At 64.8% G+C, this 56592-nt stretch carries 55 protein-coding genes and 2 pseudogenes (2 of these 57 running past the window's edge); 36 read left to right on the top strand and 21 right to left on the bottom strand.

The genetic code is table 11. The annotated features are described in order from the left end of the window. The 3 genes from HCT51_RS15790 to HCT51_RS15780 form a co-directional block, all read left to right on the top strand. Positions 1-1060: the 3' portion of an LLM class flavin-dependent oxidoreductase gene (locus HCT51_RS15790; RefSeq protein WP_166875248.1), read on the top strand. The gene continues 44 nt to the left of window position 1, outside the view; 1060 of the gene's 1104 nt are visible here — the last part of the coding sequence; its start codon lies beyond the left edge, outside the window; it ends in the stop codon at positions 1058-1060. A gap of 202 nt (positions 1061-1262) precedes the next feature. Beyond that, the gene (locus tag HCT51_RS15785) at positions 1263-2474 is read left to right on the top strand and encodes a cytochrome P450 (protein ID WP_166875250.1); all 1212 of its coding nucleotides are present in this window, start codon (positions 1263-1265) and stop codon (positions 2472-2474) included. Beyond that, entirely contained in the window at positions 2468-2896 is a 429-nt protein-coding gene (locus tag HCT51_RS15780; protein ID WP_166875253.1) for a nuclear transport factor 2 family protein, read from the top strand. Before HCT51_RS15785 ends, HCT51_RS15780 begins: the two co-directional genes overlap by 7 nt. Before the next feature lie 56 nt (positions 2897-2952). Here the strand turns inward: HCT51_RS15780 and HCT51_RS15775 are convergent, their stop codons facing one another. From HCT51_RS15775 to HCT51_RS15755, 5 genes are read right to left on the bottom strand one after another with little or no spacing between them, the layout of a single operon-like run. Continuing rightward, positions 2953-4098, bottom strand: a complete 1146-nt coding sequence (locus HCT51_RS15775) for an MFS transporter (protein ID WP_166875255.1) — start codon at positions 4096-4098, stop codon at positions 2953-2955. Positions 4099-4150: 52 nt separating this feature from the next. Beyond that, complete coding sequence (locus HCT51_RS15770) at positions 4151-5032, bottom strand: SDR family NAD(P)-dependent oxidoreductase (RefSeq protein WP_166875257.1); 882 nt, start codon at positions 5030-5032, stop codon at positions 4151-4153. A 14-nt stretch (positions 5033-5046) separates the two neighbouring features. Then, positions 5047-5835, bottom strand: coding sequence for an SDR family NAD(P)-dependent oxidoreductase (locus tag HCT51_RS15765; RefSeq protein ID WP_166875259.1), 789 nt, complete (start codon positions 5833-5835; stop codon positions 5047-5049). Continuing rightward, on the bottom strand, positions 5822-6766 hold the full coding sequence (locus HCT51_RS15760) for an alpha/beta hydrolase (RefSeq protein ID WP_166875261.1): 945 nt from the start codon (positions 6764-6766) through the stop codon (positions 5822-5824). Before HCT51_RS15760 ends, HCT51_RS15765 begins: the two co-directional genes overlap by 14 nt. Positions 6767-6786: 20 nt before the next feature. After that, positions 6787-7980, bottom strand: coding sequence for an acyl-CoA dehydrogenase family protein (locus tag HCT51_RS15755; RefSeq protein WP_166875264.1), 1194 nt, complete (start codon positions 7978-7980; stop codon positions 6787-6789). A 688-nt stretch (positions 7981-8668) separates the two neighbouring features. On the opposite strand from HCT51_RS15755, the gene HCT51_RS15750 reads away from it, so the two are divergent. The 4 genes from HCT51_RS15750 to dctP all read left to right on the top strand — a co-directional run bounded on the left by HCT51_RS15750 (position 8669) and on the right by dctP (position 12591). Continuing rightward, positions 8669-9703 carry a helix-turn-helix transcriptional regulator gene (locus HCT51_RS15750; RefSeq protein ID WP_166875267.1) on the top strand — a complete coding sequence of 345 codons (1035 nt, stop codon included), beginning with the start codon at positions 8669-8671 and terminating at the stop codon, positions 9701-9703. Positions 9704-9770: 67 nt separating this feature from the next. Further along, on the top strand, positions 9771-10583 hold the full coding sequence (locus HCT51_RS15745; RefSeq protein WP_166875271.1) for an SDR family NAD(P)-dependent oxidoreductase: 813 nt from the start codon (positions 9771-9773) through the stop codon (positions 10581-10583). 2 nt (positions 10584-10585) lie between these two features. Beyond that, positions 10586-11140, top strand: coding sequence for a nuclear transport factor 2 family protein (locus HCT51_RS15740; protein WP_166875274.1), 555 nt, complete (start codon positions 10586-10588; stop codon positions 11138-11140). A gap of 218 nt (positions 11141-11358) precedes the next feature. Continuing rightward, complete coding sequence (dctP, locus tag HCT51_RS15735) at positions 11359-12591, top strand: TRAP transporter substrate-binding protein DctP (protein ID WP_166875277.1); 1233 nt, start codon at positions 11359-11361, stop codon at positions 12589-12591. 639 nt (positions 12592-13230) lie between these two features. Here dctP and HCT51_RS15730 read toward each other — a convergent pair. Next, positions 13231-14085 carry a hypothetical protein gene (locus HCT51_RS15730; protein WP_166875280.1) on the bottom strand — a complete coding sequence of 285 codons (855 nt, stop codon included), beginning with the start codon at positions 14083-14085 and terminating at the stop codon, positions 13231-13233. Beyond that, positions 14082-14849 (bottom strand): HpcH/HpaI aldolase family protein, encoded by a 768-nt coding sequence (locus HCT51_RS15725; RefSeq protein ID WP_166875284.1) that lies wholly within the window; start codon positions 14847-14849, stop codon positions 14082-14084. The genes HCT51_RS15730 and HCT51_RS15725 overlap by 4 nt, the downstream gene beginning before the upstream one ends. A 98-nt stretch (positions 14850-14947) precedes the next feature. Between HCT51_RS15725 and HCT51_RS15720 the strand changes: the two genes are divergently transcribed. The 7 genes from HCT51_RS15720 to HCT51_RS15690 are packed head-to-tail and all read left to right on the top strand — an operon-like array spanning position 14948 to position 22734. Next, the gene (locus HCT51_RS15720) at positions 14948-16264 is read left to right on the top strand and encodes an acyl-CoA dehydrogenase family protein (RefSeq protein ID WP_224760536.1); all 1317 of its coding nucleotides are present in this window, start codon (positions 14948-14950) and stop codon (positions 16262-16264) included. Continuing rightward, on the top strand, positions 16261-17235 hold the full coding sequence (locus tag HCT51_RS15715) for an acyl-CoA dehydrogenase family protein (RefSeq protein ID WP_166875290.1): 975 nt from the start codon (positions 16261-16263) through the stop codon (positions 17233-17235). Before HCT51_RS15720 ends, HCT51_RS15715 begins: the two co-directional genes overlap by 4 nt. 12 nt (positions 17236-17247) lie before the next feature. Beyond that, the gene (locus tag HCT51_RS15710; protein WP_166875293.1) at positions 17248-18015 is read left to right on the top strand and encodes an SDR family NAD(P)-dependent oxidoreductase; all 768 of its coding nucleotides are present in this window, start codon (positions 17248-17250) and stop codon (positions 18013-18015) included. A gap of 25 nt (positions 18016-18040) precedes the next feature. Next, positions 18041-19171, top strand: a complete 1131-nt coding sequence (locus tag HCT51_RS15705; protein WP_166875296.1) for an acyl-CoA dehydrogenase family protein — start codon at positions 18041-18043, stop codon at positions 19169-19171. Continuing rightward, positions 19164-20147 carry an acyl-CoA dehydrogenase family protein gene (locus HCT51_RS15700; RefSeq protein WP_166875299.1) on the top strand — a complete coding sequence of 328 codons (984 nt, stop codon included), beginning with the start codon at positions 19164-19166 and terminating at the stop codon, positions 20145-20147. The genes HCT51_RS15705 and HCT51_RS15700 overlap by 8 nt, the downstream gene beginning before the upstream one ends. Then, positions 20144-21757 (top strand): AMP-binding protein, encoded by a 1614-nt coding sequence (locus HCT51_RS15695; RefSeq protein ID WP_166875302.1) that lies wholly within the window; start codon positions 20144-20146, stop codon positions 21755-21757. The genes HCT51_RS15700 and HCT51_RS15695 overlap by 4 nt, the downstream gene beginning before the upstream one ends. Before the next feature lie 32 nt (positions 21758-21789). Beyond that, positions 21790-22734, top strand: coding sequence for an SDR family NAD(P)-dependent oxidoreductase (locus tag HCT51_RS15690; protein ID WP_166875305.1), 945 nt, complete (start codon positions 21790-21792; stop codon positions 22732-22734). 22 nt (positions 22735-22756) lie between these two features. Here the strand turns inward: HCT51_RS15690 and HCT51_RS15685 are convergent, their stop codons facing one another. Beyond that, positions 22757-23737: an SGNH/GDSL hydrolase family protein gene (locus HCT51_RS15685; RefSeq protein WP_166875308.1), complete on the bottom strand. Its 981-nt coding sequence runs from the start codon at positions 23735-23737 to the stop codon at positions 22757-22759. A gap of 93 nt (positions 23738-23830) precedes the next feature. On the opposite strand from HCT51_RS15685, the gene HCT51_RS15680 reads away from it, so the two are divergent. Further along, entirely contained in the window at positions 23831-26035 is a 2205-nt protein-coding gene (locus tag HCT51_RS15680) for a CoA transferase (RefSeq protein WP_166875311.1), read from the top strand. Between the two features lie 29 nt (positions 26036-26064). Here HCT51_RS15680 and HCT51_RS15675 read toward each other — a convergent pair whose 3' ends face one another. Both HCT51_RS15675 and HCT51_RS18890 read right to left on the bottom strand, forming a co-directional pair. After that, a complete protein-coding gene (locus tag HCT51_RS15675) occupies positions 26065-26328 on the bottom strand; it encodes an alpha/beta fold hydrolase (RefSeq protein WP_166875314.1) in 264 nt (87 codons plus the stop codon). Next, positions 26325-26492, bottom strand: a complete 168-nt coding sequence (locus HCT51_RS18890; RefSeq protein WP_166875317.1) for an epoxide hydrolase N-terminal domain-containing protein — start codon at positions 26490-26492, stop codon at positions 26325-26327. Before HCT51_RS18890 ends, HCT51_RS15675 begins: the two co-directional genes overlap by 4 nt. Before the next feature lie 179 nt (positions 26493-26671). Here HCT51_RS18890 and HCT51_RS15665 point away from each other — a divergent pair, with 179 nt between their 5' ends. The 6 genes from HCT51_RS15665 (at position 26672) to HCT51_RS15640 (ending at position 33808) form a co-directional block, all read left to right on the top strand. Further along, the gene (locus HCT51_RS15665; RefSeq protein ID WP_166875320.1) at positions 26672-27892 is read left to right on the top strand and encodes a cytochrome P450; all 1221 of its coding nucleotides are present in this window, start codon (positions 26672-26674) and stop codon (positions 27890-27892) included. Further along, positions 27889-29133, top strand: a complete 1245-nt coding sequence (locus HCT51_RS15660; RefSeq protein WP_224760534.1) for an epoxide hydrolase family protein — start codon at positions 27889-27891, stop codon at positions 29131-29133. Before HCT51_RS15665 ends, HCT51_RS15660 begins: the two co-directional genes overlap by 4 nt. Next, a complete protein-coding gene (locus HCT51_RS15655; RefSeq protein WP_166875323.1) occupies positions 29130-30305 on the top strand; it encodes an MFS transporter in 1176 nt (391 codons plus the stop codon). The genes HCT51_RS15660 and HCT51_RS15655 overlap by 4 nt, the downstream gene beginning before the upstream one ends. Next, a complete protein-coding gene (locus HCT51_RS15650; RefSeq protein ID WP_166875328.1) occupies positions 30302-31489 on the top strand; it encodes an MFS transporter in 1188 nt (395 codons plus the stop codon). The genes HCT51_RS15655 and HCT51_RS15650 overlap by 4 nt, the downstream gene beginning before the upstream one ends. Positions 31490-31688: 199 nt before the next feature. Then, positions 31689-32273 carry a TRAP transporter small permease subunit gene (locus HCT51_RS15645; protein WP_166875331.1) on the top strand — a complete coding sequence of 195 codons (585 nt, stop codon included), beginning with the start codon at positions 31689-31691 and terminating at the stop codon, positions 32271-32273. Further along, a complete protein-coding gene (locus tag HCT51_RS15640) occupies positions 32270-33808 on the top strand; it encodes a TRAP transporter large permease (protein ID WP_166875334.1) in 1539 nt (512 codons plus the stop codon). Before HCT51_RS15645 ends, HCT51_RS15640 begins: the two co-directional genes overlap by 4 nt. An 84-nt stretch (positions 33809-33892) precedes the next feature. On the opposite strand, the gene HCT51_RS15635 is transcribed toward HCT51_RS15640, so the two are convergent. From HCT51_RS15635 to HCT51_RS15625, 3 genes are all read right to left on the bottom strand, one after another. Further along, positions 33893-34759: an alpha/beta fold hydrolase gene (locus tag HCT51_RS15635; protein ID WP_166875338.1), complete on the bottom strand. Its 867-nt coding sequence runs from the start codon at positions 34757-34759 to the stop codon at positions 33893-33895. Positions 34760-34795: 36 nt separating this feature from the next. Continuing rightward, on the bottom strand, positions 34796-35584 hold the full coding sequence (locus tag HCT51_RS15630; RefSeq protein WP_473964519.1) for an SDR family NAD(P)-dependent oxidoreductase: 789 nt from the start codon (positions 35582-35584) through the stop codon (positions 34796-34798). Positions 35585-35649: 65 nt separating this feature from the next. Then, the gene (locus tag HCT51_RS15625) at positions 35650-36717 is read right to left on the bottom strand and encodes a zinc-dependent alcohol dehydrogenase (RefSeq protein ID WP_166875344.1); all 1068 of its coding nucleotides are present in this window, start codon (positions 36715-36717) and stop codon (positions 35650-35652) included. A 172-nt stretch (positions 36718-36889) separates the two neighbouring features. On the opposite strand from HCT51_RS15625, the gene HCT51_RS15620 reads away from it, so the two are divergent. The 4 genes and pseudogenes from HCT51_RS15620 (at position 36890) to HCT51_RS15605 (ending at position 40280) form a co-directional block, all read left to right on the top strand. Further along, positions 36890-37666, top strand: coding sequence for an alpha/beta fold hydrolase (locus tag HCT51_RS15620; protein ID WP_166875347.1), 777 nt, complete (start codon positions 36890-36892; stop codon positions 37664-37666). Between the two features lie 13 nt (positions 37667-37679). After that, complete coding sequence (locus tag HCT51_RS15615; RefSeq protein WP_166875349.1) at positions 37680-38681, top strand: aldo/keto reductase; 1002 nt, start codon at positions 37680-37682, stop codon at positions 38679-38681. Further along, positions 38678-39518: pseudogene (locus HCT51_RS19035) on the top strand (aldo/keto reductase). The gene HCT51_RS15615 and the pseudogene HCT51_RS19035 overlap by 4 nt, the downstream one beginning before the upstream one ends. A gap of 3 nt (positions 39519-39521) precedes the next feature. Beyond that, on the top strand, positions 39522-40280 hold the full coding sequence (locus tag HCT51_RS15605) for an SDR family NAD(P)-dependent oxidoreductase (protein WP_166875352.1): 759 nt from the start codon (positions 39522-39524) through the stop codon (positions 40278-40280). A gap of 26 nt (positions 40281-40306) precedes the next feature. Here the strand turns inward: HCT51_RS15605 and HCT51_RS15600 are convergent, their stop codons facing one another. From HCT51_RS15600 to HCT51_RS15580, 5 genes are all read right to left on the bottom strand, one after another. Continuing rightward, the gene (locus tag HCT51_RS15600; RefSeq protein WP_166875355.1) at positions 40307-40612 is read right to left on the bottom strand and encodes a VOC family protein; all 306 of its coding nucleotides are present in this window, start codon (positions 40610-40612) and stop codon (positions 40307-40309) included. Between the two features lie 155 nt (positions 40613-40767). Continuing rightward, positions 40768-41700 (bottom strand): cyclase family protein, encoded by a 933-nt coding sequence (locus HCT51_RS15595; RefSeq protein ID WP_166875360.1) that lies wholly within the window; start codon positions 41698-41700, stop codon positions 40768-40770. Between the two features lie 27 nt (positions 41701-41727). Continuing rightward, positions 41728-42603: a TIGR03619 family F420-dependent LLM class oxidoreductase gene (locus tag HCT51_RS15590; protein ID WP_166875363.1), complete on the bottom strand. Its 876-nt coding sequence runs from the start codon at positions 42601-42603 to the stop codon at positions 41728-41730. Between the two features lie 36 nt (positions 42604-42639). Continuing rightward, the gene (locus HCT51_RS15585; RefSeq protein WP_166875367.1) at positions 42640-43902 is read right to left on the bottom strand and encodes a cytochrome P450; all 1263 of its coding nucleotides are present in this window, start codon (positions 43900-43902) and stop codon (positions 42640-42642) included. A gap of 6 nt (positions 43903-43908) precedes the next feature. Then, the gene (locus tag HCT51_RS15580) at positions 43909-44421 is read right to left on the bottom strand and encodes a nuclear transport factor 2 family protein (protein ID WP_166875370.1); all 513 of its coding nucleotides are present in this window, start codon (positions 44419-44421) and stop codon (positions 43909-43911) included. Positions 44422-44676: 255 nt separating this feature from the next. Between HCT51_RS15580 and HCT51_RS18795 the strand changes: the two are divergent. The 5 genes and pseudogenes from HCT51_RS18795 (at position 44677) to HCT51_RS15545 (ending at position 50402) form a co-directional block, all read left to right on the top strand. Continuing rightward, positions 44677-45963 (top strand): annotated as a pseudogene (locus HCT51_RS18795) (alpha-hydroxy acid oxidase). Positions 45964-46086: 123 nt separating this feature from the next. Next, positions 46087-47208, top strand: a complete 1122-nt coding sequence (locus HCT51_RS15560) for a zinc-dependent alcohol dehydrogenase (RefSeq protein WP_166875378.1) — start codon at positions 46087-46089, stop codon at positions 47206-47208. Positions 47209-47246: 38 nt separating this feature from the next. Next, positions 47247-48440 carry an acyl-CoA dehydrogenase family protein gene (locus tag HCT51_RS15555; protein WP_166875382.1) on the top strand — a complete coding sequence of 398 codons (1194 nt, stop codon included), beginning with the start codon at positions 47247-47249 and terminating at the stop codon, positions 48438-48440. 140 nt (positions 48441-48580) lie between these two features. Beyond that, a complete protein-coding gene (locus tag HCT51_RS15550) occupies positions 48581-49825 on the top strand; it encodes a type 2 periplasmic-binding domain-containing protein (protein WP_166875385.1) in 1245 nt (414 codons plus the stop codon). A gap of 82 nt (positions 49826-49907) precedes the next feature. After that, positions 49908-50402, top strand: a complete 495-nt coding sequence (locus HCT51_RS15545) for a VOC family protein (RefSeq protein WP_166875390.1) — start codon at positions 49908-49910, stop codon at positions 50400-50402. 61 nt (positions 50403-50463) lie between these two features. Here HCT51_RS15545 and HCT51_RS15540 read toward each other — a convergent pair whose 3' ends face one another. Further along, positions 50464-51504 carry an LLM class flavin-dependent oxidoreductase gene (locus tag HCT51_RS15540; RefSeq protein ID WP_166875395.1) on the bottom strand — a complete coding sequence of 347 codons (1041 nt, stop codon included), beginning with the start codon at positions 51502-51504 and terminating at the stop codon, positions 50464-50466. 74 nt (positions 51505-51578) lie between these two features. Between HCT51_RS15540 and HCT51_RS15535 the strand changes: the two genes are divergently transcribed. Beyond that, a complete protein-coding gene (locus tag HCT51_RS15535; protein WP_166875398.1) occupies positions 51579-52103 on the top strand; it encodes a nuclear transport factor 2 family protein in 525 nt (174 codons plus the stop codon). An 80-nt stretch (positions 52104-52183) separates the two neighbouring features. Next, a complete protein-coding gene (locus HCT51_RS18875) occupies positions 52184-52318 on the top strand; it encodes a hypothetical protein (protein WP_255523527.1) in 135 nt (44 codons plus the stop codon). Between the two features lie 64 nt (positions 52319-52382). Here the strand turns inward: HCT51_RS18875 and HCT51_RS15530 are convergent, their stop codons facing one another. Further along, a complete protein-coding gene (locus tag HCT51_RS15530; protein WP_166875401.1) occupies positions 52383-52610 on the bottom strand; it encodes an LLM class oxidoreductase in 228 nt (75 codons plus the stop codon). A 355-nt stretch (positions 52611-52965) separates the two neighbouring features. Continuing rightward, positions 52966-53259: a putative quinol monooxygenase gene (locus tag HCT51_RS15525; RefSeq protein ID WP_166875404.1), complete on the bottom strand. Its 294-nt coding sequence runs from the start codon at positions 53257-53259 to the stop codon at positions 52966-52968. A 195-nt stretch (positions 53260-53454) separates the two neighbouring features. Between HCT51_RS15525 and HCT51_RS15520 the strand changes: the two genes are divergently transcribed. From HCT51_RS15520 to HCT51_RS15505, 4 genes are all read left to right on the top strand, one after another. Beyond that, the gene (locus HCT51_RS15520) at positions 53455-54642 is read left to right on the top strand and encodes a type 2 periplasmic-binding domain-containing protein (RefSeq protein ID WP_166875407.1); all 1188 of its coding nucleotides are present in this window, start codon (positions 53455-53457) and stop codon (positions 54640-54642) included. A gap of 180 nt (positions 54643-54822) precedes the next feature. Then, on the top strand, positions 54823-56079 hold the full coding sequence (locus HCT51_RS15515) for a cytochrome P450 (protein WP_166875410.1): 1257 nt from the start codon (positions 54823-54825) through the stop codon (positions 56077-56079). A gap of 10 nt (positions 56080-56089) precedes the next feature. Beyond that, positions 56090-56398: a 2Fe-2S iron-sulfur cluster-binding protein gene (locus HCT51_RS15510; RefSeq protein WP_166875413.1), complete on the top strand. Its 309-nt coding sequence runs from the start codon at positions 56090-56092 to the stop codon at positions 56396-56398. 15 nt (positions 56399-56413) lie between these two features. Next, positions 56414-56592, top strand: the beginning of a protein-coding gene (locus HCT51_RS15505) for an NAD(P)/FAD-dependent oxidoreductase (RefSeq protein WP_166875416.1). Its footprint extends 1063 nt past the window's final position; only the first 179 of its 1242 coding nucleotides appear in the window; the start codon lies at positions 56414-56416; the stop codon falls past the right edge of the window.

Genomic DNA, 56592 nt, shown 5'->3' with positions numbered 1-56592 from the left:
CCACGATCCGCGCATGGCGCCGACGATCGAAACGGCCGAAACCTATGAGGCAGAAGGGTGGGATGGTGTCCGCTATCCGGATACCCAGTCGATCGCTCCCGAGATGTTCGTGGTCCTGTCGGCGATCGCCCAGCGCACCCAGCGCATCCACTTCTCCAGCGGCGTGGCCGTCCCGCTCACCAGACATCCTGCCGTGATGGCGAGCGGATTCGCTGCGCTGCAGGAGTCCTCGGGTGGTCGTGCGAATCTCGTGATAGGCCGTGGCGACACGGCACTCGCGCACATTGGACTCTCGCCGACACGCCTGCGATACCTCGAGCGCTACATCCGTCACCTGAAGACATACCTCGAGGGCGGGTCGATCCCGCTGGCCGAAGCGGCGCCGACCATGGAGGGCGCGGTGCACGGTTTCGACGACCTCGCCGCAGGTCACTTTCCGCCGGCGAGTGCGCTGGTCTGGATGGATCGCGATGTGCCACGCGTCCCCATCGAGGTGGCCGCAACCGGGCCGAAAGCTATCCAGATGGCGGGCCGGGTCGCCGACCGTGTCGCGCTCTTCCTCGGCGCCGACCGTGAACGCATCGCGTGGGCGATCGACCTCGCTCGCGGTGCCGCCGAGCAGGCCGGACGTGATCCGGGCGAGCTGTCGTTCAGCGCCTATGTTCCGATCAGCGTGGTCGACGCGGACATCTCCGCTGAACGTGCAAAGGAGCTGATGATGCCGTTCGTCATGGCCGGGTCCCGGTTCCGGGTGATGGACCGCGAAGTGCGAGGCGCAGCCAGCGACCACGAGCGGACCGTGCTGGAGAGCATCCGCGATTCCTACGACATCAACCAGCACGCAAAGTCCACGCAGGGCCGCGCGTCCGTAGACGACGAATACCTCGACTCGTATGCGATCGTCGGGGAGCCGGCGTATTGCCTGGACCGGTTGCAGGACATCGCCGAACTCGGCGTGGACCGATTCTCGATGATGTTCTCGACCCCGGATCAGCCGGAACACGAGGAGGTCCGCGGCCGCTTGGTGCACCACATCCTGCCTGTCCTCCAGGGGCGATGAAATCGAGGATTCTTTTCATAGTTAGCGACAGCTCAACGCGGTGATCCAACGAGCAGTTTCTCGCTCAGCTCGATCACTTACAACGGCGCGGCGCTCCTCCGTTGATTCCGGGAGACACTCGTGCAAGTATAATGATTCATAGTTTAACGTCGGGCGGGCGCTGCCCTCTGGCTCGGCATCGTTCAATGGTGAAGGTGACGTAATGACGATCGTGAGTCAACAGACGACCGATGCTCCTCCGGCATTTCCGCAGCTGCGTGATGACCCGCTGCAGCCTCCCAAGGCCTATGTCGAGTGGCGGGAGGAGACTCCGGCGAAGCTGGTGACACTGCAGAACGGCAAGACGGCGTGGGTCGTGGCGCGGCAGAAGGAGGCGCGGGAGGTCTTCGAGAGCCCGTTCATCTCGCGGGATCCGAGCCTGGAGGAGTTTCCCCAGGTCCGTCGCGGCATGAGCTTCCGCCGTAACGACCTGATCATGAACCACATGGATCCGCCGCTGCATGGCAAGTTCCGCAAGATGCTCGCGCCGTGGTTCACGATGAAGAAGATCAACGAGCAGCGAGACGACCTCCAGAAGGTCGTCGACGATGCCGTCGACCGGCTCCTGACATTCGAGACACCGGTGAACTTTCACAAGGAGTTCAGCCTCGTCATCCCGTCGACGGTGATCTGCAAGGTTTTGGGCATCGACTACTCGTACCACGAGTACTTCGAGCGCTATGCGACCGTGATCACCCGGGCCGGTTCGTCTGCCGAAGACTTTGCCGCCGCAACGCAGGGGCTCTTCGGGATCTGCGAGCAGCTCGTCGACGAGTCGATCAAGAATCCGGGCGGCGGCGTGCTGCAGGTGCTCACCGACAAGATGCAGGCGGGTGAGATCAACCGGGAACAGGCGGTCGCGCACACCTACGTCATGGTCGTCGGCGGACACGAAACCACCGCGCACACGATCTCGCTCGGTTTCCTGCAGCTGTTCCGGGATCCTGCGCTCGCCGATTTCCTGCGAGAGAACACAGACCGGATCCCCGACGCCATCACCGAGATGCTGCGCCTCCAAGCGATCAACGACGGGTCGGTGGCTCGCATCACCACCGCCGAGATCGACCTCGGTGGCGTGAAGATCCCGGCGGGAGCGGGGATCATTCCGCTCATGTCGCCCTCGCACCGTGATCCGCGGTCCTGGGATAACGCCGACGTGTTCGACATCGACCGCGACAACAGCAAGCATCTCGCGCTCGGAGGAGGCATCCACTCCTGCCTGGGCCAGAACCTTGCTCGTGCGGAGCTGGAAATCGTCTTCGAGACGATTTTGCGTCGTATCCCCACGTTGCGCCTGGCCGGTTCCGAGAGCGACATCGGCTTCCAGCGCGACGGCTTCGTGTTCGGCGTCTACGACCTCCCGGTCGCATGGTGATCGGTGCCCCCGCGAAGGGGGGAGACCAGGTCGAGGTCGCACTCGGGTTCCACCGCACCCTCGAGGCGGGCGACTTCGACGCTTTCGAAGCGTTGTTCACTCCGGATGCGGTGAACGAGTTGCCGTTCCATTCGCCGGTGAGCCCTGCCGAGTTTGTCGGGGCCGAGGCGATTGCCGCGGACTACCGCAAAATGATCTCCAAGCGCAAGGATCTGCAGTTCACCATCCACACGGTGACGACGGATGCGGACACGAATCGCGTGATCCTGGAGTTCTCCGGGCGGAGCATCATCGGTGAGACCGGAGCGCTCTACGAGCAGGACTACGTGGGCGTGTTCACGATTGAAGGATCGCAGATCAGCCGACTGCGGCTCTACGCGGACCCGCAGCGTGCGGCGAAGGCGTTGCAGCCGATCCGTTGACGTCACGGCGGCTGGTCGGTCCCCTGAGCGGGCGGTGTGCCTGGCGCACCGCCCGCTCATTCCATGCGGCCGCCCCCGCGGCGTGACATTCCGGTGAGGTACGCGATCAGGGCGGCCGCGGCGGATGTCGCGAGCACGACGAGATAGGGCGTGGTGGATTCAGCACCGTCGACGCCGACGACTGACGCGCCGATGCCGCCAGCGACAAACTGAGCGCCGCCCAGGGACGCTGAGCCGGATCCGGCGACATGGCGAACTTCAGAGAGGGCGAGGGCCGCAGCGTTGCCCGTGATCAGCCCGTGGTTCGCGGTGGCTATAAAGAGCACGAAGGGCAATGCGGCCGATGGCACAACGAACGCAGCAATGGCGGCGATCACGAGCACTCCGACACCGACGCCCAGAGTCCTGGCCGGGTGAACGCCACGCATGGCAAGCACAGCCGACAGGTAAGTGAGCCCGACCATTCCAAGCGCGTTGATCGAGTAGAGGATGCCGTAACCGAGCGCCGAGAAGCCCAGAACCGTTTGATAGATGAACGGCGACGCCCCGGTATAGGAGAGCAGTGCACAACTTGCCGCTGCAGAGACCAGCAGGAAGCTCGCATACCGCGCATTACGGAAGACTCGGCCGAGGTCAGCCAGTTCGACTCGACGTGATCTTCTCCAGCGGGGGAGCGTCTCGGGGATGATCAGGATCACACCGGCGAGGACAATGACGGCCACCGGCACGATCACCCAGAGCGTCACATGCCAGGGCAGAAACGTCACAAGGACACTCCCGGCCAGGGGCGAGATCACCGCGGCGAACATCGAGAGGCTCACCATGAGGTTCATCTTGCGCGCGAGAGCAAACCCGGTGGCCTTGTCGGAGACGATTGCGCGGGCGATGACGACACCGCCGGCGGCGCCGATCGCCTGGAGCACCCGCGCGCCCGCCATGACGGTGAGGGTCGGTGCGATCGCCACCAGGATGGAGGCCACCAGGCAGACCGCGGATGCCACCACCAACGGGCGGCGGCGTCCGAATCGGTCTGACACGGGACCGAACACGATCTGGCCGACACCGAAACCGACCAGGTAGAGCCAATAGGTCAGGTGGACGCCGGCCGCATCCGTCTCGTATTCAATCGCAATTTCGGGGAAGGCGGGCAGATAGAGCCCCGTTGCCAACCCGCCCAGCGCGGTGAGGAGCGCGAGGAGCACGAGTTGGGCGCGGCCGATCTCAGGGGGTGTGCCCCGGGCGCCCGCCGGCACCTCAGCGCGGCCCGGCGGCGAGCAGCTCGTCGGCGCGCTGGGTGATGCGATCCCCGTGCGGGGGGTGCGTCAGGATGTACGGCTGGTTGCGGTCGATGCCGTCGAGCACCACCTTGCCGACTGCGTCGGCGTCGATGATCTCGGAGGAGTTGCTCGCTCGGTGAGGGAGTTCGCCGTCGACATCCGCCGTCTCGATGAGCTTGCTGCGCGCGGCGTCACCTGTGTACTCAGTCCACGCCTTCACCGACGTCGACGCATCCGCCTCGGCGGTCGGACGGAGCCGCGCGCTGGAAGTGATGCGGGTCTTGATGGGACCAGGGAACAGGACACTCGCGCCGAATCCTTCAGTCGCGACTTCGAGTTCGGCCCGCACCGCGATGGTGAATGCGTCCACGGCCGCCTTCGATGCGGAATAGGAGGAGTGGCCGGCGAACGGGTGGATTGCTGCTGTGGAGGCGGTGTTCACGACCTGCCGTTCACCGGAACCGGCCAGCATTCTCGGTACGAACGCAGCGTGACCGTGCACGACGCCCCACCAGTTGATGTCGAACATCCAGCGGAAGTCTTCGTAGCTGGTGTCCCACGAGGCTCGGAACGGCCTCAGGGTGACGCCGGCGTTGTTCACCAGCACGCTCGTCGGACCGAACTCGGCTTCCGCACGATCGGCCATGGCTTCCATGGCGGCCAGGTCACGAACGTCTACCTGGTTCGCGATCGCGCGACCGCCGGCCGCGATGATCTCGCTGCTCACGGCTTCGGCCGCGGCGAGTTCGACGTCAGCGACGACGACGCCGAGGCCACGAGTGGCGAGTGCGTGGGCGATTGATCGCCCGATCCCGCTTCCTGCGCCGGTGACGACCGCCGATCCTGTGAATGATCGCATTCCCTGTTCCTTTCCTACCACTGCATGGAGGTGCCGCCGTTGGGACGCAGTACCGCGCCCGTGACGAACCTCGCCGCATCCGAAACCAGATACAGGACTGCATAGCCCTGGTCGTACTCATCGCCGATGAAGCCCAGCGGGGTGCGCTTGACCTTCTCTTGAAGGTCGCTCTCGCGATCGACACCCTCGCCGTAGTGGCGGCGTGTGATTCCGGTTTCGACCCAGCCGGCGGCGACGGTGTTGACCCGCACTCCTCTGGGGCCGAGTTCGAGCGCGAGCGACCGGGAGTACTGGTGTGCGGCGGCCTTCGACGAAGTGTATGCGGCGATCCCATCCATGGCCTTGTCAACGCCGCCGGTGGTGATGTTGACGATCGACCCCTTGCGCGCCTGGTCGACCATGCGACGGGCTGCTGCCTGCGAGCCGTGCACGACACCGAGGAAGTTGACCTTCCAGATTTTGAGCAGTTCGTCATCATCCACGGTGGAGGGCGGACCGTCAGCCGTGATGCCTGCGTTATTCACCCAGATGTCGACCGAACCGTGGGTGTCGGCGACCTGGTCGGCGAGTGCGTGCGAGGCGGCGGCGTCGGTGACGTCGAGCGATGCGCTTTCGGCTGTCCAGCCGCGACCGCGGATGTCGGCAACCGTGGCATCCGCACCAGCCTGATCGAGGTCCGCGACCCAGACGCGCGCGCCCTGGCTGGCGAGCACCAGTGCGATTCCTCGGCCGATGCCGCTGCCAGCGCCGGTGACGACGGCACTGCGCCCGGTCAGTGAAAAGGGGCTGTCAAGCAGGGGCATTGGTGACCTCTCGTTGGTGCGGGGGAACGTGCGTGTGGACGAACTCGGCCGCAGCGCGGACGGTGGCGTCCGCCTCCGGCGCGGTGCCGGCCATAAGGGGGAAGACATGCTGCATGTTCGGGACTACTTCGACTTCAACGGGGATGCCGCTGTCGCGGAGCATGTCGCCGAATCTCCGCACCCCGTCGACGAGGAGTTCGCCGCTGCCGACAGTGAGGAAGTGGGGTGGCAATCCGGTGACGTCTGCGCGCAACGCGGTCACGTAGGGACTGGTGCGTTGGCTCTCGTCGGCGATGAACATCGACACGTTGGCATGGATACCGGCGCGCCCGCGCGCTCCCGCCATGATGTCTGAGGAGACGTTCGACTCGAACGAGTCGCCCAGGCCCTCGCTGTCGTAATACGGCGATAGCGCAACGACTGCTCCAGGCCCTGCCCCGCCCTCGTCGCGCAGTTGAAGCGCCAGTGCCGTCGCTAGCGCTCCACCGGCAGAGTCGCCGGCAACGATGATCCGCGAAGGGGACACCCCGCCTGCGACGAGCCACTCGAAGGCCGCGCGGACATCATCGAGCTGAGCCGGGTACTTGTGCTCGGGTGCGAGCCGATAGTCGACGGCAAATGCCGGAACGCCGATCGCCTTCGCCAAGTGTCCCGCGAATTTGCGATGGCTCGAGGAGCTGCCGCCGATGTAGCCACCACCGTGGACATGGAGGACGGCGGCGGTCTCATCGGCGCCGATTGGTACGGCGCGAATGCCCGTGACGGGACCGTCGACGGTCTCATACCAGACTCCGGGAACCTCGGTGCTCATCTGCTCCCATTCCTGGAACAGGGTTCGGAGGAAGACGATCGGGTCGTTCTGGTTGGCGGCCCGCCGCTCGTTCCAGCTCAGGTACAGGTTGGCGAGTTTTTCCGCGTCAGCGTTTGTCATCTGGTTCTCCGCCGTACGCTCTACTGAGCTCGCTGCCAGGAGGACAGGATCGGCCCGGCCGACTGGATCAGGCCGATCGGGTCGGCGGCCAGGTGGTTCCGGGCGACCGACATGTCGCGCAGGACGCGTCCCAGAGCGCTCGGGTTGCGGATGGTTTGCGAGGCACCCCAAAGGGCGGCGAAGTTGATGACCTCGGTGCCGACCTCGTGCACCCACGTGGTGACCTGCTTGACGCGCGACGTCAGCTCGGCCGAGACCTCGCCGTTCGTGTGCGCGGACACCTCGGCTTCGGCCAGCACCTCGAACGCGTAGCTGCGTACTGCGTGGTACTTGGCATCTGCTCTGGCGAAATCCGTCAGGAACACCTGGTTCTTGTCGACCGTGGTGTCGTAGCCTTGGCGCTTCTTGCCTGGCACGATGTTCGCCACCTCTTCGAGTGCCCGCTTCATGAGGCCCAGCACGACGCCAATGTGACCGGCGAATCCGATCGTGCCGCGGTTCAGTTCTGATCCGGCCACCGGCAGCGCGGGGTCCGTCCAGAAGTTGGACCGAAGCGTGTACTTGTCGGGAAGGAATCGCTCGGGCAGCGCGTAGTCGTAGCTTCCGGTTCCGACGAGACCCATTACGTCCCAGTTGCCGAGCATCGTGATCTGGTCTTTCGGAGCGATGTAGGCCCGAATGTCCGGTGTCTTGTCATCCACCATCTTCTGAGTGCCGTCCTCGTTGAAGACGCGCATGACACATGCCATGTGGGTCGTGAATTTCGACCCGCTCCCGAATTGGAGTCTTTCGGCGCTGCCAATCAGGCCGCCGTCCACCTCGACGGCCGTGCCGAGTGGGGCGGCGTAGCCTGCCGTGATGGCCTTCGTAGGGCCGCCGAACAGCTCGTCGGCGCCTTCCTTCGGCAGGAAAAACGAGCTGTTGCGCGTGCCGATCGACGTTGCCATGAGCACCCAGCCCGTGGATCCGTCGGCGCGCGAGACCTCCTCGATGACCTTCAGGGCGGTGACGATATCGACCTGACCGCCGCCGTAGTGGCGCGGGACGAACATCCAGAAAAGCCCTTGCTCTTTCATCGCGTCGGCGGCGACATCCGTCACGTCGGTTTCGCGCTCGGTGGCTTCCGCCTCGCTCTCGATGATGGAAGCGATCGACTTCGCTCGCTCAAGGAAATCGACCTCGGTTCCGATCGTGGGCATCTCGATGAGCATCATCCTTGGTCGCCTTTCTGGAGCGGTTCTTCATTGAACGACTGACGTTGTGCGTTCCGCAGGCTCAGCCGCGCACCACGTTAGCCGTGGTCGTGCATCACTGTCAATTCTTATAATAATAAAATATATGGATGCGCAGGGCCCATGACGGTGCCCGGCAGTGTCGAGCCTTGGATCTGGTCAGTTAGGGTCGAGCAGGGTGGAACGCGGTCACGACCTCACATCCGGCTGCCCTTCTCAACTACGACACCGAACTGCCGTCCCGGGAATAGCGGTACGCGCGGATGAGTTCATTGGAACGGCCTCCGCCTCGCTGAGCAGTTGCCCAATGCTGTTTACAACAACCCCTTCGACATTCCATCGGCGGTCCAGCACGCGGCAGCCGTGGGACAAGTGGCTCTGGCTTATCGGCGTCCGCCGCAGCATATGACCGTCTTCAACGGCGTCAACCGAGATCATGGTGCAGGACATGCTCGTCGACTCCGATTTGCGCAGCCGGTCGCGGGAACTCGTCCCGGAAGCGATCTACTCTCCCGGATCAGACAGACCTGACCACTGCGCCGTACTGACAATCAGAGGCGTCCTAATCGACTGCGTGGCATCGGAGTTCGCGCCGGTAGCTTCGAAATCGCGCCAAATTCTATATCGTAATGAGACCGCGACGAAGCGGGAAGGACCGAGCGGAGGCAGGTTGAGACCGGAAACGCAGGCTGCACTGCGCATCGACGACACTTATCTGCGAATCGTCTGTGAGGTTCTCGACGAGCACGACATCGACTCCCGTCGGGTTCTCGCGCAGGCGGGTTTGCCGAGGCGACTGCCGGGATCTGGGATGACCACGAGCGCGGAGACGAGCATCGCGTTCCGGCGTGCCTTCGCGGCGGCAACCGACCGTCGGCGCGAGCTCTGGCCGATTGTCGCAGGGCGGCTCGTGTTGCAGGCGACGAACCCCTACGGGCCGGCCACACGGACGGCGCCCGACGTCGAAACGATCGTTCGCATTCTGGAGCGGGGCGACCTGTATCTCACGCTCACGTCGGTCGTCCCGCTGCGCGACGCCCACGAGCGCCTCGTCGGTATCGAGTTCGACCTTTCCAATACTCCCCCCGACCTAATGGAGCTTGACGAGATCATCGTCGTGACGGCGCATATCCGCGTTTGGGACAGTATCTGGGCTGGTCTCTTTCCCTACCGCGGTATGGAGTTGCCAGTTTCGCTCCCTCTTGAGGCCATCAATCGGCGTGATCACGTGGGTGTCGTCCGAACATCGAGCCGTCCGCGGCTGCACTGGTATCCGGAGATAAGTATCCGTCGGCTGCCAGGAGCAAACGAGTATCTCCATCGGCAGCACGTGCACAACCTTGAAGCGATGATCGACGAACTGCGCCAGTCGAAAAACGTCCGGGATCGTGTAGTCGATCGGTTATGTGCGACGGGCGGGGTATCCTGCTCCGTGCGCGATGTAGCGGCGGATCTGGGCACGTCTGCACGTTCCCTGCAGCGAGCTCTGGAGGCCCAAGGTCTGTCGTTCCGAACGCTGCGGGACTCGGTCAGGCGAGAACTGGCGACGTCGAGGCTCCGCGACACCGCGAAACCGATAGCCGAAATCGCCAGCGACCTCGGCTACGCGTCGCCCACCAGCTTCAGCGACGCGTTCCGCACGTGGTTCGGGCAGTCCCCCTCCGCGTACCGATCCGGTGTCGAGCGCCCACAACTCGGCGGTTGACCGATACCACGGTCCTAGATACGCTCCGGCGACCTGAGCCACACGGTTCAACGACGAAGGAGTCTATATGTCTGATCCCGCAATGTTCACCGAAAAGTACGGCCCCTGGGCGGTGGTCGTGGGCGGTTCCGAGGGTATCGGTTCTGCGTTCGCGAACGAGCTCGCCTCCCGGGGGATCAACCCCGTGCTCGTTGCTCGCACCCAGTCGACGCTCGACGAAGCAGCCGAGGGCATCCGCTCGGCGAACCCCGGTGTGGAGGTTCGCACGATAGCCGTCGACCTCTCCGTGCCGGAGGGTGCCGAGCAGATCATCGCGGCGACCGACGGACTCGAGATCGGTACGCTCGTCTACAACGTCGGCTCGGAGCCGAAATACGGCGATTTCATCGATCACGACTGGGACATGCTCGCCAGCCGGTTGCAGCGCAATTTCGTGTCCAAGGCTCGCCTCGTGCACCACTTCGCGGGTCTGATGGCGCCACGAGGTCGCGGTGCGCTCGTGCTGATGGGCTCGGTCGCCGGGTTCGGCGGCTCGCCCGGATTCGCGCTCTATGCGTCCAGCAAAGCGTTCGGGCACACCCTGGGAGAGGGGCTGTGGGTCGAGCTCGCGAAACACGGCATCGACGTGCTGACGCCTGTCGTCGGTCAGACGAACACTCCCACGATGGTGAAGGCATACGGCCGCGTCGACGGCGCGGCAGAGCCCGCCGACATCGCCCGTGAGGCGCTCGACCGGGTGACCAACGGTCCGATCTGGATCGAAGACAAGGTTCGTGATCTCGTCGCCGGGCGCATTGGATCTGAGCCGGCTGAGCGAGTCAAAACGATCGGCGAGCGCGCTGCACGCATGGCCTCCGGCAACCCGGTGGGGGTGAGCTGAGAATGGTCTACGACGTCACCGCCGAGGAGCGGAACCAGATCAGCCAGGGCCTGTACGCGTACTGCCGTGGCCTCGACCGCTTTGATCGCGAACTCGCACTGTCTCCCTTCACGGCAGACGCAGCCCTCGATTACAGCGGGATTTACGTGGGCGATGCGCCCGGCTTCATGGACTGGGTTTGGCCCTTCCACGAGAAGCTCGAGTTGAACGTTCACCGAGTCGCGAACGTATACATTGAACGCAATCCCTCGGGTGACCTCGTCAGCGAATCGTACGTCATATCCCTGTTGCGGCGCCGGGACGGCGAAGTTTTCATCGACCGAGCCGGATACGGCCGGTACATCGACCGCTGGACGGCGACCGACGATGGCCGCTTGGCAATCATCGAGCGGGACTACGTGAACGACCTTGTCACCGAGTCGAAGAACCCGCGAGACGGCGCTCGAGCAGTTGCCCCGGTGGACGGAGTTCCGCCGCTCGAGGCACGTCGTGATCAGAATGATGCGTCGTACCGATTGTTCACAGCAGCGCCCCTCCCGCAGCCAGCGGCGCGGTAAGCAGGACCGGGCATCTTTGTCGGGGCCAGTGGCGACCACCTTACGGCCGCCACCGGCCGGGGTAGGCGCCCTTCACGATGTTCTCAACCGTGCCGAAACCAGAGCTCCATGAAGTGCATGACCGACCGGCGCAGCGATTGCCTGCGTCGCTTATTTTGAAAGTGAAGTCAGTGTCAATGATGACAGCGAAATCAACACGGCCCCGAACGAAACCGTCAATGCTCCTAGCCCTGGGAGGAGCCAGCATTCTGCTGCTGTCCGCCTGCGCCGGGTCTCCCCCGACACCGCAGGCGACCGCCGACCCTGGCGGCCTCGAAGAGATGGAACCCGTAGTACTTCGTGTCAGCGAGATCGGACCCGAGAATGGTGCTCCCGGCCGCGGACTCCAAGCGTTCATGGACTATGCCCGTGAGCACTCGGAAGGGAAGATCGACTTTGAACCCTACTATTCGGCAACACTCGCGCCCCCGGCCGAATCTTTGGCGGCTATTAAGTCCGGCCTCACCGACATCGGGTTCTTCGGAGCCACCTTCAACCCCCAGGAACTGCCGATCTCGTACTGGGGAACGAACGTCGCCCGTGATGTCATCGGCCCGGGGCATCCGGAATCGACCGTGGTGGGGTCAGCCGCCACGAACGCGCTGTACCAGACCAGTCCGGAACTTCTCGCCGAGTTCGCCGAGTCCAACATGGTTCCCCTGGCCGTGGTGCACTCGGGACCTTTCCCGATGTTGTGCACGGAGCCGGTGGAGTCAACAGAGCAGGCGCAGGGGAAGGTGGTCGCGACCTTCGGATCGCCCTGGAAAGAGGAAGTCGAGGCCCTCGGGATGACGAACGTGTCACTGCCCCCACCCGAACTGTACGAGGCACTGCAACGCGGAATTGTGGATTGTGTCTCCTCAGCGGCGAACAACCACGTCAACCTGGGCCTCATGGAAGAGGCGAAGTACCTCACCCTCATCGACGGTGCCGCAGGCTCGGGCTCCGGCTATGCCATCAACAAAGAGGTGTGGGACGGTCTTCCCCCGGCGGCACAACGAATCCTCGTAGAAGCCAAAGCGTCTTTCGTCCGAGGATACGTGAGCGAGACGCTGAGCATCTTCTCAAAGCTCATCTCCGAGGCAAAACGCCTGGGGGTGACTATTCTCGACCCGACCGGTCTCAACGCAACCATTCATAAGCAGAGTGACGCGGTCGCCGCTGGCCTCCCGGCCTCCGCGCCGGCAACACTGACCGACCCGCAGGCTTTCATCGAACCACTGGAAGGCTACCGCGACCATTGGTCAGACCTCGCCGCTGACGAACTCGGGCTCCAAGCCGTACCCGATGACGACATCGACGGGCTGGTAAAGGCGTTCTCTGATTCAAAGGATGCAGTCGACTTCGACGACTACGAAACCGCTATGCGCGAATATTTCGGCGACCTTTTCAACAAGAAATCAGGAGAGTAGTCAGATGGATGGGGACACGACGTGTGGTGCTCGGCAAGGACGCCGCGGGTGAAAGTGCGGTGCTCTTCGATGACGAGGCGCAAAAGGTGGTGCAGTGGACTCCGGGGTCCGGCGTCAGGGACTGACATGTAGCGATTCTTGACAATTGCACAGAGTGAAGCGCCGCCCGGCTGACTGTTCGGCGGCGCTTCCTTGTTCGCGAGACAGGCCGCTCGTGCGAGAACATCGAGTCCGGAGCCGCTTAAGTTATCGCCCGATCGGGCTCGACGATCGGGGACGTCTCTCCTGCTCCGACACCTCCTCGACTGGAGACTTGAGCAGGTCCGCGAAGGCGTCCCGCTCGATTGCATCCGCCCCGCTGGCGAACGCTTCCTTCAGCGCGTCGCCGTCGAGCGCAACGGGCCTTCGGAGTCACGGCGCTCTCAAGCAGGTCGACCCACTTCCCCCTGGCAACCGCCCCGCCTGCTGACAGCGACCCAGCTTTCCGCACCCCGCAAAACGACGAAACGCTCCCGAGTTTCCTCAGGAGCGTTCTCGTTTTCGGGAGTTCTTAGAACAACCCGTTCGTCGGGCTGAAAGTGTCTTTCAGGACGTAGGAGACTAATCTCTCAAGACCTCGGAGACACGTCGGTGGCCGGGCTAGACGAGCCCCAGTGAGTCGGCGTAGTCATCCGTGCCCATGTGCGCGGGAACGAACGGTGCGGTCCATTCGACAGTTCCGTGACCGGAGGCCGCAATCGCTTTCGGGAGTGCGTCGAACTCGCGCTCCCACGCGTCACGGGGATCGCCTTCAAGGAACCAAAGCAGGACCAGTCGTCGTCCGTCGTTATCGGCTTTCCGCTGCAGGTCTTGAAGTGCGGGCCGCATCGCAGACGTGTCTGCCGCACCGCGGAACACGAGCACGCTGAGCACGCTCGCCTCTTCTCTGGCGAGGCGTGCCGGGAGGAACTCATCGAGGAGCCAGTCGGCTGTGGCGTCCCGATCCGTAGAATCCGGAACGTCGATGAGTTGCACGACCATACCACCAGGGGGATCCATCAAAGAGAACACGTCGCGTGGTGCGCGGTCGTCGCGGTAGACGGTGCCGACCTGGTCGGCGAACGAGACGAAGGCCAACTGGCGCTCGGTGAAGTTCCGGCCCTGGGCATCCAACTGCGGACCGGTCCCGGCCGCCCAGGCGAAGTAGTCGTTGAGGTGACCGGGTGCGATCCAGTACGTGGCGGCGTAGCTGCCACGGGACGAGTTGCTGTATTCGCCCCCAGGTCGGCCGTATTGAAGGCGTCGAAGGTCTGCGGGGGCGACCCAGCGGCGTCCGGCGAACACGAATGGTGCCATCATCGCGGACGAGAAGAAGTGGTCGTCCTCGTACCAGCGCGTGTATTCACGCTCGTGGCCTGGATGTGGATCGGCGATGTTCAGGAGCATGTGGCCCACGCCCACCTCAAGGGACGTCTGGGCGCCGATCTGGGCGAGCGACTGGGCGTGCTCGGTCATGCGCCGGTCCGCACCGGGCTGCGGAATTTCGCGAGTCGCTCGGCGCCGGTCGCCCTGACATAGTTCAGGTCGCCGCCGATCGTCATGAAGGATGTGCCCTCGAAGCCGATACCGCCGGGCGCACCGAGCCGGAGGCCGACACGCTCCGCCTTGTCTCGACAGTCTTCCCAGATGGTGAGCAGTTGCTCGCGGCCGGCGTACATGTCTGTGCCCATGTCCTGGGCGAGGTCGCCCAGGCCGAAGAAGGCGAACTCCACGCCATCCACTCCTGCGATCGCCTCGAAATTGTCGACACCTGCCACGGTCTCGATCAGCGGGATGAAGATGACCTCCCGGTTCGACCGGGAGGCGTGCTCGCTCCAGTTCTCCCCCGTCCAACCTGCCGCCGGCACCATCGGGCAGAACCCGCGTCCGCCGGCGCGGTACTGCGTCGCGGCATAACAGGCGGCCGCCTGCTCCGCAGTCTCGACTTTCGGCACCAGAACACCGTCCGCACCGAGGTCGACCACCTGTTGGATCTGGGTCGGGTCGCCCTTGAGCACCCTGACGATGGCCGCCGTGCCGGTCGCTTGCGCGGCCCGGATGTGCATAAGGATGTCGCGGACGCCCAGGGCTCCGTGCTCGCCATCGATGATGACGAAGTCGTGTCCGATCTCGCCGAAGATTGCCGTGGTCGACGAGTCGGCCGCGGTCACCCACGCCCCGATCGCCTGATCCCCTCGGTCGTTCAATTCCACGAACCGTGATCGCGCTCCTGTGAACACGTTGCTCTCCTCATCTCTGCGCCTATGCAGTGCCGGACCGCCTGATGCACGGTCGTCTTCGATGTCGCCGGTGACCTCATTAAGAAGGCAACCATTGCATGTATAGCACCAGGTGCTGCATCAAAGTTGATATTGCCATATACACTGATGTCACAATTATTGATATGATGGACGCAGGACAGCGATCCACAAACTTGCGGCTTGGCACATGCCTGCCGCCGACACATACGCCGTGCGCGATAACCGGCGGGAAGGCAAAGATGCTTGACTTCGCGGAGGACGAGACAACCGTGCAACTGCGCAAGCAGTTGCGCGGACTGATCACCGAATCTATTCCGAGGGACTACCTTGGTGCCTTCACCGACGACCCGAACGATCACGAGATCGCCAAGGAGTTCTGCCGCTTGCTCGGTGAGAACCGGCTGTTCGCGCTGACGTGGCCGATCGAGTGGGGTGGCGGTGCCGCCGGCCCGTGGCAGCAGACAGCGCTGCGTGAAGAGATGTGGGCATTCCACGAGCCGCGCGGGCCGCAGTACATGGGACTGAACTGGATTGGTCCGGTCATCATGCGCTACGGAACGCCCGACCAACAGGAGCGTTTCCTGCCGCCGATCGGTCGCGGTGAGGTCGACTGGTGCCAGGGCTTCAGCGAGCCCGAGGCCGGTTCCGACCTCCCGGCGCTGCGCACTCGCGCGACGAAGGTCGACGGTGGGTGGCGTATCGACGGACAGAAGGTGTGGACGTCATACGCTGGCATGGCGACGTGGTGCGTCCTGCTCGCGCGCACAGGGACACAAGAGAGCCGGAAAGACGGCATCTCGGTCTTCCTCATCGAAATGGACCAGCCCGGGATCGAAGTCAGGCCGATCCCCGCGATGATCGGACCCCACCACATCAATGAGGTCTACTTCGAGGGCGCATTCGTCAAGGAAGAAAACCTCCTCGGCGAAGTGAACGACGGGTGGACGATCATCAACGAGGTGCTCGCGTTCGAGCGCATCGGAATCGCTCGGTACGCCCGTTGCGAGCGGCTTCTCGCAGAGGCCCCGGCAGCCCTCGGTGAGCTGTGGGACGAGCTGCCTGACTCAATCGTGCAGCGCTGGGCGACGGCTCTGATGAACTCGCGACGCGTGAAGCTGATGGCCTACTCGGTCGTGGCAGCTCAGGAACAAGGCAAGCTCGACCCAGCCGACGCGTCGGCATATCGCATCGCCGGAACCCTACTCGACCAAGAAGTCGCCGAGGTGCTCATGGACGTGGTCGGAGCGTGGGGATTAGGCACAACGGATACCGCGCTGACCTATGTTCGCGCGGTCGAGGATCACTGGCGGTACGCCCAGGCAGCGACGGTGTCTTCGGGCACGGTCGAAATGAACCGGATCGCGCTCGGCCGAAGGATGGTGGCAAAGAAATGAAGAGTACTGTGTCCGAAGAGGCGCTCGAACTCGGTCAGGCAGTCGGCGAGGCGATCGACGCCGCCGGCGGTGTCGATCTCGCGCGCGAGTTCGAACGGAACCCGGCCGCTCGCGGCAAACGTGTCGACGATCTACTCGGCCCACTCGGGATCTGGGAGATCGCCCCGCGAGAAGACCAAGTCCAGCTGGAGGCCGCCGCAGAAGCCTGCCGGGCCGCAGGCGGTCGGCTGCTGATGTACCCCATCGCCGAGCGGCTTGCCCGTCCGGAGGGTAAGGACGCGATCCTTCTGGTTCCCACCACGGGTCGTCGGGTCGCCGTGCACGCAGATATCGACCTGGACTGGGCCGCTGCAACGTTGCGTGGCGACTCCGCACAGCTCACTCATCGCGGTCCGCTGATTGGCGAGAAGCTGGCGAAGTTCGTCGCCGAGATCGACGCCGAGATTGACGAGGGCGTTCCGCAGGAGAACGCTGAACTGGTTATCGCGTTGCAATCCTGGTGGCTGCTCGGAGTGCTCGAGCGCTCGCTTGCGGACACCGTCGTGTACGCGAACGAACGTGAGCAGTTCGGACGCCCCATCATCAAGTTCCAGGCAACACAGTTCCGACTGTCGGATGTCACGGTCGCCGTGCAGGGACTGGCCGAACTGGCGAAGTACACCCTGTGGTCCATCGCGCAAGGGGATCGTGCGACCGCACTGGTTGACGCTGTCGCCTTGCGGGTTTCAGCGGTTCAAGCGGCGGACACGGTGCTGCGTGCCGGACATCAACTGCACGGCGCGATGGGCTTCGCCGACGAGACGAACATCTCCCAGTATTCTCGGCATAGCCAGGGTTACCGTCGGCTGCCCGAAGGCGAGACTCGTGGACAGCTCATCCTCGCCGAACTCATCGCCGAGAGTGGCTGGGCAAGCCTGTTCCCGATCGCTGCCGGCGCGGCAAAACGCGACGCCGCCGCGGTGCGGGTGTAAAGAAAGGACGACATGACCTCGCCCCTCGAGATTTTCTCCCTTGAAGGCAGGACCGCGGTCCTCACCGGCGCCTCGGCGGGTCTCGGCCGCCGGTTCGCCGACGTGCTCGCCGGCGCAGGCGCGCGAGTGGCCGTAGTCGCGCGACGGGTGGAATTGCTCGACTCGTTCGTGGCCGCGCATCCGGGAAGCATCGCCATTCGTGCCGACCTGTCCCGGCCCGACGAGGTCGACGGCATCGTCGATCGCGTTCGCGCCGAGTTCGGTACGCCGGACATCATCGTCAACAACGCTGCCTACATCGCCGGCGGTGTGAAGGCGGAGGACGAGACTGCCGAGCAGATCGCGTCAACACTGAATGTCAACCTGGTTTCGCCGATCCGCCTCGTTCAAGCGTTCCAGCCCGGCATGCGCGAGCGGGGCACAGGAAGCATCGTGAACGTCACCTCGATGGTCGCGAGCGTCGGCATCGGCCGTTTCCCGCAGGCCGTGTATTCGGCATCAAAGGGCGGGCTCGAATCCATCACGCGCGAATGGGCGGCACAGTGGAGCCGATACGGCATCCGCGTCAACGCCATCGCCCCGGGCTTCTTCGAGAGTGAAATCACCAAGGACGTCATCGAACTCGAGAACATCCAGCAATGGATTCTGCGAAATACCCTGCTCCCGCGTCACGGCAAGCCGGAAGACTTCGACGGCGCCCTTCTCTACCTGGCCAGCGACGCCAGCCGATACGTCACGGGTCAGACGCTGACCGTGGACGGCGGATGGACGGCACACTGAGATGACCATGACGGAAGGTTCCCACGTGACAACCAGACCGGACTTCGTTGCGTGGCTCACCGAGCACGCAGCGGAACTTGCAGATCTGAATCCCCGGCCCGATGACGAGCTTGAAACGCGCGTGGACAAGAGCCTTGCGCTTCTCGGGCGGCTTCATGCGGAGGGGATCATCGGATGGGGCTGGGCCGAGGATCTCGGCGGCTTCGGCGGCGACGCAACCGACCGCGCAGCACTCTACGATGCGCTGACCGCGACCGGGTTCGGAATGCCGGAACAGGTCGGCGCTCTCGAAGTGCTTGGCTCGGCGCTGACGACCTTTGCGCCCGAGCTCGCGCGGCGGGCACTGCCAGCCGTTTTCGAAGGCCGTGAGCTCTGGTGCCAGGGATTCTCGGAGCCCGAAGCCGGAAGCGACCTCGCCAGTCTCCGCACAACGGCGAAGCAGACCTCGGATGGCTGGGTGATCGACGGGCAGAAGGTCTGGACGTCGCTCGGCCACCGCTCCCGCTGGTGCGGCGTGCTCGCGCGCACAGGAGCCCCAGAGGGTCGCCACCGTACCCTCAGCCTCTTCTGGGTCGATCTCGAATCGCCGGGGGTCACCGTGCGCCCGCTGCAGACGACGACAGGGGAGGCCGAGTTCTCAGAGGTCTTCTTCGACGCCGTCAGCGTGCCCGCCGATCACATCATCGGTGAGATCGACGGCGGCTGGAAGGTCGCCATGCATCTGCTCCAGTACGAGCGCGGAATGTGGGCATGGCAGCGTCAAGCGATCATGCACGCAAACCTCGACGACCTGATCGCCAAGGCGGGTTCGCATCCCGCGGCAGCCGAGACGGTCGGTGCTGCCTATGTCGCCCTGGCCGCGCTGCGAGCTCGCAGCCGGCAGACCGTGGAGCGACTCGCTCAGGGGGAGCGGCTCGGGCCCGAGGTTTCCATCGACAAGACCCTGTTGAGCTCTGCCGAGCACGTGGTGAACGACGCGGTCCGCGCCCTGCGGATGAACGACTTCCTCTTCGGCGACGACGCAGACGCGAAACGCATCCGCAGCGAGTGGTACTACTCACGGGCGGCGTCGGTCTACGGCGGCGCAGTCGAGGTCCAGAAGAACATCATCGCCGAGCACGTGCTCGGCCTTCCCCGGGAGGACCGGCGTGGCTGACGAACTTGAGGATGAAGTCCGCGAGGCGACACGAGATCTCATCGAGTCCAAGCCGGAGGGCTTGGTGTGGGCAGATCTCGAAGAGATGGGCTGGTTCGAGCTGGCGCAAGAGGGGCCGCGGCTTGCCGTCAGCGCCTTGTTCGAGGGCCTCGGCGCGGCTGCCGCAGGGTCCGAAGCCCTGGATGCGGCAGTACTCATCGCGCTGACGGCTGCGGGCGCGGAACTCTCTCTCGAGAGCCCTCCTGCGGTCGTCTATTACACACCGGGACGACATGCGGTGGGCGGGCTAACCGCAACGGGAGCCACGGATGTCGACGGCATCGTGGTGTCTCGGAGCGCCACCCCGAACACGCTGCTAGCACCGTTGAGCCGCGAGGACGGCACGACCGTCCTGGCTGTGCTGGATGCCGCCGGCGCGACTTTCGAGCCGATCGCCGGCGTCGACCCGTCGCAGGGCCTCCGCCGAGTCACGGCCGCGACCGCACAAGTTGTGAGCGAACTCGGCCCCGAGTACGCCTCCCTGCTGGGAATGGCGGCCCGTCGGGCAGTGGCACACGAGTCCATCGGGCTTGCGCGCGCCATGCTGGATGTCGCCGTTGAACACGTCACGAGCCGCAAACAGTTCAACCGGGCGATCGGCAGCTATCAAGCAGTTCAGCACCGGCTGACCGACATCGAGGTTGCGCTCGGTGGCGCTGCCGCTGTGGCGGCATTGACCTGGCAGGACGAACCGGACTCCGTCACCGTCCTGACGGCGAAAGCGCTGGCCGCGACCGCACTCGATACCGCGCTGCGCAATGGCTTGCAGGTGTGCGGCGGCATGGGTTTCACCGACGAGTTTCCCCTGGCGCGGCTCGTACGCCGCGCCCTATTCCTGTCGGCGTTTCTGGGCGGTGCTTCACAATTGACCGGTGCGGTCGGCCGATCCATCATTGCGTCGGGTAGAGCGCCCCGTCTGTCGGGATTCGCAGCATGAGCGTCAGCGAAGACATTCCCGACTTCCCGGCCGCCGGCGTCGAGACGATCGCGGCTGCCGCGCGCTGGGCAGGCGAGCACTTCGCCGACTTACCGGCACTCGTCGACGGTGACCTGCGCTGGACTTTCCGAGAGTACATCGATCGAGCAGAGTCGATCGCCGCGGGCCTCGTCGCGCTCGGAGTGCAAAAAGGCGACCGGGTCGGAATCTGGGCCCCCAACTCCGGGGATTTCGCGGCTACCGTGCTCGGAATCGAGTTGGCGGGCGCTGCGCTGGTCCCGCTGAACACTCGCTTCACCGTGACTGAAACGGGCGACATCTGTGCCCGGGCGTCGATCAAGGCGGTCTTCACCGTCGAGACGTTCCTTGACCGTCCATACGCAGCGGAGCTCGCCGCCCACCGGCGGGAGAGGCCGGAGATCCTCGCGGACAGTGTTCCGATCATCACGTTCGACGGCGCCGGCGAGCACGGCATAGAGCTGCTCATCGGGCGGGCGACCGATGAGCACCGCCGGGAGGTCGACGCCCGGGTGGCCGGCCTGTCCTCTGAGGACACGGGCATGGTGCTGTTCACCTCGGGAACGACGGGTCGGCCGAAAGGCATCCGCCTCGGGCACGGCCAGCTTCTGCGGGCGTACTGGCAGTGGGGCGGGATCCTTGGCCTCGAGGCGGGCGATCGCGTCCTGCTCAGCAACCCGTTCTTCCACGCCTTCGGACTCCTGGTGGGGCTGTTGGTCGCGCTCGTGCGCGGGACGACGGTCTACCCCCTCGCGGTCTTCAACTCGGCCGGCGCGCTGCGCATCATCGAGGCGGAGCGCATCACCTTCTACCCGGCGCCGCCCACCGTCTTCCAGACGATGCTGCAGGATCCGGCGCTGCAGTCGACCGACACGAGCTCGTTGCGGATTGCGGTGACGGGTGCAACATCCATCCCTCCATCGCTTATCCGCGCGATGCACGACGTGCTCGGTATCGAGCGAGTCTTCTCCCCGTACGGACTGACCGAAGCCACAGGCGTTGCGACGCTGACCCGTTTCGGCGATTCGGTGGAGACGATCGCCCAAACTGCGGGCAGCCCGGTCCCCGGTGTCGAGGTCGTCATCTTGCGACCGGACGGGTCGCAGGCGGACACGGGCGAGATCGGTGAAATTTGCGTGCGCGGCTACAACACGCTGGTGAGCTACCTGGACGATGACACGCCGCTGACAGACGAGCGCGGCTGGATGCACACCGGCGACCTCGGAACGATCGATGAGGCAGGCAACCTGCGTGTGACCGGGCGGCTGAAGGATATGTTCATCGTCGGCGGGTTCAATGTCTACCCTGCCGAAGTCGAAGCGGTGCTCAGCTCGCACCCGGGGGTATCCGCCGTGGCCGTCGTCGGTGTCCCCGATGAGCGGCTCGGGGAGGTGGGCGCCGCGTTCATCATCCCCAAGACGGGCGCCAGCGTCGACGAGGCCGAGCTGGTCGAAGCAGCGGGGGAGCGCCTCGCGAACTACAAGCGTCCGCGACGCTACTTCTTCGTCGACGCCTTCCCGGTGAACGCGAGCGGCAAGGTTCTGAAGCACGAGTTGGTCGCGAGCGTCACCGCTGCCCCGGCGGCCGGCTGATCGTGAGCGACCATCGATGAATCGTTCTTAGAATGATCACGCCGCAGCGGCCGCTTCCCTCAGGCTTCGGCCCGGACACGACCGCGCTAGAAGCGCTCGGCGGCCGGGACCTCACCGGGACGGTGGGGATCGTCACGGGCGGCCACTCGGGACTCGGATTGATTGTGACGCGAGTGCTCGCCGAGGCCGGCGCCGAGATCGTGGTCCCAGCGCGTGATCCAGAACGCGCCGCTGAGGCACTCGCTGACATACCGCGCGCCGAAGCGCGGCCGCTGGACCTCGTCGAGCCGGACTCCATCGACCGGTTCGCGGAGGCCATCCTCGCCACGGGTCGTCCGCTGCACCTTCTTATCAACAACGCTGCGGTGCTCGGACACCCTGAGCAGCGCGACCATCGTGGGTTCGATTACACGTTCGCCGTCAACCACCTCGGCCATCACCAGCTCACGGCACGACTCTGGCCGGCGCTTATCCGGGCCCGCGGGGCGCGGGTGGTCACCGTTTCCTCGCGGGGGCACCGCTTCGCGAACGTAGACCTCGACGACCTCCACTTCGAGCGGCGCCCGCTCGACAAGACGGTGTCGTATGCGCAGTCGAAGACCGCGAATGCGCTGTTCTCGCTCGCGCTTGACTCACGCGGCGAGCCGTTCGGCGTTCGCTCGTTCTCCGTGCACCCGGGGGTGATCACCACTGGACTCAACCGCCATATGGGCGAGACGGATCGTGCCGACGCGCGCGCGGCATACGGCCCACGGCGCACCGCAGAGCAGGGGGCCGCGACAACGGTCTGGTGCGCCGCGAACCGCCAACTCGACGGGATGGGCGGTGTCTACTGCGAAGACGTGGACATCGCCGAGCCGGTCGACGCATCCACGACGGCGACGCCAGGGGCGCGGCCGTGGATCCTCGACCGGGAACTGGCCGAGCGGCTCTGGACGGTGACCGAGGACCTCACCGGCGTGCGGCTGCCCGAATAGCTCAAGGCCTGAAGCGGGACCCTCAGGCCACAATCCGTGTGAGGGCGCCGGCTGCCGCGGCACCCATCGCCGCGTGGCCTGCATCGTTCGGGTGGATGCCGTCGGGATCGAGCTGTTCAGCCGTGATCAGGTCGGCGCCCGACAGGAGGTGCAGGCGGGCGTCCGCCTGCTCATCCCGGAACGAGAGCACCGCGTCTTCGATGGCGCGACGGAGGTCGGAAAGCGTCGCCCCCGAACGGTTCCGAGCCTGCTCGGCAGCCGGCCGGATCACCGGACTGAGCACGAGGATCGGTGTGTCTGGATGGCCGCCCCGCACTGTGCGGAGGAACAGCCGCATCAGTTCCGCGAGGTACGCGGCATCCATCTCGATCTGCGACCAGCAGTTCGTGCCCCAGGCAAGGCTGATCACGTCGGCGGGGATGGCGGCCAGGTGCGCCGCAACCGGCAGCTCACCGCGCGCAGCCCCTGCAAAGCCGAGGTTCAACAGGTTGAACCCCGTCCGCCGCGCCGCGACGGCCGCCCAGGTCGCGCCGGGATCGCTCGTCGTCCACCCCTGGGTGATCGAGTCGCCGTACGCGACCCATCGAGGCGCCGCAGGCAGGGGCGCAACACCGCCACCGAGGGCGCGGATGCCGAAGATGCGCGGTTCGTAGCGCTCGGGAAGATAGATCTCGACGATCGTCTCGGGATCGCGCTCGGGCAGCGTGATCTGGACCGTCGTCGTGATTCCGGCGGAGACCGGAGTTGCATCCCATCGCTGTCCGGCGACGTACACGGTGAACTCGCCGTGCGCGGCCGGGGTTGCCAGGCTCAGGACGTCACTGGTCCGGATGTCGATTTCGATTGCCGTCGCATCGCCGGTGAAGCCAAGGCGGACACCAGCCGGGACGCGGGACGCTTGCACGGTGTCAGCGGCCCACCGCTCCATCGCCGCGGACGGCACCCGGAGTGGCCGGTCGTCCTCGATCGAATCGGCTCCGAGCAGCAGGGGCTTGAGTTCCATGTCGGGCATCTCCTTCGATCCAGCGCGCCATCATCGCTAACATTACCCAAATACGCCGCCAGAGCGGGAGGCGAGACGAGGATGGTCGCACTCATGAGCATGAACCAGGGCCCGCTCCACGGGATTCGCGTTCTCAGCATCGGGCACTGGATCGCCGGACCCTATGCGGCGACGTTGCTGGCCGATCTCGGAGCGGACGTGACCCGCGTCGTGCCGCCCGGCTCGCAGCCTGCGCAGAACGCCACGGATGCCGTGTTGGCTCGAGGTAGCGTCCGTGTTCTCGAACTCGACCTACGAAGTCGAAGCGACGCCGAACGCGCTCGCGCGCTGGCGTCCGAAACAGACGTCATGATCGAGAACTTCCGCCCCGGGGTGCTGGCGGGGTGGGGATTGGCGCCGACCGAGCTCGTCGCAGAATTTCCTCGCCTCGTGGTGCTGTCGCTACCCGGATTCGCTTCGGACGATCCACGGGCAGCGATGCCCGGCTGGGAGGGCGTCATCATGGCATCGGCCGGCGCATATGGCGCGGCGTCCGCGGAGATGCTGGGTGGCGAGTGGTGGCCGAGCCACGGTCACGGGTTCAGCCCGTTGCCGCTCGCGTCGGTGTTCGCGGGCGCGCTCGGCGCCCTGGCCGTCACCGGTGCCCTGATCGACCGGGAGCGGTCGGGACGCGGCCAACTCGTCGAGGTCTCGCTCCACGACGCGTTCCTCGAAGCGATCGGCTCTCGTGGCGCCCAGTATGAGCGGCCGGCGCGCAACTGGACGTTCATGGGCTCCGGTTTCTACCGCTGCGCCGACGACACGCACCTGAGCCTCATCACCGTCTGGCATCGGCACCTGCGCTGGTTCTTGTCGGCCCTCGGCTGGTCAGACGCGCGCATCGAACGGGAAGCCAGATACGAGACGCTGATGGCTTCTGCGGATGCCCGCGAACGACTGCGCGACGAACTGACCACGGTACTCGCGACCCGACCGGCGAAACACTGGGAGAAGCTGGGATTCCGGGCCGGCGTTCCCGTTGCGGAATTGCGGACGAGCCGCGACTGGCTGCAACGCGAGGCCGCCCAGCGGTCCGGCTCGATCACGCGGGTAGAAACGGCTGCCGGTACCCAATGGATGCCGGGTCCTCCGGTCCGCATCGAACAGACCGCCGCCGGCACGCCGTTGCGGCCGCAGCGTCGGCAATCCGATCGCCCCGGTCCTCTCGCCGGATTCCGTATTCTCGACATGACACGAGTGCTTGCCGGCCCCACGGCATCTCGTCTCCTGGCCGACCTCGGTGCCGATGTCGTGCGCGCGGATGTCGACCCGTCACAAATCCAGGCCGGCCACCGTGAGCCGTTCTTCCACGAGGTTGTCAACCGTGGCAAGCGCATCGCAGAAGTCGACCTTCGCGGGTCTGCCGGGCCGGGACGTCGGGACGCATTACTCGGTTGGGCCGATGCGCTGATCACGAACTTCACGTCGCCCGCCCTCGAGCGGCTGGGCATCGATGCGGTGACCTTGGGTCGGACGCAACCGGAGCTCGTGCACACGCACGTGACCAGCTTCGACGAGGCCGGAGAATGGTCGCACGTGCGCGGGTACGCGGAGGTCGTGAACACCGTGACCGGCCTCACGGCCGAAACGCTGCCCCTTCCGATTCCGAGTGGGGTCGCCCCGAATGTCGATGTTCCCCGCATGCCGTTCACCGATCACCTGAGTGGGATATTCGCCGCTGTCGGCACGGTGGCGGCGTTGCTGGGTCGGGTGCGGGCGGGGCACAGTTCGCGCGTCACCACGGCGCTCGTCGACGCAGCCTATGCCGAGCAGCTCCCGTACGTCGGCGATGCCTGGGCGGAGTGGCGAGCGCGTGCCGAGCCGATGCTGCCCGGCTGGTCGCCGTCACACCGGATGATCCGAACCGCGGAGGGCTGGATCTTCATCGGACTCGGTGGTTCGGCGTGGACGCGGCTGACCGACCGGATCGGAGGCGGCACTCGCGAAACCGTCGAAGCCGCCTTCCTGGCGCGCAACACGGGGGAGGCCATAGAGCTCGTCACCGCCATCGGCGGCGCCGCTCACCCAGTCGTCCAGGTCGACTCGCTCGGCGCCCCCGACAGTCCTCTGCGGGAGCGCGGTCTGCTCGTCACGGTCGACTCGCCTGAATTCGGTCGGATCGTGCAGCTGGGAAACCCGATCCGGTACTCTCGCACGCCGGTGCGGCCGGGCGCTCATCCGGACGCCGGCGATGAGTGGCTGACCGAGCACGTCGGGATCGCCGGCCGTCAGAGCGCAGACACCGCCTCGCGTGACTGACTGGCGCTCACCGCAGGGTTCGGAAGAAGTCACGCACATCGGCCATGAATGCAATGGCCGAGGTGCCCGACGATGAGGGAGCCGATTTCGCCGCCCGCCGCCGCGAAGCGGTCGTAGCCCAGGGCGCGCATGAGTCCGATCTGAGAGTCGGCGGCGTGCCAGACGTTCCAGTGCCGCACACCAGTCGGACCGGAGAATCCGAACCCGAACCCGGGTAAGGACGGCACGACGACGTCGAACGAATCGGCAGGGTCACCGCCATGCGCCCCCGGGTCGGCGAGCCGCCCGATCACACGTTGGAAGTCCCACGACGTCCGTGACGGTGCTGCCAATGGTCGACGAGTTCGCGCAGGTACTGGGTGGGGAATCCGTAGTCGCCATCGTCGTTGTCCGGGTCACCGGGAAACCGTGTGGCGGCCAGACGCCTGCGCAGGTCGTCGACGTCCTCGCGCGGCACCGAGATCTGGGACCGGACCGCGATCGGGAGTTGGATGGGACAGTGATGACGCCGAGGTGCATGGGGACTCCGAGCTTGATTCAACGTCAGCATTAACCGCTATGATTCAAATCATTCAAGCCGATAATGCTGCCGGCGGGAAACCCATCACAACGCAGTGAATGAGGAGTTGGTGCCGAATGACGACCGAGACCGCAACACCCGACGGTGCGCAGACAGACGCTCCGTGGTTCCCGCAGCTGCGGGACAATCCGTTCCGGCCGCCCGCGGCCTACGAGCAGTGGCGTGAGCAGTCAGCGGTTGGTTCAGCGGAACTCCACAGCGACCAGCGCGCATGGGTTGTCCTCCGCTACGACGAGGTGCGGGAGACACTCGAGCACGCGGACATCTCGGTGGATGCGCAGCATCCGCACTTCCCTCGGGTGCGCAAGGGCGTGACGTCCCGGGCGAACGACACGATGTTGAAGCACATGGATGCGCCGATGCACGGCAAATACCGCCGGATGCTGGCGCGCCAGTTCACCGCGAAGCGCGTGAACGAACTGCAGCCGGAGCTGGAGCGGATCGTCACCGAGGCCCTGGACGGGATACTGGCCAAGGGCGGGCCGGTCGACCTCCACCAGGATTTCAGCCTGGTGGTGCCGACGAAGGTGATCTGTGCACTCCTGGGCGTGGACTACGCGATTAGCGGCGACATCCAGCGGCTGTCGAACATCATCACGTCCGCGGCGACGCAGGCGGACGAACTGGTGGCGGCGGCGCAGGAGATGTACGCGCTCTTGGACGCCGAAATCAACGCACAGTATGAGAACCCCCGGAACGGGCTGATCGGCACTCTGATCGAAGAGTCCCGCAAGGGCGAGATCGAGCACCGTCAGATCCTCGGGCAGACCTTCATGACGATCGTCGCCGGCCATGAGACGACGGCGAACACGATCTCGATGGGAATGCTGCAGCTGTTCGAGTCGCCGGAGATTCGCGAGCGGGTCACGGCTGATGGGTCGCTGATCCCCGGGATGGTCGAGGACATGATCCGGATGCACTCCCTGGTGGACGGCACCCTGTCACGGGTCGCCAGCCAGGACATGGTCATCGGTGGGCAGCAGATCAACGCCGGCGACGGAGTGATCGTCACGATCAGCTCGCCGAACTATGACCCGCGGCGCTGGGAAGACCCATACCAGCTGAACATCGACCGCAACGACCGTGCGCACATCAGCTTCGGGGCAGGCCCGCACATGTGTCTCGGTCAGAATCTCGCCCGCGCGGAGCTCTATCTCGCGTTCGAACAGCTGCTCACCCGCATCCCCACCCTCCGCCTGGCTGACGCGCCCGAGCCGGTCGAGATGCAGAACGACGGGTTCATCTACGGGGTCCGCAGCGTGATGGTCGACTGGTGACGCAGAGCGCCCCGCCGCCGACAGAGTCGCTGCGGGGGATTGACGCGCTCACGCAGGCACCGATCCGGGTTGCCGACGAGGTGCTGGACGACTTGCGTCACCGACTTGCCCACACCCGGTGGCCTGTGGATGCCGGGAACGACGACGAATTCTATGGGGTGAGCCGCAAGCGTCTTGAGCCGCTCGTGGCGTACTGGCGGGACGAGTACGACTGGCGCCGTGCTGAAGCGGAGATCAACCGCTTCGAGCATTACAAGGTCGAAATCGACGGGGTCCCGGTGCACTTCATGCGCCGGGCATCACTGCGGCCGGATGCCATCCCGCTCATCCTCACGCACGGCTGGCCCTGGACATTCTGGCACTGGGCGAAAGTGATGGATCCGCTCGCTAACCCGCCCGCAGGGGAGCCGGCGTTCGATGTCATCGCGCCCTGCTTTCCGGGCTTCGGGTTCTCCACGCCACTACCGAACAACCCTGACATGACGTTCGTCCAGGCCGCGGACCTGTGGCATACACTCATGCGCGACGTTCTCGGCCACGATCGGTATGCCGTCGCGGCGAGCGACTTCGGTTCGCTCGTCTCAGCGCAACTCGCACACAAATACGAAGACGAAGTGATCGCGCTGCACCTGGGGCTGCCGATACCGCTTACCGCGTTCCAAGGTGATCGCGCGTGGGATGTCACCGGCGGTGCGACGCCGCCCCCGGACGCCCCCGACGAGGTCCGTGCGGGAGCTTGGGGCATCGCTCGCAAGTTTGCGATGCACGTGGCCGCTCACATGTTCAGTTCGAGCACGCTCTCCTTCGGGTTCTCCGATTCGCCCGTCGGGCTGCTGGCCTACCTTCTCGAGAAATGGGGCAGGTGGAGCGACTGCGACGGCGAGATCGAGAACGTCTTCTCGCGGGACGACATCCTCACTCACGCGATGATCTTCTGGGTCAATGACGCGATCGGAACCTCGATGCGCACCTACGCGAATACAAACCGCTACCCGTGGACGCCTTCTCACGATCGAACGCCGCAAGTCGGCGTGCCAACGGGCATCACGTTCGCCGGCTTCGAGAACCCCCCGGGGGTGACCACCGAGCAGCGAGTCGCGCACTACCAAGGCCTGCCGAGGGCTGCCTGGTTCAACACCACGAACCTCCGTGCCCATGAGCGCGGCGGCCACTTCATTCCGTGGGAGATTCCGGATGACTGGGTGGCCGACCTGCGCGAGACCTTGCGGCATCGCACGTGAACATCCGCATTTTCTTCCTCGCCCTCGGGATGGTCGCCTCCGGGATGAATTCGCTGCTCATCGCCGGACTGCTGCCGCAGATCGCACGGAGTCTCGACGTATCGGAAGCTGCGGTCGGCATTAGCGTGTCTGTGCTCGCGGTCACCTACGCGTTGACCGCGCCTTTCATCCCAATCGTCTTCTCGAGATTCAGCCGACGAGCAATACTGATGGTCGCGATGGTGGTCTTCCTCGTCGGAGTGCTTCTTTCTGCTTTCGCGTGGGACATCTGGAGTTTCTACGCGGCCAGGGCGATTGTCGGGCTGGGCGCCGCCGCGTATTCCGCACAGGCGATAGCTGCGGCGATCGAGATCTCGGAACCGGGCCGTAAGGGGGCCGCTGCCGCGTGGGTCGGCATGGGCTTCGCGGTATCGATGGCGCTCGGGGTTCCCGTCGGCACGCTGCTGGGCGACGCTTTCGGCTATCGCATCGCGTTTCTGTTGACCGCTCTCGTCGCAGCCGTCGCCCTCATCGGGCTCACGACGGTGCGGGTCGCCCTCCGCGCGGATCGGCCTACGCTTCGGCAGCAGTTCCAACCGCTCGCCTCGCCCGCGGTCCTCGCCGTTCTCATGTTCACTCTGTTCTACGCAGTGTCGTTCTTCATCGTGCTCACCTACCTGCATCCGATCCTGGGATCAGCCGCCGGTGCTGAGGGAAAAATGGTTGCCGTCGCGCTGGCAGTTTTCGGCGTCGGCAATATCGTGTCCATGGGCATCGGTGGACGGCTGATCGACCGCTTCGGCGGACTCGCCGTCATCATCGTCTGCCTTCTCGTCATGAGCGTCGCTATTCCACTCCTGGGGGCGCCGATCGGCACCGTTGGTGCTTTCATGGCGATTGCTGCGTTCGGGCTGACCGGATCTCTCGTCGGACCGGCGACCAACGTCCTGCTCGGCCCCATGCATCCCCACAACCCCGCGACGCTGGTTGGGGCGAACATGTCAGCGGTCCAACTCGGCGCCGCGGTCGGCGGCGCCGCAGGTGCAGTCATCCTGACAAGCCACGGGGCGAGCTGGATCGCCTTCGCCGCGGGGCCACCCGCGCTGCTGGCAGCGGGTATCTGTTGGGGCATTGTGCTGGTGCGGCGGGCTCAAAGATCTCAAGACACGGCGACAACGGGAGCGGTCGCGTGAACTGGCGCCTGGTCTTTGTGCTGTTCGCAGTTTTTGCTGTGGGCACGAACGCCCTCATCATGGCGGGGATCGTTCCCGCCATCGCCACAGGGTTGAACACGAGCGAAGCGATTGCCGGGCTCGGGCTGACCGTGTTCGCTCTGACTTACGCGGTGGTCGGACCCACGCTTCCGATCATCCTGTCGCGGTTCGGCCGGCGGACGATCATGGCCGGAGGCCTCATCCTGTTCATCGGCGGCACCGTCCTGTCGGGACTCGCCCCCGACGTCTCGATCTTCATGCTGTCTCGAGTGATCGTCGGCGTCGCTGCGGCGGCCATCCCGCCGCAAGCGGCGGCGATTGCCATTGCGATCTCGCCGCCCGGACGAGAGGGCCGGGCGTTGGGTCTCCTGTCTGCCGGCATCCTGCTGTCGATAGCATTGGGGGTGCCGCTCGGTTCTCTGCTGGGAATCTGGCTCGGCTACTCCGGCGCGTTCCTCTTCCTTGCCTCGCTCGGCATCGTCGGCCTCATCGGGTTGTTTTTCATCCCGCCGACGCCGAAACCGGCGAAGGCGACCATCGCCGAACAGTTTGCGCCCTTCCGCCGCCCGGCCGTGCTCGTGCTCGGACTGTGCGCGTTCTTATTCGCCTGGTGCCAGTATTCGATCACCACGTTCTTCGCCCCCCTGGTGAAGGACTCGGCGGGGATCTCGGATGTCGAGGTTCCGATCCTGCTCGTGATCTACGGGCTAACCGGCGTGGTCGCCGCCCTCTTTGGCGGAAGACTGATCGATCGGTTCAGCGGATACGCTGTCGCGATCGGCGGGTTCATCGCGATCACCATCACGACGCCGCTGTTCTCTGTGGCATCGAGTTTTCTGATCGCCGCGATCGTCGTCGTCGTGTGGAGCCTCGCCCAGAACGTGACATTTCCCGCCGCGCAGGTTGAGATGGGCCGACTCCACCCGGCGAACCCGGCGACGGCGTTCGCGCTGTTCGCCGCCCTCGTGCAGGCAGGCGGCGCGATCGGCGCCGCCGTCAGCGCCGGGGTTTTGGAGGCGCTCGGACCGCGCTGGATAGCGCCTGTCGCAGCGGTCGCGACACTGATCGGCACGATCGTGATCAGCCTCCTCGCCCGCCGCCTGCGCCGCCAAAACGAGGCCCAAAGCATCCTTGTTGAAGCGACCGTAGACGAAGCGAGCTAAACTAACAAGGATTAATAGCACAGGCTTGTTCTGTGTTATCGTCGCTCCGGCAACCAAAGCCGTACCCGTGCCGAGAGCCATCAACAAAGGGGTTGACTATGACGGACTCTGAGTCCTATCCGATTGCGGATGCCGCAGCCTTTATCAAGGGAGGCTGCTGATGACGACAGTGGATGACACGACTGAGCGCCTTCCGTGGTTGAAGTGGATCGACCGCTTCAATACTCTGTTGGCCGTGTTGGGTGGCATCGCCACGGTGGGGCTCATGATCAACATCGTCCTCGACGTGCTCGGGCGATTTTTCTTCAACCGCCCGCTGCCGGGCACGCTCGACCTCACGCAATTTGCGTGGATGCCGTCGCTCGTCTCGCTCGGGCTGGGTTACGCCCTACTTCGCGGTGAGCACATCCGGGTCAACCTCCTCACGGCTCCGACCGGTGAGCGTACGCAGCGGATCATCGAGATCGTGTCGATGGTGTTCACGCTGGGAACCGTGGCGCTCTTCATCTGGTTCGGCAGCGAGAAGGCTGTCGAGGCAATGAACTTCGGAGAAAAGGCCGTCGGCACGCCCTGGCTTGAGATTTGGCCATATCGCTGGATCATCGTGGTTGGCATGCTCGGGCTCCTGCTCCAGGCCATCGCAGTCTTGCTGAGGGCGATCACCGTGGAGAAATTCATCCCGGTAGATGAAGACGAGGCTGCTGCGGCCATCGAGGCTGAGGTAACCGTATTCGATGGCCTTAAGGACGAGGCCATCGCAACTGGGAAAGTGGAGAACCGATGAGCACGTCATTGCGCGAAGCGCCCCAACCGCCCCGGATCAAGACGCCGCTCGAGATCAAGGAGGCGCTGACCGCCCAGCGGTTCACGATCGGCCTCATTGTCACGGCGGTCATTACCGTCCTGCTCACCCTGTACTTGTTTGTATTCCCGTCCAGCAAGCTCATCGTCGGGTTCGTGATCATCCTGCTGATGATGGCGTTAATGCTGTTCAAGATTCCGATCGGCGTGGCAATGTCCGCCGCCGCGATTCTCGGACTTTTCGTCCTGGTCGGACCGCGAGCGGTGGAAGGGACGTTAAAGGAAGTGGTCTTCCACTCTTTCGCCTCGTGGTCGCTCAGCGTCATCCCGATGTTCGTTCTCATGGGTGTCGCTCTGGGAAAGAGCGGGCTGATGAGTGGCGCCTACGACGCCGCCCGCAAGTGGCTTAGTCGACTCCCCGGCGGACTAGCGATCGCAACCAACTTCGCCGGTGCAGGCATGGCGGCAACCAGCGGCAGCACGATCGGCATCACCTACGCAGTCGGTCGAGTCTCGATCCCCGAAATGATTCGCTCGGGGTATCGACCCAGTCTCGCCATGGGAGCGACGGGCATGGCCGGAACTCTGGGCCAGGTCATCCCGCCCAGCGTCCTCCTGGTGATCTACGCCGGCGTCGCAGAGACTCCCGTCGGTCCCCAGCTGCTCGCCGGCGTCCTCCCGGGACTCGCTCTCGCCGTCCTCTTCACCATCGTCATCATTCTGTGGGCGTCGTTCAGCCCGAGTTCCGCACCGCGCGGCATCAGCTACTCCTGGAAAGCGCGGTTCGCTTCGCTCATCCATGTGGTGCCGATGCTCATCATCGTCGTGGTCGTTCTGGGCGGAATCTACTTCGGTATCTTCACCGCGACGGAGGCCGGCGCATACGGCGCACTGGTCACCCTCATCCTCGGCCTGAGCGTGGTAATCGCCCGGTCAAGGAAGACCCTCAAGACCGGCGCCACAACGATTCCGACCCGCAAGGTGGTTGGGACCTATTTCTCCAGCACGATGATGGAGACGGTGTCTGCTGTCGCCGCGGTCATGCTCCTCCTCGTCGGCGTAAACCTGCTCACCCGCGTCATGGCGCTGAGCGGCCTGGCGAAGTGGGTCGCGGACGGGGTCATCGCCCTCGGTTTGACTCAGCTCGGCTTCCTGCTGCTGCTCATCCCGGTATACCTCGTGCTTGGATTCTTCCTCGACACTCTGGCGATGATGCTGCTCACCATCCCGGTGTTCATGGGGCCACTGGTGGCACTGGATGTCGACCTGATCTGGTTCGGTGTGTTCCTGATCGTTCTCGCGGAGATCGATCTGGTGGCACCACCGCTCGGTGTGTTGAACTTCGTCGTTCTGGCGATAGCGCAATCCAGCACCAAGGGCATGGGATTGAAGCTCAAGATCACCGACGTGTTCAAGGGTGTGATGCCGTTTATCGCAGCGTGCATCGTGTTCCTGGTGGTTCTCATCGCCTGGCCGGATCTCGCGCTGTGGCTACCTGGGATGTCAGCAGCCAAGTAGCTCTCAGGCGGTGCCGCCGCATCCCGTTTCCTCGTCCGCGTTGCGGACGCGAGGGGACGGGATGCGTGCGTTAACGGCGCCGCATCAGCCACCTCTCAGTGCGTCCCGCAGTGACACGATCGCTGCAGCCAGCTCACCCGGGCGGTCCTCGAGCGACACCGCGGCGTCCGGAGGCAATTCGATCACGAGCTCAGCCAACGCAGCGAGTTCCGCGGCGAGTTTCGACGCCTGACGCCCGATCTGCGCGTCCTCCTTCGCGGTGGCGAACTCGAGTATCGCCAGCGGCACGGCCAGCGAGCGCAGCGCGCCTTCCAAGTCATAGGCGGTCACTGCGCGGTAGAAATGTCGACGGTAGCGGATCGCCTGCAACCGGTCGATCGCCTCGTCTATTGCCTGTCCCGCGGGCTTGTCCGGCGCGAACACGGTGGCCGCGCGGGCCTGCTCCATCCACTGAGAGGCCGAACTAGCCTTATCGTCGGTGCTGAGCAGGGCTTTCACGGACGGGTGCTTTCCGAGAGTCGTGCCGCGTCCGTCATTGGACAGAACGATGCTGTGCGTGAGGCCCGCGAAGATGAAGCCGGCGATGGCCTCGGGGTGTGCCGCCGCGATCGCCGCACCCAACTTGTTGCCGCCGTTCATCCCGTAGAGGGTGTAGAGAGGACCCGCCGTTGCAATCGCAGCCTGGTGGAGGGTCTCGGCGAGTTCGGGAATCGTGCGGGGCTCGTCAGGGAGAAACGATTCGCCTGTGCCCGGAGGATCGAGCGCAACCACTTTGCAATGGCGGGACAGGACCAGGGCCAGTTCGCGATACATCCGCGACGAACGACCCCCGTGCGGCAGCAGCACGAGCGGGTTGCCTTCCCCCGCGGTCAGGAAGTGGATCTGGCCGTCGGCGGTGTCCGTGAAGCCGTGCCGCAGCGCGGTGTGCGCCCTCAGACTCTCCGCCTCCATGGAGCGTCGCTCCTTAACTCTTAACGGGCACTCGGATCAGCGGGGAACGACGAAGCCGCCGTTCGGTCGGAAAGTCTGCCCGGTGACGAACTTTGCTTCATCGGAGACGAGATAGATGATGAGCCAGGCAACGTCCTCTGGCTCACCGACCATATGCAGCGGCGAATACGAACGGTAGGTCTCAAGCTGCTCTTCCCATTCGCTGGATAGCTCGCCGCTGGGCAGGGTGTGGTTTCGGCGGATCATCGGAGTGTCGATGTATCCCGGCGCGACCACGTTCGCCCGAACCCCGTCACGGCCAAGCGCCAGCGCCAGCGAGCGGGTCAACTCGACCACCGCGGCTTTCGATGCCACATAGGCAAGCTGGGCAGGTAGAGGCCGGTCCAACCCGCCGGTGGCGAGGTTGACGATGCTGCCGCGGCGGCCGATCAGGTGCTTGGTCGCAGCCCGGCACACGTTGAGCGTGCCGAAGTAGTTCACTTCCATTACCTTTCGTACGGCATCGGTGTTGATGTCGTACGGATCGATGTCAATGAAGATGCCGGCGGAGTTGATGACCGCGTCGATCCCGCCGAATTCTGCCGCCGTGGCATCGAGCGCCCGCTCGACCGAGGCTGCGTCGGTCACGTCGAGTGGCATCGCGTGCACTGTGCCCGTCAGGTTGAGAGCGTTGACACGCCTGATCTCGGCGTCGAGACCTTCCGGGGAGAGGTCGGCAGCGATGACCGTTGCGCCTTCGCGTGCGAAAACCTCAGCGATGCCCGCACCGATTCCGCTTGCGGCTCCGGTGACGAAGATCACCCGTTCTGCGACGTTGAAAGCCATACTCTCTCTCTCTCTCTCTCTCTCTCTCTCTCTCTCTCCTCCGGTCGTTCGTCCCCGCAACTGGTTCAGGCGCGCGGGTCGAGCGCGACCTTGATGGGCCGTTCCTCGGTCTGGTAAGCGGCGGTTCGGATCGCGCCCGCGACGTCGTCCAGGGGAAATACGTGGGTGATCCAGTCGCCGACATCCACTCCACGATCGCGGAGTTCGCGCGCCTTCTCGAATGCAGTCTCCACCGTGTTCGGATGCGAGATCCGGCCTTTCACCGTGACCTCCTTCCACATGAGCAGCCGCCAGTCGAAAGGCTGTATCGAGGGGTTGGGAGACGCGGAACTCACCACCGTTCCGAGGGCGCGGACCACGTGCATGGCGAGTGATTTCCCGGCCGGTGAGCCCGATACTTCGATTACGGCATCGACGGGGCCGTGCTGAGCCACGATGTCGGCGGCCGTTTGAACAATTGCATCGGGGTCGCTATCGCGAGTAGTGACGAATGTGGTCGCACCGAATCCTTCTGCCAGCTTCAGACGCTCGGAGTCTGCCTCGAGGCCGATCAAGGTGGCACGCCGACCCGTCGCAATTGCGGCGAGGGCGCAGCTGAGTCCCTGCGGGCCCGGTCCGATCACGGCGATGTGTCCGCCAGCGGCTACATCAGTGGCCTCCGCCCAGCGGATACCGTTGGCGAAGGGTGAGCAGGCGATGAGCGCAGTGCGGTCAGAGAGATCATCCGGCACCGGGTACACGACGGCCTCGGGCGGGACGAACGTGTGGGTAGAGTAGCCGCCCCATAGGTGCGGGGCATCCTTCGCCGACAGGGTACCGTAGCCGTTCTTCAGCCCCCGTCGCTCGCACAGGTAGTACTGGCCGCGGTTGCAGGTGTGACACCCCTCGGCGCATGGCCAGCGGGCTTCAACCACGACCCTGTCGCCCACGGCCAAGCCGCGACGTGCTGAGGCAGCGTTTCCGATCTGGGCGACTCTGCCGATGATCTCATCGCCGAAGATCACCGGCACACGATCGTTCACATAGTCGAACGCGCCGCGGTACATGGCGAGTTCCGAACCGTCCACGCCGCACATGATGACTTCGAGCAGCAGGTCATCGTCGCCGATCTTGGGGATTGGGTAATCCTCCAAGCTCATACTTTCGGGGCCACGATAAGTCGCGGCCTGTGCGAACGACGCTGAGCTCGACATCGCGGATGATCCTTACTATTCGATCGGCATTGATCCTGAGCGGGATTGTCATGATCGTAGCAGTGTGGTTCAGTGTCATTACAATCCCAACAAGGTTTATAGGAGATCGAAGATGCCCGCCCTGAACCTCTACGCGAACGACCCGGACGGCCGAGCCGATGGGCCGCTCGTAATACTCGGACCCGCCCTCGGAGCGCCCGCCTCGATGTGGGACAAAGTGGCCGGGCTGCTGGCGACGGACTACCGGACACAGACTTTCGAGCACTTCGGTTTCAACGGCGCACCGGTGCTCCACGAACCGTTCTCGATCAGTGACATCGCTGATGCCGTCGTGCGACTAATCGACGACGCCGGCGTGGACAAGGCTTTCTACGCGGGGGACTCGATCAGCGGCGCGGTGGCCCTCGAACTCGCTCGCCGGCATCCTGACCGCGTCAGCGCGGTTGCCTCCGTGTGCAGTGTGGCGCGAAGGATAGGAGACCCGAGCATGGCGCCGCTGGCTGCGACGGTGCGAGCAGAAGGAACGGCGGCGCGAGCCGGAGACATCGGCGACCGCTGGTTTGCGCCGGGGTCACAGGAGACACACTCCGCCGAGATCGCGTCCCTTGTGGAGATTCTCTCGGGCGCCGACGATGAGACCTACGCTCGCTACCTCGACGCCCTCGACGCCCACGATGTCGGTGATCACCTCGACGAGATCACGGTGCCGGTGCTCGCGGTCTGGAGCGAGTTCGACACCGGTGACGGGCATGGCAAGATGCGGCTGATTGCCGAGAACGTGCAGCGGGGAACCCTGGTTGGGATCGATGGAGCGGGTCACACGCCTCCGCTGGAACAGCCGGAGGCCGTCGCGGCGGCGCTCCGGTCGCACTTCAACGCCGGGGCGTGAATCCATGCCCGCAATGGAGTATCGGTCTCTGGGTCGGAGCGGGCTGCAGGTGTCGCGGCTGTGCGTCGGAACGATGATGTTCGGGGGCGCGACGGATAGGGCGACGGCACATCGCATCATCGCGAGCGCCCGCGATGAGGGTGTCAACTTCATCGACACCGCCGACGTCTACAACGCCGGCGAATCGGAGGTCGTGACGGGAGCGGCCATCCGGGACGATCGCGACGACTGGGTGCTCGCGACGAAGCTCGGCAGCCCTATGGGGCCGGGGCCCAACGATCGGGGACAGTCGCGCAAGTGGATCATGGCCTCGGTCGAGTCGAGCCTGCGCAGGCTTGGGACCGACTACATCGACATCCTGTACCTGCATCGGAGTTTCGACGACGCTGCGCTGCCAGAAGCAGTGCGAGCGCTGGGAGATCTGATCCGCCAGGGGAAGCTCAGGTACTTCGGAGTATCGAACTTCTCGGGGTGGAGGGTCGGGCTGGCGTGCCAGCTCGCGGATCAGTTCGGTCTGGATCGTCCCGTGGCGAGCCAGCCGGTGTACAGCGTGGTCGAGCGGAGCGCGGAGCGTGAGGTGATCCCGGCATCCGTGCACTACGGCGTTGGCGTGGTCAGTTACAGTCCGCTCGCGCGCGGGGTGCTGACCGGGAAGTACCAGCCGGGAACAGTTCCCGATCCGGTGAGCAGAGTGGGTCGAGGTGACCCACGCATCCTCCAGACCGAATGGCGGGAAGACTCGCTCGCCATCGCGGAGCAGCTCGCGCGCCACGCGGCAGGCAAAGACGTGAAGCTCGCAGACTTTGCGCTCGGCTGGGTACTGGCGAATCGCGCGATCACCTCTGTGATTGCTGGACCACGCACTTTTGAGCAGTGGGAGGCGTACCTGGCCTCCGTCCAAACGCGAATTCACGGCGACGACGAAATGGTTGTCGACGAACTCGTATCGCCCGGGCATCCGTCCACACCCGGCTACAACGACCCCGCCTACCCTGTGGAAGGACGCCTCGCATGACCCGGCTGGCTCCTGTGCTGGAGATGAATGACGGGGCGCCGATCCCGCAGCTGGGTCTGGGCGTGATGTACATCCCCGACGAGGAGCTTCCCGACGTGGTTGCTGACGCCGTGCGGCTAGGGTTTCGACACTTCGACACCGCGACGCATTACGGCAACGAGGCGAGCATAGGGGAGGGGATGCGGCGGCTCGAGCTGCCGCGCGAGGAGCTGCTCGTGGCAACGAAGCTTCCGAACGCCGCCGATGGGTATGACTCGGCGTTGCGCGCGTTTGATCGGAGCGAGCAGGCGCTCGGCAGCATCGATCTCTACCTGCTGCACTGGCCGCAGCCCCCGAAGGGGAAGTACCGCGAGACGTGGCACGCGATGGTCAGGCTGCGAGACGAGGGGCGAGTCCGCTCGATCGGCGTGTGTAACTTCCCGGTGGCGCTGCTCGACGAGCTCATCGAGGATACCGGGGTTACTCCGGTGGTCAACCAAATCGAACTGCACCCCGCCTACCCGCAGCCGGACATGCGGGCCGCGAACGCCGCCCGCGGCATCCTCACCGAGAGCTGGAGCCCGCTGGAGCACGGGCGCGATCAAGCACCCGACCATCACGGCGATCGCCCAAAGCCACGAATCCTCACCGGCGGCCGTGGTTCTGCGCTGGCACCTCGACCTTGGGCTCGTGGTGATTCCCAAGGCGGCCTCTCCCGCGCAGCTGGCGTCGAACTTCGCCGCGCTCGATTTGAGACTGACCGCCGAAGATCACGCCGCGCTCGCCGAGCTCGCGCGAGTTGACGGCGGCTTCGGGCCTGACCCGATGGTCCACACCACCGAACAAGGAGCTGAGTAGATAATGTCCTCGAACATCAAGACCGCGCTGGTGACCGGGGCATCCGGCGGCATCGGGCGCGAGATCGCGCTGCGACTCGCTGCCGACGGCCATCTCGTCATCGCGCACTATGGGCGGGACGCAGAGAGCGCGGCGAAGACCGTGCGGCAGATCCAGGATGCAGGGGGCGAGGCGCTCACCCTCGGAGCCGAGCTCACGAGCGTCGCCGCCATCGGCGAACTGTTCGGGAAGATTGACGACGCGCTGTCGGACCGGGGGCTCGCGAAGCTCGACGTGCTCGTGAACAACGCCGGAACGAGTGCGCCTGGCGGAATGGACACGATAGACGAAGTCGCGTTCGACCGCGTCTTCGACACGAACACGAAGGGGATGTTCTTCGTGACCAAGCACGCCGTCGACCGACTGTGTCATGGCGGCAGGATCATCAACATCTCCTCGATGGTGTCGCGCGCCGCCTACCCGGGCTCCATCGCCTACGGCATGAGCAAGGCAGCCGTCAACTCTCTGACGCTTTCGCTGGCGGCCGGGCTCGGTCATCGAGGAATCAGCGTCAACGCGGTCGCGCCCGGCGCGACCGACACCGAGTTCATCGGTGCCGTGAAGACCAACCCCGCCCGGCTGGCGGCGATTCTCGACGGGACGGCCCTGGGGCGCTTGGGCCACCCGCGCGACATTGCCGGAGTGGTCGCCTTCCTCGCATCGGACGACGGGGCATGGATCACCGGGCAGGTCATCGAGGCGAGCGGGGGCATGCACCTCTGACCTGCGTAAGCCGTCGCGCACTACTTCTACGGGTGCCGTTCGATGAACTCGACCACGATTCCATCCATGAGGCCCTCGTAGTAGGCGTAACGCCCGTTCCCCGCGGGTAGCGGCGCACCGACCACGAGGCGAGGGCTACTGCCTCGCTCCGTCGCGCGGGCAACGTGCTCATCGATCGAATCGACGAGGTACGCCACGTGATGGACGCTCGCCTGCCCGCCGTGCGCGGCGAGGTGATCGTGATACGGCGACGGGCCATCGCCCGTCGGTTGGATCAGTTCAACGCGGATGTTCCCCGAATCGTAGAAGGCGACGTCGGCGGAGTACGACACTGTGCTGCCGCGATACTCGATTCCGCGACCTCCAGCGGGAAGTGCCGGTAGAAGTTGAGATCGCCGAGGAACGCGCCGTTGACATTCCGAGTCTCGTCGAAGTCGTCTGGCTCCACGCGGCATCCTTTCGTCTGGGGTTATGGCTCAGCCAGCCGTTAGAAGATCGCCACCGGGTTCACCGGCGACCCGGTGCCACCGCTGATGGCCAAGGGCGTGATTGTAGTGAAGAAGCTCCAGCGAGATCGCTCGCGGCACGCAACTGCGAGGGCATCGAGAGCGGCGTTGTCGAGCAGCGGCATCCCCATGTACACGATTGCGCCGACATGGACCGGCACCCTTTCGGCCCCGGTCTGTCGCGGCAGCGCGTCGTTCGCGCCATCCGAACCGAGCACCGCGATGCCCCGCTCGTGCAGCCACGGCAGGCACGAGGCATCGAGACCGGCGAGGTGCAGCGCGCCATCCACGAAGTCGCTGCCGTTGGCTGCACGACGAGCGGAGCGGCCGACGTAGACGAATAGGGCGTCGCCTTCACGGATGTCGGTGCCCTGCGCGGCGAGAGCGGCATCGAGTTCGTTCGGCATAACGGGGGAGAGGGGTTCGATGAAAGCGGTGCCACGCAGCGCGGGTATGTCGAGCAGCACACCCCTGGTGGCGATGCCGTTGCGGAAGACGTCGATCGCATTCGCCTCCGCGCCGGTGGAGCGCACAAGCCCCGCCGGGCGGTCGTTGTACATGCGCCCGTCGTAGAACACGTGGCACAGTGCGTCGAAGTGGCTGGTGTGGACCCCGTGGTAGTCAATCCCGACGAAGTCTGTTGCGGAGGCGTATCCCTTGCCAGCGTCCTCGCCGTCCTTGAGCATCACGTGTCGCGTCGGCGGCTCGGCGGATGCCAGGGAACCCGACAGGTCGATCGACCCGAAGCCGACGGTGACGCCCTCCCTGATCTCCGCGGCTGCGCGCGCGGTCACTTCTGGGGTGATGAGGTTGACGGTCCCGCGCTCGTCGTCGGCACCCCATCGGCCCCAATTGGATACCGCCTCGAAGACCGCAGGTAGCTCTTCATCCGTCATCAGTTGTGTGTCCAACATCCTCATGCCTCTCTGTTCATTGTGGGCTCACGCCTTTATCACGCGTTCGGCGAAGTTTTCGATCCACCTGCGCTTGTCTTCCATCGATACGTACGGCTCGCCGAGCATGTGCTCGAACGGTCCGAACTTCGCGGCGGTGACGCCGACGTCTTCCGCACGGCGGAAGTCGTCGCGCCCGGGCAGCGATCCGTCGGGATTGCGCTTCAAACCCGCGAAGACTTCGAACCGCTCGTGATCGCGACCGGCTTCTCGACGCGCCTCGTCGATGATCGCGATGGAGGCGGCCAGCTCCTCCACGGTCCCCGGGGCAGCCATCCACCCGTCACCGATCCGGCCCGCGCGCCGAAGCGCCTGAGGAACGAAGGCGCCGACATAGATGGGTAGTGGATGCTCGGGTCGCGGCACGTTGTGCGTCGGCGGAAAGTCGAAAAAGCGGCCGCGGTGCTCGACCGGTCCGGGTCCCCACAGCTTTCTGAGGATCTCGATCATCTCCACCGTGCGGGGTGCCCGCGTCGAAAAGTCCACACCGGCCACGTCGTACTCCTCTTTCATCCAGCCGAGGCCGACGCCCAGGGCGAAGCGGCCCCCGCTGATGCGGGACGCGGTGGCGCACGACTTCGCAATGATGACGGGATTCGTTCGGTTCGCCAGTACGAGCACACCGGGCGCGAACCGCAGCCGGGTAGTCGCCTGGAGCACCGCCCCAGCCGTTACGAAAACGTCGGAGAACGAATAATCCCAAGGCATCGAACCTCGCTCATGAGGATCCTTGTCAGCAGAACGCGCCGGCATCAGCCAGTGGTCGCCCTCCATGATCCCGGCAAAGCCGCATTCCTCTGCGAGAATCGCGAGTTCGACGATGTCTTCGGGCAGCGTGTTCACGCACTGCAGCCAGTACTCCAAAGCTGTGCCTCCTTGGGCAAGAATGCGAACCGCCGGCTAGCGAGCGCCGACGGGAACGAGTGCCGGCGAGTAGCGCACCGGCATCTGCAGGAACCCGACCGAGCTGTAGTCGGGCAGCCACTCGGGTTCGCCGACCGGCTCCATGTCCGGGAACCTCTCCACGACCTTTTGGAAGATCGCGGCGAGCTCGAGACGCACCAGGTTGCGCCCAAGGCACTGGTGGATTCCCTCCCCGAAGCCGAGGTGTGGATTCGGGTTGCGGCGGATGTCGAAGCGATCCGGGTCGGTGAAGACCCGCTCGTCGCGATTGGCGGATGTCGCCGACGCGATGACCCAGTCCCCGGCACGGATGTCTCGCCCGCGGAACTCGAAGTCGCGCGCCGCAACACGGAATCGGGTCCGTGATGGCGTGACCCAGCGCATGACCTCCTCGACCGCCGAGAACGCAAGACTCGGGTCGTCGCGCAGGAGCTGCGCCTGGTCGGGATTGGTCAGGAAGGCATACATTCCCACGGCGGTCGTGTTGCGGGTGGTGTCGAGCCCGCCGCCGATCATGATGGTGAAGTAGCTGCGCAGCTCGTGCACAGTCAGTGGGTCATCGTCGACCCTGACCTGGGTGAGCACGCTCGCGAAGTCGTCACGAGGATTCTCGCGGCGATCCATGGCGAGTCGTTCGCAGTAGTCGAGCAACTCGTTGTGACCTTTGCGCGATGTCAGATACAGGTCGCCATCGATCGTCAGGGTCGGATCCCCAGGTGAAAGCCAGCGCCACGCCGACCGCTGTAGATGATCCCAATCCTCCTCAGGTACGCCGAGCAGTCTGAGGATCACTCGGGCCGGAAGTTCCGAGGCGATGTCGTCGACCAGATCGCACTCGCCGCGTTCGGCGACATCATCGAGCAGTTCGTCGACGATGCGATCGATGTCGCCCTTCATCTTGCGAACCGCCGGAACGCTGAAGTGCTTGTTCACCGGCTTTCGATACAGGTCGTGGATGGGTGGATCGTTGCGCGCCATACTGACGTCGAAGCCCATTTCGTAGCGCTCTTCGGGTGTGTAGCGCTTCGGCGTTTTGGGAATCCTGCCGTCCCAGCGCGACGAGAAGTTCTCGTGGTCCAGTAGGTAGTCGCGGACGTTCTCGTAGCCCGTAACGAACCAGAAGTCGTGCCCGTAGGTGGGCGCATGCGTCCAGTGCACGGGATCCTCGGCGCTGAATCTCTTCAGAACTTCGAAGTCTTCGCGCGTCTTGTACCAATCGGGATCGAGGATCTTGTCGTCGTAGTCTGCGAGTTCACTCATGGCTGGTCAGCTCCCGGCCGCGACAAGCTCTTGGCCCAAGGCGCGACCGCGCTCGAGCATGGTCGCATCACCGCGCTCCCACGTGACGTTGAGATTCACCCGCGTGAGCTTCCAGCCTTCCGGCGTGCGCACCAGGTCGTCGACGTAGTAGCCGCCGAGCGTGTATTCGATATCCGGCTTACCCGGCATGAAGTGGATCGCCTGCATGTACATGATGCAGGTCGCCGTATCACCGTCAATCGTGATCCGCGGGTTTGTCATCTGATGCTGAGTCGTCGCGAGCCCCGTGAATAGGTCGCGTCGCCCTTCGACCCATTCATCGGCGGTCATCGAAACCCACGCCTGCCCGAGGCCCGTGAATGCGGCCTCCACGGCGGGGCGGAACTTCACCTGCAGCTCATCGGTGAAGATCGAGCGCCAGAGTGCCCAGTCCTTCGTGTCGAGACCGGTGGCGTAGTCGTAGACCACACGCTCGATCTCGGAGCGGTCCAGAAGCAGCTGCAGGCGATCGTCAGTCATCGTTGACCTTTCGTGAGGGACACCGGGTGGCGCATCTTGCAGCCGATGTTACTAACATTAAGAGGTTAGCGGGAGCCTTCCGCTACTCTGACCGAGACGTGACGGCGTGGAACGAGGTGGTGGGATGCTGCCTACTCTCGCCGACTATGAGGCCGAAGCCACCCTGATTCTCGCTCCTGAGGTCGCAGCGTTCGTCGCCGAGGGTGCCGGCTCGTCCCGGGCGGTGCGCCGAAACCTCGAGGCGTTCAGCTCATTTTGCTCTCCCCGCGGAGGTTCGTCGATGTCGCGCGTATATCGACCGCGACCACTGTTCTCGGGCGCGAAGTCTCCTGCCCTGTGCTGATCGCTCCGACCGGGCTGCAACAGCTCGCCCATCCAGACGGCGAGCTCGCGACTGCTCGGGCCGCCGCACGTGTCGGCACGGTTGCGCCCGCCGCAGTACTGGCGACGTATCCGGTCGAACGCATCGTGCAAACAGCGGATGCAGCGCCCGTCTAATTTCAGCTCCACGACTACGGGCGCGAGCATGTCGATACACTCGCCGCCCGTGCAGAGGCGGCGGGCTGCGCCGCGATCTGCGTCACGGTCGACGTGCCGCGTCGAACGAGGATGCGCGAGCACGACCGCCGCAACGACTTCCGCCCGACCAGCAGGGTGACGCTTGCACACTTCGACGGGAGCGCACCCGACGTGCGTCCACTGCTGCTCCCGACGGTGGAGCGCATCTGCGCCGCGACCTCGCTGCCCGTGGTCGTCAAGGGTATTCTTCGCGCCGAAGACGCCGAGCTCGCTGTCGAGACCGGGGCGGCGGGCATCGTCGTCTCGAACCATGGTGGTCGGGAGTCCGGGTCTGCGCCGGCAGGGATTGATGTGCTGCCCGAGATCGTGGATGGGGTTGCCGAGCGGTCCGAGGTGTATCTCGATGGCGGTGTGCGCACGGGTGACGACGTCGCCAAGGCCCTGGCGCTCGGTGCCCGCGCCGTGCTCATCGGCCGTCCGTCATGGTGGGGGCTTGCCGTCGCGGGTGAAGACGGGGTGGCGGATGTGTTCGAGATCCTGCGTGAAGAACTCGTCGAAACCCTGGCGCAGGTCATCGAAGACACCTTCGTCCCTGTTCGCCGACGCGAGCGAGGCCACCATCCAATTGTACGAGGTCATTCGGCGCGAAGAACGATCCGCCTGTATGCGATAGAGGCCTCCACGCTACCGTCGCTACCCACACGCTGGATGCACGGATCGATCGGCCGTGCACCGCGGGTGCCATCTGGGCGCAGGAAACCGTCCGGGGCCGGCGCGAGACCCATCCCGCCGTTATTGCAGACCAGGAGCGCGCCGTCTGCGGTTATCGCCAGGCCGTTCGGACCACCGCCCACGTCGGCAAACGCCTCGATCGACCCGTCGGGGTCGCGGCGCATGATGAGACCTTCGCCGATGTTGGTGAAGAGGACGGCGCCGTCGGTGAGTGCGACCGGACCCTCGATGAATCCGAGGCCGCTCGCCAACTCGGTTACGGTTTGGGGCAGTCTTGCCAATCAATCTTGAGGAGCGCTATGAGTGCGAGGCCACAGTCATGCGAGTACCAACGCCGGAGTTTCATCTATTAAATCATTGAAAGGTGAAGCCGTATAGTATTGATGCGTCGTTCGATCTCATTGAGGAGTAAGTATGGCCAGCACCGCTACAGCGCTCGTTCAGACGGGACCGAAGGAGCAGCACTTCGAAGAGATCCCGTTTCCGACGCTGCCACCCGGCGCTGCGCTGCTGCGGGTAGAAGCCAACGGGATCTGCGGCAGCGACGTCGAGTCCTTCCTCGGCGAGGACAGAATCGTTCCTGCAGACCGGAAGTACCCGCGGATCAATGGACACGAGATTGTCGGCGTGATCGAAGACATGGGTCCGAAGACCAAGCACCGCGAAGGTTTGAACATCGGCGACCGGGTCGCAGTGAACCCGGTGATCGCGTGCGGCAAATGCGGACCGTGCACCGATGGTCGAATGCACATGTGCGCTGCCGGCCGATTCCCGGTCCCCGTGTACGGGTTCATCCCGACGACTGTGACGCCGGGGCTGTGGGGTGGCTACAGCACGCACGTCTACCTCGATCCGGAGACCATCGTCTATCCGTTCCCCGCTGACTTCGATCCTTTGAGTGCGACGCTGTGGAATCCGCTCGGCGGTGCCGTGCAGTGGTCGCTGATGACCCCTGGTCACAGTGTCGGTCAATCGGTCGTCGTTCTCGGCAGTGGGCAACGCGGGCTGGCGATCGTCGCCGCGCAACGCGCCGCCGGTTCCGGGCTCATCGTCGCGACGGGCCTCAGCCGAGACCAACACAAGCTGGACCTTGCGGTTGAGTTCGGCGCCGACGCGGTTGTGGATGTCGAGAAACAGGATCCGGTGGAAGCGGTGCTCGAGCTCACCGGAGGGCAGGGTGTCGATTTGGTGATCGATACCGTGCCGAAGATCACCTCCACGACGCTGCAGGGGGTCCAGATGCTCAAAGCAGGGGGCACTCTCGTCAACATCGGGGTGAAGGAGGCGACCGTCGATGGCTTCCCGATCGGTCGCATCACCTCGAAGAACATTCGTGTGATCGGGGCGGCGAACTCCAGCATTGCCGCCTACCGGACGGCTGCCGACATGCTGATTTCCGGCCGGGTGAAGTTGGACAAGATGCGCACCCACGTGTTCGGCTTCGACCGATTCGAGGAAGCACTCGACACCCTTGAAGCGAAGATCCCCGGGGTCAAGAGTGTGAACGTAGTTGTCACCCCGACGTTCACTCCGTAAATAAAGAAATGCATACGCAAGCGAATGCGAAGGAAACTATGACCATCATCAGCGAGTCGATCGACAACCCCACAGCTCTCTCATCCTCGGATTACGTCGTGCGTGCCCGGGCGATAGCTCCAATCATTGAGGAGCATTCCGCAGCAGGTGAGGCTGCCGGAGCGATGCCCGAGGCAACGATTCAGGCGCTGAAAGAGGCCGGGCTGTTCTGGATGCTCGTCGACCCCGAGCTCGGCGGCGGCGGAGTATCGGCAGATGTCGCGCTGGAGGTGTTCGAGGTCATCGCGGAGGCAGACGGTTCCACAGGGTGGGCTCTCATGGCCGCAGCGGTGTCGACCTGGAACACGTCGCTGTACTACCCCGGTTTCCGACAGCTCTTCTTGGACGGCCGAAAGCCGATTTCCTGCGGAACCATTGCTCCGCTGGGCACCGCGGTGAAGGTCGATGGCGGCCTCCTCGTCAACACGCCCCCGGTGCCGTTCGGCAGCGGAATGGACGCGTCCGACTGGGTTGGCACAACCGTCCGGATCTTGGACGAGGACGGCAACCCGGTCCTCCGTGAGAACGGGACCCCGCTGACACGCGCGATCCGCGCCCCCAAGTCCGAGACGATCGTCTACGGCGACTGGGATGTGATGGGCATGGCTGCCACCGGCAGCTACAGCTACGGCTGGAACGACTACTTCGTTCCGGATGACTTCACGTTCGATTCGGCCCCTCTGGTGGCGGCACCCGGCAAGGACTACAACGGTAAAACCCTTGACCTGCTCTCCTCGAGCGTGATCGGTCACGGTGGGGTTGTGCTCGGCCTCATGCGACGGGCGTTGCACGAGGTCGCGCGCGCTGTCGACGGCAAGAAGCGGATGGCGTACTCCGTGCCCGTCGACGAATACCCGGTGTTCCGGAAAGAGTTCGCCGAGGCAGATGCAAAGTTCTGGTCGGTCCGCGACTACTTCTACCGAGTGGTGCGCGAGGGCATCGCGTCGACGGCCGAGTCACAGTCGCTGACTTCGGAGCAGATGGCCCGTGTCCGGCAGGCGACCACACACGTCCACACGGTCGCGACTGAGGTGATCATGTTCGCGAGCCTGTGGGGAGGCACTCAGACGATCCGCAACCCCAGTTTCCTCGGCCGCGCCGTGCGGGACATGGTCGTCGCCCGTAACCACGCCCTGATCGATATCGTCACGCTCGATAACGCAGCCGATCCGATCATCGACTCCTGGAAGTAGTGCGAGGGCGAGTTACGCGACGCGGTCGCGTGCCGGCGGTCAACTCGGTGGTTTGTCGCGCTATTGTAATCATTGATAGGTTATCAAACTAACGACCTTGTTGAGCTCTTCAACGGTCGTCACGAAGGAGTGATTCGGTCATGCAACAAAAAATCCCCATGCGCGCCGCAGTGATGGCTGCCAGCGTCGCCCTGGCACTCGGGCTCGCCGCCTGTTCGCCGGCTGGCGGTGCTGAGCGGGAAACCGACCCCTCCGCTGAGGCGGACTGGGACTCGCTGGAGCCGCTGGAATTCCGCATGGCCACCTTCGGTGGTGAGGAGAACCTCCACTCGCAGCCGCTGAACGCGCTCGCAGAGACGATGGAGGAGGTCTCGGGCGGCAAGCTGACCTTCGAGATCTTCTATGGCGGCGCGCTTGTGCCCTCCACGGAGCAGGGCACCGCGATTTCCAACGGAATCACCGACATGGGAACTTTCTTCCCGGCCTATACGGCATCCGAGTACCCCGCCGACGAGTGGGCGTCACCGCTGGCGTTCACGCCGGATGACTCCCCGGTGGTGGGGAGCCTCCAGGCCATCGGGACGACGCTCGACTGGGCGTACCAAACCCCCGAGTACCTCGAGGACATCACATCGAAGGGGATCACGCCGCTCCTTCCACGCATCCAGACGTCGCACGCGTACAACCTCCTCTGCAAGGACGAGGTGACGACGCTGGCCGATGTGCAGGGAAAGCGCATCCGGATCGGCGGCCCGACGCACACTGCGGAGGTTGAGGCGCTCGGCGGCGTCCCGGTGGCGCTGCCCAACACCGAAGTCTTCGAGGGCCTTCAGCGCGGCGTCATCGACTGCACGGTTGCCACCCTCACCGACATCGTCAACGTGGGTCTTGCGGAAGTAGCGGACAACTTCACCTTCGTTCCCTTCAGCGGCTGGTCCTCCAACGTCTTCGGCGTCAACACCGACGTGTGGGAAGGCCTGCCGGACTTCGTCCGCGAGGCATTCCTTGACGACGGACTCTCCGCCTACCTCGAGGCCTTCGTGCAGGCTGAGATGGCCGCGAACGTGGAGGTCGCCCAGATGGAGGAGTTGACCTTCCTCACACCGAGCGATGAGATCGTCGACGTGCTCGACGGGTACCACGAAGCGGTGCTCGAGTCGCGCCGGTCGGCAACGGGAACTCCGCTTGCAGACCCGGACACCTCCCTCGACCTCTACCTGGAGACCAGCGAGAAGTGGCTCGGGTTGGTCCAGGATGCCGGTTACGACGGAGCGCCGGCGAACTGGAACGAGTACGTCGCGGCCCACGACGGCGAATTGCCCGACTTCGGCCCGTGGCTCGAGCTGGTGCTCAACGATGTCGTGAAGGCCAACCACGGATCTTGACGAAAGACGATGACGGCGGGCCTACGGCTCTGGGGCGGTGGGCCCGCCTCGTTCGGTCAGATCTGGAGAGAAGTGAGAGACGATGACGATCGACGTGGAACGCATCGAGGTGCTGGGCGCGAACGTGAGCAACCTCGCGAGTGCACGGGAGTTGTTCACGAAGCTGTTCGGATTGAGATTCGAAAGTGTCGTCTTGGGGGCTCCCGACGACATCTCGTCGGAGCGACTACCGTTGCGCAGTGGGAATTTGCATCCGGATCCGCAGTCCGTCCAGGGCCGGCCGACGCCTCTGGCGATCGACACTGCGGGTCTGTTCGAGCTGATCGAGGCGCCGACACCTGACCAGGCTGACCAGATGCGGAACATCCACTTCAAGGTCGCCGATATCGAAGCTGCGACTGAGGAGATGATGGCGAACGGCATCCGTGTCGTCGACAATCTCCGGTGTGGGAACCTTCGAGAGGTGATCTTCGAACCGGAAGATCTTTTCGGGATTCGTCTGTGCTTCGTGCAGTACGAAGAGCCGAGCATCATCGAGGCGATGCTCGCGAACCAGGAGTCATCGAGGACTCCGTAGGGAGGCTGCTCGGAACCTGTGAGGTCGGTATGCGCCGTCCTACCCAACGATCCGCTCTTGCCTAGCCTCCCTTGCGGAGTGGTTCGGTGACGCCGTCTCGCCAGCGGTCGAAGAAGTCGACGAGGTCTGGCAGAACGTAGGCACCCCAGAGGCGTGTGACGTCGGCGCCGACCAGTGAGTCGAGGCGAGCGCGGATGTCGGCGGGCGTGCCGAAAACCCCGAACTGCTCCGCGAGGTGGTCGCGCAGACCGAGCTCGTCGATGAGCCGGGCGTTCGGGTTGTCTGCGGCCGCTCCGGCATGCTGAACGTAGGAGTACCTGCTCGCGAGCTCGGCGAACCGAGAGCGAAGCGAGTCCGGGATGATCGTTCTGGCAGCTGACTTCGCCAGGAGGTTGCCGCCGACTGCGAGCGCTGAACCCACCTCGCGCGCCCCGTCATCGGCGGTGGGCGCGAGGTTCAGGTACGAGAGGTACCAGACTTCGACGCTCGCAGGATCTCGACCAGCCTGACGTGCCCCCTCGGCGATCTGCTCGGCAGCGTACTCACGGGCCAGTGGGCCCATTCCGAGCCCGACCACCACGGCATCGGCCACCCGGCCGCCCAGCCGCAGCATCTTCGGGCCGTGCGCCGAGACCACGATCGGGATCGAACCCCCGGTCCACCACTCGAGAACGAGCGTGCTGCCTCGGTAGGTGGCGCTCCCCGTCGAGTGCAGGGAACGGACAGCGAGGATGTACTCCTCGAGATCGGCGAGCGTCGCCGGCTTTCCGCCGAGGTTGTGGACCGCGCTGTCGCCGGTGCCGATGCCGAAGACCGCGCGACCGCCGGAGTACTCGTGCAGCGTGGCCATCGCCGAGGCGGCGACCGCGGGGTGCCGTGTCGCGGGATTCGTCACTCCCGGCCCGAACTCGACCCGAGACGTGCTTGACGCGATCAGCGTCAGGGCGGTGTACAACTCGCGGTGCGTCGACTGCATGTCGCCAACGCGGAGCGCGCGGAACCCGGCGCGCTCGGCCGACTGCGCGAGTGCGGGGATGCGTTCGAGCGCGAATGCCGGGAAGTTGATGCTGAGGTCGACGGGAGCGGGGCGGGGTGAATCCATGCCGAACTTTCTCCATTGATCATTGAAGTGATTGCTATCATAACGTCAATCATCCGAATCAATGAGGAGCGGACATGGCTTACACACTCGACGAGCTCTCGAGCATCGCGGAGATCCGGAACGTCCAGGAGCGGTACTGCCGGGGAATCGACCGCGCCGACGCCGACATCCTGCGCACCGTGTACTGGGAGGACGGGTACGACGAGCACGGCGCGTTCGAAGGTGATCGTGAGGCCTACATCGAGTGGGTGATCCCGGTCGTCAGGGAGCGGTTCGACGTCGTCCAGCACGTGCTCGGCCAGACATACACCGAGCTAGACGGCGACTTCGCCCACTCGGAGACGTACTTCGTGCAGCACTCGCTCCGCCCCGACGGCGTGACGTATGCGAGCCCCGGTCGGTACATCGACCGCCTCGAGCGCCGCAACGGCGAGTGGCGGATCCTGGAGCGCAAGACGATGATGTCGTTCTTCTACGCGACGGACGTCGCCGACACCGACAAGCACTTGGCCGCGGGCTTCCCCGCGGGCAGCATGGACCGCGAGGACCCCTCGTACATTCGCGGGCCGCTGCTCGGGGACCGCGCGAGGGTCGCCTGACCGAGAGTCGTGAGCCTGATCCCGCCAGTGATGGCGGGACCAGGCCAGGCCGAGCGCAGCGGCGAGGGCCGCGACATCCGGTGCCGGATCGTCGCGTCTGGGGTGATCACCTGAGCGTGCACGTGGTCGGCTCCCGCCTCGAGGTGTGCATCGAGGCCGGCCGTGAGGTCGGCGCCGCATCCCGAGACGACCAGCGCGTCGATCACCGGTGGTGACGCCGAGTCGAGTTCCTCCGGCGTGAACCCCAGCCGCTCGAGATTTCGCCGGTAGTTGCGAAGGTTAGGTAGAACTCAACGCCCGGCCGTGCTGTCTCGAGCGCACTGCCCGCACGTCGTCGATCACCACGCGTTGCTCGGGAATCAAGAGTGGAGATCCGCCCAAGATGCCGCGTGCCCAGCGGGGGTGCTCGGGCGTCACGAGGTACGGTTGCGCGCCGCCCGTGCACTCCGCAGCAATGGACAGCACGCGGGGTCCGAGCGCGGCGAGCACGATGCGATCGGCGGGCACCCTCCGGCAAGGAGGGCGTCGAGGTGGCCTGTAGCGCACTGATCGGCCAGCGGGCGAGTTCTGTGCGCTCGGGAAGCCGCAGGCCGACGCCGAGGGTGAACCGGTCGCGGTGCTCGTGCTGCAGCCGATGGTACGACGCGGCGACCTCGCGCCGGGATGTCGAGGTCTGCGCTGACGCCGCCGTACCAAACGGAGCCGAAGCCGTACCGGTCAGCCGCGACTCCGAATGAGGGGTCGGTGTCCCGGCCCATCCGCCACAGGCCATATCGACCCAACCGGCCGCGGATGCCGTCGCGCTCTGTCATGACGCTCGCGGCCGCCAAACCCGGCTGAGTCGTGAACTCAGAAGACAAGGTCAGGCGGGGGAGACGTCGTACTTGACGACCTCGGGCGCACCGGCCAGCAGCGGACCGAGCGCGGACTTGATGCCCTTTTCCGCCCGGTATGCGCGGTAGGCGGCGTCGTTCTCTTCCGACTCCCACTTCTCGACCAGCAGCCAGCGGGTGTTGTCCGCCTGATCGACCAGCACGTCGATTCCCAGGTTCCCCTCGAAGCCGCGGGCGAGTTCGAGCGAGGCTCGGACGGCGTGCTCGGCCTCCGCGACCGATTCAGGCTTGAACGTCAGTTTCACGATCGAGGTGATTGCCATTGCTTCATCGCTTTCGTTGGAGGGGGACCGCCTGCTGGCGATGTCGCCAGAGTAACAATCATATATATATTGACGTTGATTGTAGAGATACGGGACTAGTCTGTGGAGTGAATTCAGCACGAGGGCGTGCTAAAGCAGAAAAGGAAAACCATGCGCAAAACTGCGGTATCTCGTTCACTCACGGGAGGGGTCCTGGTGGCGGTCCTTGCGATCACCGGCTGCGCCTCCGGCGGCGACACAGCCCCCGAGGCTGAAGAGGGCTCCTCGATCGAGCAGATGGAGCCCATCGTCCTGACATACAGCGACTCGAACGTCGAAACGGCCGCCCACGTAACCGCCATGCAGGGGTTCATGGAGCAGGTCACCGAAGCCACCCATGGCAAGATCACCTTCGACACGTACTACGCAGCGGCGCTGCATCCGGTGACGGAGTCGCTCAGCGCCATCGAGTCTGGGCTCACGGACATCACCTTCGTCTCGCCGTCCAACGTGCCGGAACTCCTGCCTGCCGCACTGTGGGAGACCACCGTCTCGCAGGGCGCGATTAACCCCGAGTTCCCGATGTCGCTCATCCAGGGGACTCCCGTGCAGTTCGCGGCCTACCAGGACGATGCGCTCGCCGGCGAGTTGGCGCAGTACGACGCGGCCACACTCGCGACCTGGGGAACCGCGCCGAACAGCGTGATTTGCAAGCCCGAGGTCACCACCGCAGACCAGGCGGCTGGAAAGCTGATCAGGACGCCTGGTCCGCCCTTCATCCACGAGGTTGAAGAAATGGAGATGACCAACGTCACCTTGCCGGTGACCGATGTCTTCGAGGGCCTGCAGCGCGGAGTGATCGGCTGCTTCATGAACGTCATCAGCCCGTTCATCACGCTCGGAGTCTGGGACGAAGCCAAGTACTTCATCCCGGCGCACTTCGCGACCTCTGCCGGTTCGCAGCTGCTCATCAAGAAGTCGGTTCTCGAATCGCTGCCGCTCGACGCGCAGCGGATCATCTTCGATGCCCGCGTGGACCTGCTCGCCGACATCCTCGAGGCGACACTCGCGCGCAACGTGCAGTGGGCGAACGAGGCTCCTGCGAAGGGCGTGACCTTCGTCGATCCGACCTCCTTCAACAAGGCGATCGATGCCGCCCGTGACAAGTACACGGAGGCCGCTGTCAAGGATGCCCCGGCCGGCGTAGCCGATCCGGAGGGCTTCGCCGACAGCTTGACGGGACTCGCCGACAGCTGGGATGAGATCGCCGCCGATCTGGACGTCGAATCGGGCAGCCCCACCACGCAGGAAGGCTGGATCGATCTCTACCGGTCGGTAGAGGACATCGACTGGGATGCCTACGTCGACGCTCTGCACGAATTCCTGGAGCCGTACCGGCCCTAGGTGAGTCACCCCACATCGGCGGGGGAGAGCTTGTTGACAGCCCCTCGCCGATGTGGTCATATGTATCACGAGTGAACACGTGTTCACCACACATGACGATTACCCGCAAAACGCGGGCCCAGCGCGGCCCGCCCGACTTCACAGATGAGGTCGGTGTCCCGCAATGAAGCAGGAGTACAGATGTCCGAGTGGCACGAGATCGATAACAAACTGCAGGATCCCAGCTGGTACACGACGCAGGAGTACCACGAGGTATTCAAGCGTCTGCGCCACGAAGACCCTGTGCACTGGACGGAAGACGATGCGTATGGGAAGCATTACTGGTTCCTGACCCGGCATGAAGATGTCCGCGACATGCTGCTGAACCCGCGGGTCTTCAGCTCGCGGTGGGACACCCGGCCGCCGAAGACCTCGAAGCGTTACACCCCTGAAGAGCGGTTCGAGATGGGCTTCGACACCAGCATGGCGCGCAACGATCCGCCCATTCACGACCTGTACCGCAAGCCGGTGAACAAGCACTTCAGTGCGCCGGCCATCAACAAGATGCGCGGTGACGTGGAAGCGATCGTTGACGAGATCATCGCCGGCGTGGCTGACAAGGGCCAGGCGGATGTCGTCGAGGAGATCGCGGGGGACCTGCCGGTCAAGGTGATCCTCCGGATGCTCGGTGTTCCCGAAGAAGACTGGGACATGCTCCGCGAGGCCGCGTGGCAGTGGCTGGCTCCCGCGCACCCCAGCTACATGATCGACGGCGACGTGCTGAAGACGCACCGCCATGGTCACTCGCGACTGCTCGGCTACTGCGAGCAGCTCGCTCTCGCACGTCGCAGCGAGCCCAGGGATGACTTTGCAACGGTGCTCAGCCGGGTCCTGATCGACGACGATCCGCTGAGCGTCCACGAGATGCGCAGCTACTTCACTATCCTGATCGGCGGCGGCCTCGAGACCACCCGCAACACTGCGGCTGTCGGCCTTTGGCTGTTCCTCAAGAACCCCGACCAGCGCAAGCTGCTGCTCGACGACCCGTCGCTGATCAACAGCGCGATCGACGAGGTTCTGCGCTGGGTAACCCCGGCCCGCACCCGCTTCCGGATTGCGATGGAAGACATCGAGATCGGCGGCAAGGAGATCCGGACCGGCGACTGGGTATTCGGCTCGCAGGCCTCAGCCAACTTCGACGAGACCGTGTTCGCGAACCCGGAGAAGTTCGACATCACCCGGAACCCCAACCCGCACCTGAGCTTCGGAGAGGGCATCCACCTGTGCCTCGGCCGCTACCTGGCGCGGCTTGAGCTCGCATGCCTGTTCCCGAAGGTGCTGCAGGCGTTCCCGGACATGCAGATCGCAGCCGAGCCCGAGTGGATCCCCGACAACATCACGACCGGGTTCAGCAAGTTCGACGTCACGTACAGCCCGCTCGTTCTCGCGAGCGTTTGAGAGGAACACCATGGGAAAAATCGTTTATGTGCTGCCCGACGGGGAGCAGGTCATCGAGGCTCGCGAGGGCGAGTCACTGATGCAGATTGCCGTGCAGGCCGGCGTGTCCGCTATCGAAGGCGAGTGCGGAGGCGAGATGTCGTGCGCGACGTGCCACGTCTGGATCGAGGATGACTGGGCGGCGAAGCTGCGGCGCCCCTCGCAGGACGAGCTCGATCTCCTCGAGGCCGACGACCACTACACCGACGAAAGCCGGCTCGGCTGCCAGATCAAGTACTCCAGCGCCATCGACGGCATCGTCGCCAAGATCCCCGGATAGACAGGAAGCCTGAATATGTCGCACTACGACATCGTGGTCGTCGGTGCGGGCCATGCCGGCACGCAGACGGTCTTCGCATTGACCGCAGGAGGATTCACCGGGTCCATCGCCCTCATCGGCGACGAGATCTCCATCCCTTATGAGCGGCCGCCGCTCACGAAGGGTTACCTGGCGGACAGCATGCTCTCCGACGA

It is taken from the genome of Salinibacterium sp. ZJ450 (assembly GCF_011751885.2).
Classification (GTDB): Bacteria; Actinomycetota; Actinomycetes; order Actinomycetales; family Microbacteriaceae; genus Ruicaihuangia.
The sequence above is the reverse complement of the archived record's forward strand: the minus strand, read 5'-3'. Positions and strand labels throughout refer to the sequence as shown.

Excerpts from the sequence above, each read along its gene's own strand:
- HCT51_RS15785 (WP_166875250.1), top strand. The coding sequence starts at position 1,263 with ATGACGATCGTGAGTCAACAGACGACCGATGCTCCTCCGGCATTTCCG.
- HCT51_RS15780 (WP_166875253.1), top strand. The coding sequence starts at position 2,468 with ATGGTGATCGGTGCCCCCGCGAAGGGGGGAGACCAGGTCGAGGTCGCA.
- HCT51_RS15770 (WP_166875257.1), bottom strand. The coding sequence starts at position 5,032 with ATGCGATCATTCACAGGATCGGCGGTCGTCACCGGCGCAGGAAGCGGG.
- HCT51_RS15765 (WP_166875259.1), bottom strand. The coding sequence starts at position 5,835 with ATGCCCCTGCTTGACAGCCCCTTTTCACTGACCGGGCGCAGTGCCGTC.
- HCT51_RS15760 (WP_166875261.1), bottom strand. The coding sequence starts at position 6,766 with ATGACAAACGCTGACGCGGAAAAACTCGCCAACCTGTACCTGAGCTGG.
- HCT51_RS15755 (WP_166875264.1), bottom strand. The coding sequence starts at position 7,980 with ATGATGCTCATCGAGATGCCCACGATCGGAACCGAGGTCGATTTCCTT.
- HCT51_RS15745 (WP_166875271.1), top strand. The coding sequence starts at position 9,771 with ATGTCTGATCCCGCAATGTTCACCGAAAAGTACGGCCCCTGGGCGGTG.
- HCT51_RS15740 (WP_166875274.1), top strand. The coding sequence starts at position 10,586 with ATGGTCTACGACGTCACCGCCGAGGAGCGGAACCAGATCAGCCAGGGC.
- dctP (WP_166875277.1), top strand. The coding sequence starts at position 11,359 with ATGCTCCTAGCCCTGGGAGGAGCCAGCATTCTGCTGCTGTCCGCCTGC.
- HCT51_RS15730 (WP_166875280.1), bottom strand. The coding sequence starts at position 14,085 with ATGACCGAGCACGCCCAGTCGCTCGCCCAGATCGGCGCCCAGACGTCC.
- HCT51_RS15720 (WP_224760536.1), top strand. The coding sequence starts at position 14,948 with ATGTATAGCACCAGGTGCTGCATCAAAGTTGATATTGCCATATACACT.
- HCT51_RS15715 (WP_166875290.1), top strand. The coding sequence starts at position 16,261 with ATGAAGAGTACTGTGTCCGAAGAGGCGCTCGAACTCGGTCAGGCAGTC.
- HCT51_RS15710 (WP_166875293.1), top strand. The coding sequence starts at position 17,248 with ATGACCTCGCCCCTCGAGATTTTCTCCCTTGAAGGCAGGACCGCGGTC.
- HCT51_RS15695 (WP_166875302.1), top strand. The coding sequence starts at position 20,144 with ATGAGCGTCAGCGAAGACATTCCCGACTTCCCGGCCGCCGGCGTCGAG.
- HCT51_RS15690 (WP_166875305.1), top strand. The coding sequence starts at position 21,790 with ATGATCACGCCGCAGCGGCCGCTTCCCTCAGGCTTCGGCCCGGACACG.
- HCT51_RS15685 (WP_166875308.1), bottom strand. The coding sequence starts at position 23,737 with ATGGAACTCAAGCCCCTGCTGCTCGGAGCCGATTCGATCGAGGACGAC.
- HCT51_RS15680 (WP_166875311.1), top strand. The coding sequence starts at position 23,831 with ATGAGCATGAACCAGGGCCCGCTCCACGGGATTCGCGTTCTCAGCATC.
- HCT51_RS15665 (WP_166875320.1), top strand. The coding sequence starts at position 26,672 with ATGACGACCGAGACCGCAACACCCGACGGTGCGCAGACAGACGCTCCG.
- HCT51_RS15640 (WP_166875334.1), top strand. The coding sequence starts at position 32,270 with ATGAGCACGTCATTGCGCGAAGCGCCCCAACCGCCCCGGATCAAGACG.
- HCT51_RS15635 (WP_166875338.1), bottom strand. The coding sequence starts at position 34,759 with ATGGAGGCGGAGAGTCTGAGGGCGCACACCGCGCTGCGGCACGGCTTC.
- HCT51_RS15630 (WP_473964519.1), bottom strand. The coding sequence starts at position 35,584 with ATGGCTTTCAACGTCGCAGAACGGGTGATCTTCGTCACCGGAGCCGCA.
- HCT51_RS15620 (WP_166875347.1), top strand. The coding sequence starts at position 36,890 with ATGCCCGCCCTGAACCTCTACGCGAACGACCCGGACGGCCGAGCCGAT.
- HCT51_RS15615 (WP_166875349.1), top strand. The coding sequence starts at position 37,680 with ATGGAGTATCGGTCTCTGGGTCGGAGCGGGCTGCAGGTGTCGCGGCTG.
- HCT51_RS15605 (WP_166875352.1), top strand. The coding sequence starts at position 39,522 with ATGTCCTCGAACATCAAGACCGCGCTGGTGACCGGGGCATCCGGCGGC.
- HCT51_RS15595 (WP_166875360.1), bottom strand. The coding sequence starts at position 41,700 with ATGTTGGACACACAACTGATGACGGATGAAGAGCTACCTGCGGTCTTC.
- HCT51_RS15585 (WP_166875367.1), bottom strand. The coding sequence starts at position 43,902 with ATGAGTGAACTCGCAGACTACGACGACAAGATCCTCGATCCCGATTGG.
- HCT51_RS15580 (WP_166875370.1), bottom strand. The coding sequence starts at position 44,421 with ATGACTGACGATCGCCTGCAGCTGCTTCTGGACCGCTCCGAGATCGAG.
- HCT51_RS15560 (WP_166875378.1), top strand. The coding sequence starts at position 46,087 with ATGGCCAGCACCGCTACAGCGCTCGTTCAGACGGGACCGAAGGAGCAG.
- HCT51_RS15555 (WP_166875382.1), top strand. The coding sequence starts at position 47,247 with ATGACCATCATCAGCGAGTCGATCGACAACCCCACAGCTCTCTCATCC.
- HCT51_RS15550 (WP_166875385.1), top strand. The coding sequence starts at position 48,581 with ATGCAACAAAAAATCCCCATGCGCGCCGCAGTGATGGCTGCCAGCGTC.
- HCT51_RS15545 (WP_166875390.1), top strand. The coding sequence starts at position 49,908 with ATGACGATCGACGTGGAACGCATCGAGGTGCTGGGCGCGAACGTGAGC.
- HCT51_RS15540 (WP_166875395.1), bottom strand. The coding sequence starts at position 51,504 with ATGGATTCACCCCGCCCCGCTCCCGTCGACCTCAGCATCAACTTCCCG.
- HCT51_RS15535 (WP_166875398.1), top strand. The coding sequence starts at position 51,579 with ATGGCTTACACACTCGACGAGCTCTCGAGCATCGCGGAGATCCGGAAC.
- HCT51_RS15525 (WP_166875404.1), bottom strand. The coding sequence starts at position 53,259 with ATGGCAATCACCTCGATCGTGAAACTGACGTTCAAGCCTGAATCGGTC.
- HCT51_RS15515 (WP_166875410.1), top strand. The coding sequence starts at position 54,823 with ATGTCCGAGTGGCACGAGATCGATAACAAACTGCAGGATCCCAGCTGG.
- HCT51_RS15510 (WP_166875413.1), top strand. The coding sequence starts at position 56,090 with ATGGGAAAAATCGTTTATGTGCTGCCCGACGGGGAGCAGGTCATCGAG.